Here is a 50,480-nt window from a genome sequence, read left to right as displayed (position 1 = left end):
CCATGTTTCCGGTTCATACCTTAGCGCCTCCGGGCAATAAAAAACCCGCCACTGGCGGGTTTTTTATTATTTCTTCGCGGCTGCTTTTCGCCGTTTATCCAAATCCTTAATCAGCCTGTTCACCCCGTCATCGGCGAACATCGCTTCAAGCGTAGTGGACAGCTTGCGACGCCAGTTTTTGTACTGATAGCTGGTGCCGGGAATGTTTACCGGCTCCGCCATATCAATCCAGTCTTCCGGTTGCAGACCGAGCAACGCGCTGTTGCTGTCGGCAATATAGCGCTGTAAGCCACGGTTAAGCGTTGGCGTCATCGACATCAGCGCCGCCTTATGCCCGGCGCGCTTCGGCAGACAGCCATGCTTATGCAGCGCATCCAGCAGCCCCTGTTTCGCCAGCTCACGATCCTGATACAACCCACGCAGAACCTCTTCATCCGGGTAGAGACCCAGCGTTTTGCCGAGCGTCAGGTCGCCGCTTTCCCAGTAGCCTCTGAGCGTAGGAAGATCATGCGTCGTCGCGACTGCCATTGACTGTTCAGGGTACGCTTTCGGCGCGCGGAAGGTTTTCTCATGGTCGTTTTCAAAATAGAGCACTTTGTAGGAGTAAACCCCGCTGTCGCGGAGCTTGCTGACAATCTCAACCGGCACGGTACCGAGATCTTCGCCAATCACCATGCACTGATGACGTTTACTCTCCAGCGCGAGGATTGAGAGCAGATCGTCCACCGGATACTGCACGTACGCCCCGTGATCGGCCGTTTCACCGTACGGGATCCACCACAGACGCAGCACGGACATCACATGGTCGATACGCAACGCGCCGCAGTTCTGCATGTTAGCGCGCAGCAGATCGATAAACGGCTCGTAGGCACGCGCCGCCATCACGTGTGGATCCATCGGCGGCAAGCCCCAGTTCTGACCAAGCGGGCCCAGAATATCCGGCGGCGCACCGACGGAGGCTTTCAGACAGTAAAGTTCACGGTCACACCAGGTCTCCGCCCCACCTTCCGCCACGCCGACGGCCAGATCGCGATACAGACCGATCGGCATGTTATAGCCCTGGCTCACCTGCCAGCAGGCAGCAAACTGGCTGTACGCCAGCCACTGCAACCAGAGATAGAAATCCACCTCGTCGGCATGCGTCTCACAAAACGCCTTCACTTCCGGGGTATCCACGGACTGATACGCTTCCGGCCACACCGGCCAGCCCCAGCGCATCTCATCCTCCTGGACCTGATACGCATGCAGCGCATCAAACGCAGCCTGCCAGTAAAGGCTCTCGCCTTCCTGCATCACAAACTGGCGGAAGGCTGCCATCTGCTCGTCGTCACGCTTCGCAAAGCCCTTCCAGGCCAGACGCAGCGCCGCCATTTTCAGCGCGGTCACGGAGGCATAATCGACCCAGTCCGCATCGCGGGCCTGTTTCAGCAGCTGTTGGGTGGTGTCCAGCTTCCACCACGCCTGCGCCTCTTTGCTGTTTTTGAAATCGTCTAACGCGTTAACGTCGATGTAGATCACGTTCAGCCAGCGGCGGGAAGACGGGCTGTACGGGCTGGCGCTTTCCGGATTCGCCGGATAGAGGGCGTGGATCGGGTTGAGACCGATAAATGCCCCGCCGCGCTCACCAACAGATGCCAGCATCTTTTTCAGGTCGCCAAAATCGCCAATGCCCCAGTTGCTGTCTGAACGCAAGGTGTAAAGCTGCACACAGGCGCCCCACAGCTTTTTGCCTTCGAGTAGCGCCTGCGGCTCATAGCAGCGCTTCGGCGCGACGATCACCCGACAGTGGAAGCGGCTGTCATTCTGGGTGAGCGTCAGGCTGTGATAGCCCTCCGGCAGCTTCGCCGGAAGGGTGAGGGTTTTACCGCCGGTGGCATGGCCTTTATGCTGATGCCCCTCTTCGGTGGTGAGCAGCCAGCTGAACTCGCCGCGACCTTCCACCGCCAGCGGCATCTTTTTGCCCGCGGTAAAGACCTTCACGTTCGGCACCGGCGCTCCCGACGCTTTCGCGTCGGTTTTGTGCATGGCATCCAGCAAACGTCTTTTGGTGTCCGCACCAATAGACTGCGGTTTGCCGTGCGCATTGATGTAACTGAGGCTAATTCCCGCCGCCTGCGCGGCACTGTCCAGACGTTTACTCTCCATCGCGCTTCCTTAGCGTTTTGCCTGCCAGATACGAGCCTGATAATCACGGATTGAGCGGTCAGAGCTGAACATACCGCAGCGCGCGGTGTTCAGGATACACGCGCGAGTCCAGGCATCCTGGTCACGGTACAGCACGTCGACCTGCTTCTGCGCTTCAACGTAAGCGGTGAAGTCCGCCATCACCAGGTACGGGTCGCCTCCCTGTTTGTCCATGCTGTGCAGCATCTGGTCAAACGCGTGCTTGTCGCCGTCGCTGTACTTCCCGCTTTCCAGCTCTTTCAACACCGCATCCAGCACTTTGTCTTTTTTACGCCATTTCACCGGGTCATACCCTTTGGCTTTGATGGCTTTCACTTCTTCAACAGTATGGCCGAAGATAAAGATGTTCTCTTCACCGACCTTCTCGGCGATTTCAACGTTCGCACCGTCCAGCGTGCCGACGGTCAGCGCGCCGTTCAGGGCCAGCTTCATGTTGCCGGTGCCGGACGCTTCTTTACCGGCGGTAGAGATCTGCTCGGAAATATCCGCCGCCGGGATCAGCATTTCAGCCGCAGAGACGCAGTAGTCCGGCAGGAACACCACCTTCAGCTTGTCGCCCACTTTCGGATCGTTGTTGACCGCCGCCGCCACTTTATTAATGGCAAGGATAATGTTTTTCGCCAGGTAGTAGCCCGGCGCCGCTTTCGCACCGAACAGGAACACGCGCGGGACGCGGTCGGCCTGAGGGTTCTCGCGGATCTCTTTGTACAGCGCCAGAATGTGCAGCAGGTTCAGGTGCTGACGTTTGTACTCGTGCAGGCGTTTGATCTGGATATCGAAAATCGCATTTGGGTTAATTTCAATTCCGGTACGCATTTTCACGAACTCGGCCAGACGTACCTTGTTCTCCAGCTTAATGGCGCGGTACTGCTCGCGGAACTTCGCGTCGTCAGCGTATTTTTCCAGGTTGATGAGCTGGTCGAGATCGTTGGCCCACTCTTTCTTCAGGGTCTTGTCCAGCAGGCCGGCCAGCAGCGGGTTGCACTGTTTGATCCAGCGACGCGGCGTAATGCCGTTGGTCACGTTGTGGAATTTGGTCGGCCACAGCTGGTGGTATTCCGGGAAGAGATCTTTCACCACCAGATCCGAGTGCAGCGCGGCCACGCCGTTCACCGCAAAGCCGCTTACCACGCACATGTTCGCCATGCGCACCTGTTTGTTGTGTACCACGGCCAGCTTCGCCCAGACGGCTTTGTCGCCCGGCCAGGTTTTCTCCACCAGCACGTTAAACTGGTCGTTAATTTTATTGATGATCTGCATATGGCGCGGCAGCAGCGTTTTCACCAGCTTCTCATCCCAGCACTCCAGCGCTTCTGGCATCAGGGTGTGGTTGGTGTAGGCGAAGGTACGGCTGGTGATGGCCCAGGCGTCGTCCCAGCTCAGCTGATGCTCGTCGATCAGCACGCGCAGAAGTTCCGGGATGGCAATGGTTGGGTGCGTGTCGTTGAGCTGAATAACTTCGAAGTCCGGCAGCTGCGCCAGCTTGCGGCCCGCCAGGTGGTGGCGGCGCAGAATGTCCGCCACGGAGCAGGCGCACTGGAAGTATTGCTGCATCAGGCGCAGCTTTTTACCCGCCAGATGGTTGTCGTTCGGGTAGAGCACTTTGGTCAGCTTCTCGGCGTCGATACCCTGCTGCTCGGCGCGCAGGAAATCACCGTCATTGAATTTAGTCAGGTTAAATGGATGCGCGTGCTTCGCCTGCCACAGACGCAGCGGCTGCGCCACGCCGTTACGGTAGCCGAGCACCGGCAGATCCCAGGCTTCACCGGTAATGGTGAACGCTGGTTCCCAGAGCCCCTGCTTCGTGACTTTCCCGCCAATCCCGACCTGCACATCCAGCTGTGCGTTGTGGCGGAACCACGGGTAAGTATTACGATGCCAGTCGTCCGGCGCTTCCATCTGGTGGCCGTCAGCGAACGACTGGCGGAACAGACCGTACTGGTAGTTCAGACCATAGCCAATGGCCGACTGGCCCACGGTTGCCATGGAATCCAGGAAGCAGGCTGCCAGACGTCCCAGACCGCCGTTACCCAGCGCCGGATCAATCTCTTCTTCCAGCAGATCGGTCAGGTTGATGTCGTGTTCTTTCAGCACATCGCCGACGTCCTGATACCAGCCAAGGTTCAGCAGATTGTTACCCGTCAGACGGCCAATCAGGAACTCCATCGAAATGTAGTTGACGTGACGCTGGCCTTTCACAGGCTTCGTCGCGGGCTGAGCGTCCAGCTGCTCTGCGAGCGCCCCGCTCACCGCCTGCCACCACTGGTGAGGCGTCATCTCGTTTGCAGCATGAAGGCCAAAACGCTGCCACTGACGCGTCAGGGCAGCCTGGAATTGAGCTTTGTTGAAAGTAGGCTGTGACATAGGGAATCGGCATCCTGTAGAGAGAAAACACATTTGGCGCTAGTGTGCCTGGCTCATTGCGCCTCTTCCTCCTCCTGTCGGGGATTAGGCAGGGAGGAGTAGCGGGGATGAGCATAAAAGTGTGATCGAGGCCACTGTGTAAGTGTGCGCTTCGCTGAAAAAGCGATCCCGGAAGAGCGTCAAAGAAATGAAATGCAGTTTCGGAGGAAATTAATCATCGCTGAAATGATTACTTACGTAGAATAATATTTCTCACGTACAGCGGCTTTCCAGCAACACTATTAAGCCAGAGCAACTTTCCCCAAAGTTAATTAACTTCACCGTCATTATCTCTTTCTGAAACCAGTTTCAGCGCAACCGCGCGCCATGCAGACAAGCCAGTAACAGCGCGGCATCCAGCCATTTATGAAAAGTTCCACTAATGATGAGAATGTTTTGTGACAGAGTGCAAATTCAGAGCCTCCAAACCCAGACATAACTTGCAATAGTTCCTCTATTGGCCGAACTTATAGATATTAATTACGAAGCGCAAAAAAATAAATTCTCTCGTTCCCCACAGTGAAGTGAAAACTATGTTGATTCCGTCCAAATTAAGTCGCCCGGTTCGTCTTGACCATACTGTGGTCCGCGAGCGCCTGCTGGCTAAACTTTCCGGTGCGCATAATTTCCGACTGGCGCTGGTTACGAGTCCTGCGGGTTATGGAAAAACAACGCTCATTTCGCAATGGGCGGCAGGTAAAAGCGATCTTGGCTGGTACTCCCTGGATGAAGGTGATAACCAGCAGGAGCGTTTTGCCAGCTATTTAATTGCCGCGATTCAGCAGGCAACCAACGGACACTGCGTCACCAGCGAGGTGATGGTGCAAAAGCGCCAGTACGCCAGCCTGTCCTCTCTGTTCTCCCAGCTGTTTATCGAACTGGCCGAATGGCATCGCCCGCTGTATGTGGTGATTGATGATTATCATCTGATCACCAACCCGGTTATTCACGAGTCGATGCGGTTCTTCCTGCGCCATCAGCCGGAAAACCTGACGCTGGTCGTCCTGTCGCGCAACCTTCCGCAGCTGGGCATTGCCAACCTGCGGGTGCGCGATCAGCTACTGGAAATTGGCAGTCAGCAGCTGGCCTTTACCCATCAGGAAGCGAAACAGTTCTTTGACTGCCGTCTGACTTCTCCGATTGAGGCGTCGGAAAGCAGCCGCCTGTGTGATGACGTTGCAGGCTGGGCCACGGCGCTTCAGCTGATTGCCCTTTCCGCGCGGCAAAACAATAGCCCAACGCACCAGTCCGCGCGCCGCCTGGCGGGCATCAACGCCAGCCACCTGTCGGATTATCTGGTGGATGAGGTACTCAACAGCGTGGACCTCACTACCCGCCATTTCCTGCTGAAAAGCTCCCTGCTACGTTCGATGAACGATGCGCTGATTGTGCGCGTCACCGGTATTGAAAACGGGCAGCTTCAGCTCGAAGAGATTGAACGTCAGGGTTTGTTCCTGACGCGAATGGACGATCCCGGCGAATGGTTTAGCTACCATCCGCTGTTTGGCAGCTTCCTGCGCCAGCGTTGCCAGTGGGAGATGGCCGCAGAGCTGCCAGAAATTCACCGCGCCGCCGCCGAAAGCTGGATGGCGCAAGGTTTCCCGAGCGAGGCTATCCACCATGCGCTGGCCGCCGGAGATGCCGGTATGCTGCGCGATATTCTGCTCAACCACGCGTGGGGACTGTTCAACCACAGCGAATTGACGCTGCTGGAAGAGTCGTTAAAAGCGCTGCCGTGGGAGAGCCTGCTGGAGAATCCGCGTCTGGTGCTGCTCCAGGCCTGGCTGATGCAGAGCCAGCATCGCTACAGCGAAGTGAACACCCTGCTGGCGCGCGCCGAGCAGGAGATGGAAAGCGAGATGGATGCCACCCTGCACGGCGAATTTAACGCCCTGCGTGCGCAGGTGGCGATTAACGACGGCGACCCGGAAGAAGCCGAACGGCTGGCGATGGTCGCGCTGGATGAGCTGCCGCTGGCGAATTTCTACAGCCGTATTGTGGCCACCTCGGTACACGGCGAAGTGCTGCACTGTAAGGGCGACCTCATGCGTTCGCTTTCGCTCATGCAGCAAACCGAACAGATGGCCCGCCGCCACGATGTCTGGCATTACGCCCTCTGGAGCCTGATCCAGCAAAGCGAGATTTTATTTGCTCAGGGGTTCCTGCAGGCCGCCTGGGAAAACCAGGAGAAAGCGTTCCAGCTGATCCGTGAACAGCATCTGGAACAGCTGCCGATGCACGAGTTCCTGTTGCGTATTCGCGCTCAGCTGCTCTGGGCATGGTCGCGTCTGGATGAAGCAGAAAGCTGCGCCCGCCAGGGCCTGAATGTGCTTTCGAGCTTCCAGCCGCAGCAGCAACTCCAGTGCCTGGCCCTGCTGGTGCAGTGCTCGCTGGCGCGAGGCGACCTGGATAATGCCCGCAACCACCTTAACCGCCTGGAAAACCTGCTTGGCAACGGACAGTACCATAGCGACTGGGTCTCCAACGCCGATAAGGTCCGGGTGATTTACTGGCAGATGACCGGCGATAAAAAGTCCGCCGCCAACTGGCTGCGTCACACGCCTAAACCAGAATTTGCCAATAACCACTTCCTGCAAAGCCAGTGGCGCAATATTGCCCGCGTGCAGATCCTGCTGGGTGACTTCGAGCCTGCCGAAATCGTGCTGGAAGAGTTAAACGAAAACGCCCGTAGCCTGCGCCTGATGAGCGATTTAAACCGCAACCTGCTGCTGTTAAACCAGCTTTACTGGCAGGCGGGACGTAAAAACGATGCCCAGCGCGTGCTGCTGGAAGCGTTGCAGCTGGCGAACCGCACCGGGTTTATCAGCCACTTTGTGATTGAGGGTGAAGTGATGGCCCAGCAGTTGCGCCAGCTGATTCAGCTCAACACGCTGCCGGAACTCGATCAGCATCGCGCCCAGCGCATTCTGCGCGAGATCAACCAGCATCATCGCCACAAGTTTGCGCACTTCGATGAGAACTTTGTTGAACGTCTGCTGAACCATCCGGAAGTACCGGAGCTTATCCGCACCAGCCCGCTCACACAGCGTGAATGGCAGGTGCTGGGGCTGATCTATTCAGGCTACAGCAACGAGCAGATAGCCGGTGAGCTGGCGGTGGCGGCAACCACCATCAAAACGCACATTCGCAATCTGTATCAGAAGCTGGGCGTGGCGCACCGTCAGGACGCGGTGCAGCATGCGCAGCAGTTGTTGAAGATGATGGGGTACGGAGTTTAGTTTTGTGCGGCCTGATGCCCTCACCCCGGCCCTCTCCCACAGGGAGAGGGAGAACAATTTGTAGGTCGGGTAAGCGCAGCGCCACCCGACACCACCGCTAGCACAACTCCAGCTGCAAATTGTTATCCTTAATCACCTGCAACACGCCCGCCGGCGGCATCTCGTCGGTGTAGACCGCATTCACCATGCTAATGCTGCCCATGTTGACCATCGCATTGCGGCCAAATTTCGAGTGATCCACCACCAGCATCACGTGGCGCGAGTTCTCAATAATCGCGCGCTTGGTGCGCACCTCGTGGTAATCAAACTCCAGCAGCGAGCCGTCGGTGTCGATGCCGCTGATCCCCAGAATGCCGAAGTCGAGGCGGAACTGAGAGATAAAATCGAGCGTCGCTTCGCCGATAATGCCCCCGTCGCGGCTGCGCAGTTCGCCGCCCGCGAGGATGATGCGAAAATCGTCTTTCTGCATCAACGTGTTAGCCACGTTCAGGTTGTTGGTCACCACGCGGAGGTTCTCATGGTTCAGCAGCGCATGGGCGACCGCTTCCGGCGTGGTGCCGATATCAATAAACAGCGTCGCGCCGTTCGGGATCTGGCTCGCCACTTTACGGGCGATACGCTCTTTCTCTGCCGTTTGCGTCGCCTTACGATCATGCCATGAGGTGTTCACCGAGCTGGACGGCAGCGCCGCGCCGCCGTGATGGCGCAGAATACGGTTCTGATCGGCCAGGTCGTTGAGGTCACGACGGATGGTTTGCGGGCTGACGGCAAACTGCTCCACCAGCTCTTCAGTACTGACGTATCCCTGTTTTTTTACCAGTTCGATAATGGCGTCATGACGTTGTGTTTGTTTCATGAAATATCCCTGGGAATTATGTTCGTTTTCGCGCATGGAGCGTATCGGCCAGCGCCATCGCCAGCCCGACCGCCAGGCCGGTAACGTGCGCACCATTGGCGATAGACATACCAAACAGATCAAACCATCCGGCAATAAGCCATATTAACGCAAAGGTTATTAATCCACGTTGTAAATAGATGCCGCTTTCCGGGTCGCGCTCGCCTCTGAGCCAGGCGTAACCCATCAGGGCGTACACCACGCCGGATAACCCGCCAAACCACGGACCGCTGAATTTATGCTGCACATAGCCGCTTAGCAGGGCGCTGATAAGGGTGATCACAATCAGCTTGCCGCTGCCGAGCCGCTTCTCCACCGCCCCGCCGAGATACCACCACCACAGCAGGTTAAAGAGGATATGCATCACCGAGAAGTGCATCAGCGCATGCGTGAAGTAGCGCCAGACGTCAAATTGCAGGGAGGGATCGTACGGCCATGCGAGGGCAATCATCACGCTCTGGTCGCCCACCACGCTCATAATAATGAAGACGATGATGCAGGCTGCCATCAAAAGCAGCGTAAACGGTCCTGCGCGCTCGCGGAGGGTGGCGAGAAACGGAAAACGTTGATAGTGCAGGCCACTGTCGGTCTGGCCGGATTGCCAGCTTGCTGCCAGATAACGCGGGTCGCCCGGGTTTTCCAGGAAACGCGCCAGCTCGGCGTTCACGCGCCCAGCCTGGCTTTCGTCTGCCAGCCAGACATCCGTCTGTGTATGCTGCTGAATAGTCAGGATAATGCCCTGCGTCGCCATATAGTCGACAAACGCCTGGGCGACGCGCGGGTTGCTAAAAGAGGTGATCATCAACATGGGCAGCGGTCGCTTATTTCCACACAAAAGGGGACAGTATAGCGGGATCAGCGCTCAAACGCGTATTCAACTTCTGCCGGGAAATGACGATGCCATGCATCAAAGCCGCCGTCGACGCTGTATACCGCGTCGTAACCCTGCTGGAGCAGATACTGCGCCGCGCCTTTACTGCTGTTGCCGTGATAGCACATCACCATCACCGGCGTGTCGAAGTCGTTATCGCGCATAAACGCGCCCAGCGTGTCGTTGGTGAGATGGAACGCGCCCGGCGTGTGGCCCATCGCAAAGCTCTGCGGATCGCGGATATCCACCAGCACCGCGGTTTTCTGGTGCATCTTCTGATGGGCTTCTTCTACGTTAATACATTCAAACTGATCCATGGTGTTCTCATCTTATATTCAGGTGTGGTGCGGTTTTCCCCTCACCCTACCCTCTCCCGGAGGGAGAGGGAAACGGATCACCCTCTCCCCGTGGGAGAGGGCTGGGGTGAGGGCATCAGACCGCACCATTTTACCCCGTAGTGTACGTCCTGGCGGCGGGTAAACGCCATTATGTTATCCATATCACTCTAAATTGTTTTTTTGATGTTACCAAAAGCGCGTTCCTTTGCTATTATGAGCGATATCGAACATTTTTGAGCTTTAACGAAAGTGCATGAGGGTGTTATGGAAACCAAAGATCTGATTGTGATAGGCGGGGGCATCAACGGTGCCGGTATTGCGGTTGATGCCGCAGGACGCGGTTTATCCGTGCTGATGCTGGAAGCTAACGATCTCGCCTGCGCGACGTCGTCCGCCAGCTCCAAGCTGATCCACGGAGGCCTGCGCTACCTGGAACACTACGAATTCCGCCTGGTCAGCGAAGCGCTGGCCGAACGCGAAGTGCTGCTGAAAATGGCTCCGCATATGGCGATCCCGATGCGCTTCCGCCTGCCTCACCGCCCGCACCTGCGTCCGGCGTGGATGATCCGCATCGGCCTGTTCATGTACGATCATCTGGGTAAACGCACCAGCCTGCCGGGTTCGACCGGTTTGCGTTTTGGCTCAGAATCGGTCCTTAAGCCTGAAATCGTGCGCGGTTTCGAATATTCTGACTGCTGGGTGGACGATGCGCGTCTGGTGCTGGCTAACGCGCAGATGGTCGAGAAGAAAGGCGGCGAGGTGAAAACCCGTACCCGCGCGACCGCCGCGCGCCGCGAAAACGGCCTGTGGATTGTGGAAGCGGAAGACGTAGATACCGGTGAGAAGTTTAGCTGGAAAGCGCGCGGCCTGGTGAACGCCACCGGCCCGTGGGTGAAACAGTTCTTCGATGACGGTATGCACCTGCCTTCTCCGTACGGCATCCGCCTGATCAAGGGCAGCCACATTGTGGTGCCGCGCGTGCATACCCAGAAGCAGGCTTATATCCTGCAAAACGAAGACAAGCGCATCGTGTTTGTGATCCCGTGGATGGACGAGTTCTCCATCATCGGCACCACTGACGTGGAGTACAAGGGCGATCCGAAAAACGTTGAGATTGAAGAGAGCGAAGTCAGCTACCTGCTGAAAGTGTACAACGCACACTTTAAAAAACAGCTGGCGCGCGATGACGTGGTCTGGACCTACTCCGGCGTGCGTCCGCTGTGTGATGACGAGTCTGACTCACCGCAGGCCATCACCCGTGACTATACGCTTGATATTCATGACGTGGACGGTCAGGCGCCGCTGCTGTCGGTGTTTGGCGGTAAGCTCACCACCTACCGTAAACTGGCGGAGCATGCGCTGGAGAAACTGGCGCCGTATTACAAAGGCATCGGCCCGGCGTGGACGAAAGGCGCCGTGCTGCCTGGCGGCGATATCGGCAATAACCGCGACGATTACGCCGCGAAGCTGCGTCGCCGCTTCCCGTTCATTACCGAAGGAATGGCGCGCCACTACGCCCGCACCTACGGCAGCAATACCGAACTGTTCCTCGGCGATGCGAAAGAGATTGCCGATCTGGGCGAGCATTTTGGCCATGAGCTGTACGAAGCGGAACTGCGCTACCTGGTGGAACACGAATGGGTGCGCCGTCTGGACGATGCCATCTGGCGTCGTACTAAAGAAGGGATGTGGCTGAATGCCGAGCAGCAGTCTCGCGTGGCGCAATGGTTGCAACAGCATGCGGGAAAGCGTGAATTGTCACTGGCGTCCTGAGGGTGACAAAAAATGCCCGGTGGCGCTGCGCTTACCGGGCCTACAGGATCGAGTAGGCCGGGTAAGGCGGAGCCGCCACCCGGCTTTGTTTTACAACCTCACCGGATCAATATGCCAGATATTCTCGGCATACTCTTTGATGGTCCTGTCTGACGAGAAGTATCCCATGTTGGCGATGTTATGCATCGCGGCGCTGGTCCACTTCTCCTGCTGACGGTACAGTTCGTCCACCTTATCCTGACAATCCACATAGCTGCGGTAATCCGCCAGCACCTGATAGTGATCGCCAAAGTTAATCAGCGAGTCCACCAGGTCACGATAGCGCCCAGGCTCCTCAGGGTTAAACACCCCGGTGGCGATTTGCGTCAGCACCTGGCGTAACTCTTCATCCTCTTCATAATACTCACGCGGCGAGTAGCCCTGCTTGCGAAGCGCCTCTACCTCTTCCGCCGTATTCCCGAAGATAAAGATATTCTCCGCGCCCACATGCTCCAGCATTTCGACATTTGCGCCGTCCAGCGTGCCGATGGTCAGCGCGCCGTTCAGGGCAAACTTCATGTTGCTGGTGCCGGATGCTTCCGTCCCCGCCGTGGAAATCTGCTCAGAGAGATCCGCCGCCGGAATAATCAGCTGCGCCAGGCTTACGCTGTAGTTCGGGATAAACACCACTTTCAGCTTGTCGCCAATGTCCGGATCCTGGTTCACTACCTTCGCCACATCGTTGATAAGATGAATGATGTGCTTCGCCATGTAGTACGCGGAGGCCGCCTTACCGGCAAAAATTTTCACGCGCGGCACCCACTCCGCCGTCGGGTCAGCCTTAATGCGGTTGTAGTGAGTGATGACGTGCAGGACGTTCATCAGCTGACGCTTGTACTCGTGGATACGTTTGATCTGCACGTCGAACAGCGCTTTCGGGTTCGCCACCACGTTGAGATGCATCGCCAGCCAGACTGACAGCCGTTTCTTATTCAGCAGCTTGGCTTCCCGTACGGCTTTGTTCACCGTCGGAAAATCAATGTGCTGCTCAAGCTCGCTCAGCTGGCTCAAATCGGTGCGCCAGGTGCGGCCGATATTTTCGTCCAGCACGTCAGACAGCGGCTGGTTCGCCAGCGCCAGCCAGCGGCGCGGGGTGACGCCGTTGGTCACGTTGCAGAAACGCGTCGGGAAGATCTTCGCAAAGTCTGCAAACAGCGACTGCACCATCAGGTTCGAATGCAGCTCTGAAACCCCGTTGACCTTATGGCTGATCACCACCGCCAGCCAGGCCATGCGTACGCGGCGACCATTGGATTCATCAATGATCGAGGCGCGGCTCAGCAGGCCGGTATCGTTCGGGTACTGCTCCTGCAAGGTCTTGAGGAAGTAGTCGTTGATCTCGAAGATGATTTGCAGGTGGCGCGGCAGAATTTTGCCGAGCATATCCACCGGCCACGTCTCCAGCGCTTCACTCATCAGCGTATGGTTGGTGTACGAGAACACCTGGCAGGTCACTTCAAACGCGTCATCCCAGCTGAACTTATGCTCGTCAATCAGCAGGCGCATCAGCTCAGGGATCGACAGCACCGGATGGGTATCGTTGAGGTGAATAGCGGTTTTTTCCGCCAGATTCGCATAGGTTTTGTGCAGCTGATAGTGACGGCTAAGGATATCCTGAATCGTTGCCGAGACGAGGAAATACTCCTGACGCAGGCGCAGCTCGCGGCCTGAGTAGGTCGAGTCATCCGGATACAGGACGCGGGACACATTCTCAGAGTGGTTTTTATCTTCCACCGCCGCGAAGTAGTCACCCTGGTTGAATTTACCCAGGTTGATCTCGCTACTGGCCTGCGCGTTCCACAGGCGCAGCGTATTGGTCGCATCGGTGTCGTAGCCGGGGATGATCTGGTCATAGGCCACGGCGAGGATCTCCTCGGTTTCCACCCAGCGGGATTTTTTCCCTTCCTGCTGAATACGCCCGCCAAAACGCACCTTGTAGCGCGTGTTGTGGCGCTTGAACTCCCACGGGTTACCGTACTCCAGCCAGTAGTCCGGCGACTCTTTCTGACGGCCATCAACGATGTTCTGCTTGAACATGCCGTAGTCGTAGCGAATACCGTACCCGCGTCCCGGCAGCGCCAGCGTCGCCAGTGAATCGAGGAAGCAGGCGGCAAGACGCCCGAGACCACCGTTACCCAGCCCCGGGTCGTTCTCTTCGTCAATCAGCTCTTCTAAGTCCAGCCCCATCTCTTCCAGTGCGTTTTTGACGTCGTCATAAATCCCGAGCGATAACAGCGCATTGGAGAGGGTGCGACCAATCAAAAACTCCATCGACAGGTAATACACCTGTCGCGTCTCCTGCGAGAGCTGGGCGCGGTTGGAGCGCAGCCAGCGTTCGACCATACGGTCACGCACCGCAAACAGCGTGGCGTTCAGCCACTCATGTTTGTTGGCAATAACGGGATCTTTCCCAATGGTAAACATCAGCTTATAGGCGATGGAGTGTTTCAACGCCTCAACGCTGAGCGTGGGGGAAGAGTAGCTAAATGGAGCATTCATATCAGTAACTTCGCCTCGTTACATCAAGCGTTGATAAAGGTCGCGGTAGGACTGCGCCGCAACGTGCCAGCCAAAGTCCATGGACATCGCCTGACGTTGTACGTAACGCCACAGGGATGGACGGGACCACAAGACGAAAGCACGCCGGATCGCCCGAAGTAGCGACCAGGCATTACTGTCCTCGAAAACAAACCCGCTGGCGATACCATCCGCCAGGTTTTCCAGGGAGCTGTCAGACACCGTATCCGCCAGCCCGCCCGTGCGGCGTACCAGCGGCAGCGTGCCGTATTTCAGACCATAGAGCTGCGTCAGGCCGCAGGGCTCGAAACGGCTCGGCACCAGAATCACGTCTGCGCCGCCCATGATGCGGTGCGAGAACGCTTCATGATAGCCAATCTGCACGCCCACCTGCCCCGGATGTTCCGCCGCGGCCGCGAGGAAACCTTCCTGCAATACCGGGTCGCCCGCGCCGAGCAGCGCCAGCTGCCCACCCTGCTCCAGTAATCCCGGCAGCGCTTCCAGCACCAGATCCAGCCCTTTCTGGCTGGTCAGGCGGCTGACCACCGCAAACAGCGGTACCTTGTCGTTGACCTTCAGCCCCATCGCAATCTGTAGCTGACGCTTGTTCTCCGCTTTGTCCTCCACGGAGTCGCGACCATAGCGCGCTGCCAGCAGGAGGTCCGTTTCCGGATTCCAGATCTGTTCATCCACGCCGTTCAGAATGCCCGACAGACGACCTTCACGGTGGCGCTGTTGCAGTAGCCCTTCCATACCGTAACCGAACTCCGGCTGGGTAATTTCCCGCGCGTAGGTTGGGCTGACCGCCGTGATGTGGTCGGCGTAGTACAGACCGGCCTTCAGGAACGAAATCTGTCCGTTAAACTCCAGTCCGTGCATGTTAAAGAACGACCATGGCAGATCGATGTCATTCATATGATGCGCGTAATACATGCCCTGATACGCCAGGTTGTGCACCGTAAACACCGATTTCGCCGGGTGTCCTTTCGCCGCCAGATACGCAGGAGCCAGCCCCGCATGCCAGTCGTGCGCATGCACCACGTTCGGACGCCAGAACGGATCCAGCCCGACGGCCATCTCCGCCCCCACCCAGCCGAGCAGGGCAAAGCGCAGCACGTTATCGGTATAGGCGTACAGGTTGGTATCGTGATACGGGCTGCCGGGTCGGTCGTATAAATGCGGCGCATCAATCAGGTAAATCCCTACGCCATTGTAATGTCCAAACAGCAGGGTGATACGACCCGCGAAGGTCTCGCGGCGGGTAACAACCTTCGCATCGGGAATACCACGCCGGATATCCGGAAAAGCGGGTAACAACACGCGGGTATCCACCCCTCCGGCAATTTGCGCCGCCGGTAATGCACCAAGAACATCCGCCAGTCCGCCCGTTTTTAACAACGGGAACATCTCAGAACATACGTGTAAAACCTGCATCATCGCTCCTGTTTGATTTGCAGCTTCCGCAACATTTCCCGTGTTACTAACACGATCCCCTCTTCCGATCGGTAGAAACGACGTGCATCTTCTTCCGCGTTTTCCCCAATCACCATCCCTTCGGGAATGACGCAGGCACGGTCGATAACGCAGCGACGCAGACGACATGAGCGCCCTACCCAGACATCCGGCAGCAGGACTGCCGAATCGATATTACAGAATGAGTTTATACGCACGCGCGGGAACAGCACGGACTGCACCACCACCGAACCGGAGATAATGCACCCGCCAGAGACCAGCGAGTTCAGCGTCATACCGTGGCTGCCGGAGCGATCCTGGACGAACTTCGCCGGCGGCAGCGATTCCATATGGGTGCGAATCGGCCAATTCTGGTCGTACATATCCAGTTCAGGCGTCACAGATGCCAAATCGAGGTTGGCTTTCCAGTAGGCTTCCAGCGTGCCGACGTCGCGCCAGTAAGGTTCCGCATTTGGATCGGACTGCACGCAGGACAATGGGAAAGGATGTGCATACGCCATGCCAGCTTTGGTAATTTTCGGGATGATGTCTTTACCGAAGTCGTGGCTGGAGTTTTCGTCTTTGTCGTCTTCTTCCAGCAGCTCATAAAGATAATCGGCATCAAAGACATAGATCCCCATGCTGGCGAGCGATTTGGTGTCGTCTCCCGGCATGGTTGGCGGATTCGCCGGTTTTTCGACAAAGTCGATAATCTTGTCGTCGCCATCTACATGCATCACGCCAAACGCGGTTGCTTCTGCAACAGGCACCGGCAGACACGCCACGGTGCAGCGCGCACCTTTTTCGACGTGGTCGATCAGCATGTGGGAGTAATCTTGCTTGTAGATGTGGTCCCCGGCGAGGATAACGATGTATTCCGCGTTGTAGCGGCGAATGATGTCGAGGTTCTGGGTCACGGCATCCGCCGTGCCGCGATACCAGTTCTCCCCGTGAACGCGCTGCTGCGCCGGGAGCAGATCGACAAACTCGTTCATCTCTTCGCTGAAGAATGACCAGCCGCGCTGAATGTGCTGCACCAGCGTGTGCGACTGATACTGGGTAATGACGCCAATACGGCGAATGCCTGAGTTCAGGCAGTTGGAGAGTGCAAAATCGATAATACGGAACTTACCACCAAAGTGAACGGCCGGTTTGGCGCGCTTGATGGTCAAATCTTTCAGACGGGTACCACGCCCGCCCGCGAGGATCAGGGCAACTGTTTTTAATGGTAGCTGGCACGCCAACATTAACGGATCGTTCTTCTCTAATCTAACCATGACTAACTCCTTTTTTATCATCTTTGGAATACGCACACTCCGTGCGCAGGCCCGTGCCAGACAGCCATAACAACCGGATTATCCGCTCCGGCAAAGGGAGGAATGGCTCGCCATTCCCCGTCAGGTAAAACAATCTCTGCGACGTCATCCGTCGCGTTCAGCGTCACCAGCCACGCATCCGAAAGCAGGATTTGCAGACAGGGTATGCCGTGTTGCCACTCTTGCGCGCTTAACGGTTGCGCGTCTTTATTCAGCCAGCGAACGTTGCCGTCGCCCTCTTCCCACCAGCAGTCGGCGGTGAGCGCGGGGATGTGCTGGCGAAGATGGATCAGCGCCGCGGTGAAATGGGTCAACCCGCTGTTCGCTTCTTCCCAGTTGAGCCAGGTCAGGGTGTTGTCCTGGCAATAGGCGTTGTTGTTGCCGTGCTGGCTGTGACCGTGCTCATCGCCCGCCAGCAGCATCGGCGTGCCCTGCGACAACAAAAGCGTCGTCAGCAGCGCATGAACGCTGGCGCGTCGCCGCTCGATCACATCCAGACTTCCGCCTAACCCTTCTATACCATGGTTAAAGCTATGGTTGTTGTTAGTCCCATCGCGATTCTCTTCGCCGTTTGCCTCATTGTGTTTCTGATTGAAACAAACGCAGTCGCGCAGCGTAAAACCGTCGTGCGCCGTCACCAGATTAATGGTGGCCGACGGACGTTTGCCGTCACGCTTAAAGAGATCGTTGGAGCCGGCAAAGCGACCGGCAAACTCCCCCAGCGACAGATCGCGCGTCAGCCAAAAGCGGCGGACGGCATCGCGGAAGTGGTCGTTCCACTCGGCAAACAGCGGCGGGAAGTTCCCCACCTGATAGCCGCCCTCGCCGATGTCCCAGGGCTCCGCAATCAGCTTCACCTTTGAAAGCACCGGACAGTTTTTGATGGCCTCAAACAGCGGCGCCTGCTGGCTGAACGCCGGGGTGCGCCCCATTACCGGCGCCAGGTCGAAACGAAAACCGTCCACGTGGAACGTCTCAACCCAGTATTTCAGGCACGCGTACGCGTAATGCGTAACGGCCGGATGACTGAGGTTGAGGGTGTTACCGCACCCGGTCCAGTTCTCGTAATCGCCGTCGTCCCTGATCCAATAATAGCTACGGTTATCGATTCCGCGCTGTGAGAGCGTCGGGCCATCAAGATCGCTTTCTGCACTGTGGTTCAACACCACGTCCAGAATGACCTCGATACCCGCCGCGTGAAGCGCCTTCACCGCATCGCGAAACTCATCCCGCGCCTTCTCCGGATGCACCGCGTAGCGCGGGTCGAGGGCGAACATCGCCAGCGGGTTGTAGCCCCAGTAGTTGCTTAACCCAAGACGCTGCAGCCGCGGCTCGCTGGCAAAATGCGCCACGGGCAACAGCTCCAGGGCGGTGATCCCTAAGTGCTTCAGGTACGCGACCATCGTCGGATGCCCAAGCGCTTTGTAGGTACCGCGCATCTCTTTGGGGATTGACGGATGCAGATACGTCAGCCCTTTGACGTGGGCTTCATAAATAACGGTGTTGCCCCACGGCGTGCGCGGCGGGGCATCGTCTTCCCAGTCGTAGAGATCGTGTACCACCACGCTTTTGGGCGCGACGGGTGCGCTGTCGCGGTGGTCTGGTTCGCCGTAGCCAACGTGGAACAGCGAGTCGTCTTTAAACTCGCCGTCCACGCGGTGCGCACATGGGTCAATCAGCAGCTTCGCCGGGTTAAACCAGTGCCCCTGAGAGGGCTCCCAGGGGCCGTGTACGCGAAAACCGTAGTGCATCCCCGGCCGTCCTCCGGGCAGGTAGCCATGCCAGGTATCCCCCGTGCGCGCCGGTAAATCGTAACGGTGTTCGTTACCTTCCCCGTCAAACACACAGAGTTCCACCCGCTCAGCATGGGCAGAAAAGAGCGTAAAGTTCACCCCCTTTCCGTCAAAACTCGCCCCGAGCGGTTCGGGTTTACCTGCCGAGAGCTGCGTCATTCTCCCTCCCGCACCAGCCAGATTGTGCTCAGCGGCGGCAGCGTCAGGCCAAGGGAGTTCGGACGACCGTGGCTTTCGATGGCGTCGCTCTGTACCAGGCCACCGTTACCGGCGTTGCTGCCGTGGTAGTGCATGGAGTCGGTGTTAAGGATTTCGCGCCATTTGCCCGGCTGGTTTATGCCGAAGCGGTAGTGTTCGCGCGGTATCGGCGTGAAGTTGCTGGCGACGATGATCTCGTTACCGGCTTTATCACGTCGTACAAAGACAAACACCGAGCGCTCGTGGTCGTCCACCACCAGCCACTCAAAGCCGTACGGATCGAAGTCCAGCTCGTGCAGCGCTTTGTGGTGGCGATAGGTCAGGTTCAGGTCGCGAACCAGACGCTGCACGCCGTGGTGCCAGTTGTCCGCGCCTTCCAGCAGATGCCAGTCAAGGCTGGTGTCGTGGTTCCATTCGCGCCCTTGCGCAAATTCGTTGCCCATAAACAGCAGCTTTTTGCCCGGGAAGGCGAACATCCAGCCGTAATAGGCGCGCAGGTTGGCAAACTTCTGCCACGCGTCCCCCGGCATGCGGTCGAGAACGGATTTCTTGCCGTGTACCACTTCATCGTGCGACAGCGGCAGCATGAAGTTTTCGGTGTAGTTGTAGAGCAGCCCGAAGGTGAGCTTATCGTGGTGATACTGACGATAAACCGGGTCAAGCTTCATGTAGTCGAGCGTGTCGTGCATCCAGCCGAGGTTCCACTTGTACCAGAAGCCCAGGCCGCCCATTGCCGGTGGACGGGAAACGCCCGGGAAGTCGGTTGACTCTTCAGCCATGGTCACGGCGCCTTCCACCTGCTCGCCGATGATGCGGTTGGTGTTGCGCAGAAACTCAATCGCTTCGAGGTTTTCACGCCCGCCATACTCGTTTGGGATCCACTCACCCTCTTTGCGGCTGTAGTCGCGGTAGATCATCGACGCCACCGCATCGACGCGCAGGGCATCAATGCCGAAACGTTCGATCCAGTACAGCGCGTTCCCGACCAGGTAGTTTGACACTTCACGGCGACCGTAGTTGTAGATCAGCGTGTTCCAGTCCTGGTGATAGCCTTCGCGCGGATCGCTGTGCTCGTACAGCTTCGTACCGTCAAACTCTGCCAGCGCAAAATCATCCGACGGGAAGTGGCCCGGCACCCAGTCGAGGATCACGTTCAGTCCGGCGGCGTGCGCGGCATCAATGAAATAGCGGAAGTCATCGCGCGTGCCGAAGCGGCGCGTAGGCGCATATAGCCCGGTCGGCTGATAGCCCCAGCTACCGTCGAACGGGTGTTCGTTGATTGGCAGCAGCTCCAGATGGGTAAAGCCCATCCATTTGGCGTACGGCACCAGCTGGTCCGCCAGCTCGCGATAGCTCAGCCAGAAGTTGTTATCGGTGTGGCGACGCCAGGAGCCGAGATGCACTTCATAGACGGAGATCGGCGCATCAAAGCGGTTGGCCTGCTTGCGCTCCTCGCTCTGGACAACCTTCTCCGGCAGGCCGCAAATCAGCGAGGCGGTATTCGGGCGCAGTTCGGCCTCAAAGGCGTACGGGTCGGATTTAATACGCAGCTTGCCGTTGGCATCGATCATCTCGAATTTGTAGAGCTGACCGTTGTGCGCGCCGGGGATAAACAGCTCCCAGATACCGGTTTCCCGGCGCAGGCGCATGGGGTGACGACGACCGTCCCAGTAGTTGAACTGCCCGACGACGGAGACGCGCTGGGCGTTTGGCGCCCATACGGCAAAGCGCGTGCCGGTGATACCGTCCATGGTATCCGCATGGGCACCCAGCGTTTCGTAGGGGCGTAAATGGGTCCCTTCGGACAGCAGCCAGGCGTCCATCTCTTTTAAGAGCGGGCCGAAGCTATAGGGATCATCAATCAGGTTTTGCTGACCGTGCCAGATAACGGCAAGCTGATAACGAAAAGGATTTTTACGGCGGGGCATGACGCCCGAGAAGAAGCCACGCGAGTCGAGGCATTCCAGATTACCCACCTTGCGGCCGGTTTTGGGTTCGATAACCCACACTTCTGTTGCATCCGGTAACAGCGCCCGAACTTCCAGTCCGGCCTCTGTACGGTGCATCCCTAGCACAGAAAAGGGGTCGGCAAAGTGACCCGCAATAAGCGCATTAATCACGTCTCTCGAAATACGATCGGACATGGTATTCATCCTGTTTTTTTATGTCGCCCTTTTTACGCGCTCCGGGACGACTTTTAATGTGACCTAAACGGTGCAGTTAATCCTCTCTGCTCCGCCCTACCCTCAGGTGAGAAATAAATCTTCCTTAAAGCATAGCCAACGTCGTGGGCCCTCCTGATAAAAAATAAGACATCTGCGTTTTACTCCATGTAGTACGCAAAAAAAGGGGGTGACATTCACCCCCGGTGTTTAACAAATTATTACGCCAGCTGGCGCAGCATGCGGCGCAGCGGCTCGGCGGCACCCCAAAGAAGCTGGTCGCCAACGGTGAACGCGGAGAGGTACTCCGGTCCCATGTTCAGCTTGCGCAGGCGGCCAACCGGAGTGGTCAGCGTGCCGGTGACGGCTGCCGGGGTCAGTTCGCGCATGGTGATATCGCGATCGTTTGGCACCACTTTCGCCCACGGGTTGTGCGCGGCCAGCAGCTCTTCCACGGTCGGAATAGACACATCTTTTTTCAGTTTAATGGTGAAAGCCTGGCTGTGGCAGCGCAGCGCGCCGATACGCACGCACAGACCGTCAACCGGAATGGTGTTCGCGGTGGCGAGGATTTTGTTGGTCTCAGCCTGGCCCTTCCACTCTTCGCGGGTCTGGCCGTTATCCAGCTGTTTGTCGATCCACGGGATCAGACCGCCGGCCAGCGGTACGCCAAAGTTATCCACCGGCAATTCGCCACTGCGGGTGAGCTGAGTGACTTTACGCTCGATATCGAGGATCGCGGACGCCGGGTTTGCCAGCTCGGTCGCGACGCTCTGGTGCAGCTGGCCCATCTGGGTCAGCAGCTCGCGCATATGACGCGCGCCGCCGCCGGACGCCGCCTGGTAGGTCGCTACGGAGACCCACTCCACCAGATCCTGTGCGAACAGGCCGCCGAGGGACATCAGCATCAGGCTGACGGTGCAGTTACCGCCAACAAACGTTTTCACGCCGTTGTTCAGGCCGTCGGTAATGACATCCTGGTTAACCGGGTCGAGAATGATGATGGCATCGTCTTTCATACGCAGCGAAGAGGCCGCGTCAATCCAGTAGCCCTGCCAGCCGCTTTCACGCAGCTTCGGATAAATTTCGTTGGTATAATCGCCGCCCTGGCAGGTCACAATAATGTCGAGTGCCTTCAGCGCTTCCAGATCGTAAGCATCCTGCAACGTGCCTGTGGTACCACCAAAGGACGGTGCAGCCTGGCCGAGCTGGGAAGTGGAGAAGAAGACCGGGCGGATGGCGTCGAAATCGCGCTCTTCAACCATGCGTTGCATGAGTACAGAGCCGACCATACCGCGCCAGCCGATAAAACCAACGTTTTTCATAGCATTTTTTTCCTGCAAGGGGTGTGTGCTGATTGTGCAAGCCAGTATTGAACTGGGATATGCTTCACATTACAAAATGCTGCCAAAGTCGCAAGCGAAATTAATCGATGATTGCCCGGCAATCAGAAAAAGTGCTAATCATCGCAATGACCACAATAAGTATCAGGGATAATTTAAGATGAGTGAAATCATTTCCGCAGCGGTTTTATTGATCCTGATTATGGATCCGCTCGGTAATCTGCCGATCTTCATGTCGGTGCTGAAGCACACCGAGCCGAAGCGCCGTCGGGCGATCATGATCCGCGAGCTGCTCATCGCCCTGCTGGTGATGTTTATCTTCCTGTTCGCCGGTGAAAAAATCCTCGCTTTCCTGAACTTACGCGCCGAAACGGTCTCCATTTCCGGCGGGATCATTTTGTTCCTGATTGCCATAAAGATGATTTTCCCGAGCGCGGAAGGCAGCAGCAGCGGCCTGCCTGCGGGTGAAGAACCGTTTATCGTGCCGCTGGCGATTCCGCTGGTCGCCGGGCCAACGATTCTGGCAACGCTGATGCTGCTGTCGCATCAGTACCCGAATCAGATGAGCCACCTGGTCATTGCCCTGCTGATCGCCTGGGGCGGGACATTTATTATTCTGCTGCAGTCGTCGCTGTTCCTGCGCCTGCTGGGCGAGAAAGGGGTGAACGCCCTCGAGCGCCTGATGGGGCTGATTCTGGTGATGATGGCGACGCAGATGTTCCTGGATGGGATCCGGGCATGGATGAAAGGGTGAAGATGTAAAAAAGCCGGGTGGCGCTTACGCTTACCCGGCCTACGGGACCTGATTTTTTTGTAGGTCGGGTAAGGCGAAGCCGCCACCCGACAAAATACGGTCTCGTTAGCTCAGCAGCGTAAACGCAATCATCCCGACAACCGCACCCGTCGTGCCGAGGATGGTTTCCATCAGCGTCCAGGTTTTGAGGGTTTGCGCTTCGGTTGCGCCGGTAAATTTACCGAACAGCCAGAAGCCTGCGTCGTTCACGTGAGAAACCACAATCGAACCGCCCGCGATACAGATAGAGAGCGCCGCCATCTGCGCGCCGGAGTAGTTCAGCTGTTCAATCACCGGCATCACCAGCCCCACCGCGGTTAAGCACGCCACGGTCGCGGAGCCCTGAATGATACGCACCGCCGCGGCCAGCACGAAGCAGGTGACCGCAATCGGCAGGCCCATTCCGGTCAGCGCTTCGCCCAGCGCCGGACCCACACCGGAATCCACCAGCACCTGCTTGAACACGCCGCCCGCCCCGATCACCAGCAGAATAATACCCGCCGGTTGTAGCGCGGCACCGCATATCTCCATCACGCGATCTTTTGGCATGCCCTGACGCATCGCCAGGCCGTAAATTGCCACCAGACACGCCACCAGGATCGCAGTGAATGGATGGCCAATAAATTCGAACCATTCGTAAGCGGTTGACCCCACCGGCACAAAGCGGGCAGCGATGGTTTTCAGGCCCACCAGCACCAGCGGCAGCAGGATCAGTGACAGACTGAAGCCGAAGGACGGCATTTTGCCCTCGCCCAGGTGCGGCTCGGAGATGTCATCCGGAATGTGCAGCTCAACGTAACGGCTAATGAAGTTGCCCCACAGCGGACCGGCGATAATCATCCCCGGGATCGCCGCACACAGGCCAATCAGGATCATCCAGCCAAAGTCAGCATGCATCTGGGAAGCCAGCAGCATCGGCGCAGGCCCCGGCAGCAGAAACGCCGCCGCCGCCGCCACGCCCGCAAACAGCGGAATGACCAGCTTCACGAGGTTGGTACCGGTATGGCGTGCCATGGAGAACGCCACGCTAATCAGCAGCACCACCGCCACTTCAAAGAACAGCGGCAGCGCGCAAATCAGACCAGCCAGACCAATCGCGTAGTGCGCACGGCTGTGTCCGAAGGATTTCAGCATCTTGACGGCAATCTGATCGACCGCGCCCGTCTCGTGCAAAATCTTGCCAAACATCGCGCCGAGCGCGACTACGATGGCCAGGAAGCCGAGCGTGCCGCCCATCCCTTTTTCCATCGTCGCCGCAATTTTGTCGAGCGGCATTCCGGAAAAGAGACCGGCACCAATAGAAACCACCATCAAAGCAACGAAGGCGTGCATACGTGCCTTCATCACTAAAAACAGCAGCAGCAATACGGAACCCACTGCTGTCAAAACTAGCGTTAATGTACTCAAAACTTACTGCCTTTTATTAATAACCTCGATGGTGCTGGCAACAACACCTTCCAGCGGCTGATCGATATCAACCACTAAGACATCCTGTTCGTCAGCCCCCGGCTCCTGCAACGCTTCGAACTGCGTTACCAGCATCTGGGTTTTGAAGAAGTGGCCTTTACGCGCCTTCAGGCGGCTTTCAATTACCCCGAAATCGCCTTTCAGGTAGATGAAAGAGAGGTTCGGGTTGCCATCGCGCAGCAGGTCGCGATAGGTTTTTTTCAGCGCGGAACAGACTATCAGGGAGACTTTATTGGTGCGCTGCATCGCGAACGCGGCATCATTCAGCGCCTGCAACCAGGGTTTGCGGTCGTCGTCATTCAGCGGCTCGCCGGAAGCCATTTTCATGATGTTGCTGCGCGGATGGAGGAAGTCACCATCAAGAAACGCAGCCTGGAGTTGATGCGCCACTTCGCTCGCCACGGCAGATTTACCGCTACCGGACACGCCCATCAGGACGTAAACGTGGTGATCGTGATTAGTCGTGCTCAAAGGGTGTCCCTCAGTCAATTGTTACGGGTAACAGTTATCGGTAACATTGTCCTGCCGGGGCATAAGAGAAGCAATATCCAAACGTGCGTGAAGTGAATAAGTGTGAGCTACTTCAAATTTGTCGGATTAAATAGATCCACCCGGTGACAAGGTGAAACCTAAATCTAACATTTTAGGGGTAACTGCCTCACCACGAATGCGCGCCAGCAGGCGTTCTGCACCAATGCGGCCCATGCGTTCACGCGGGGTCAGGACGCTTGCCAGACGCGGCTCCATCACCTGGCCAATGTCGTGGCCGTGGAAGCCGGCAATCGCCATATCATCCGGGATTTTTAAACCCAGACGCTGACACTCAAACGCGGCGCCGACCGCAAGGTCATCGTTGGTACAGAAAATACCGTCCAGTTGCGGATACTCGCGTCGCGCCTGACGCATCAGCTCAATACCCGACGTATAAGAGGAAGATTGCTCCACCATCACGCTGTACGGGGTTAAACCGGCGTCGAGCATCGCCTGCTCGTATCCCTTCTGTTTGATGATAGTACGTTCATCCAGACGCGCACCCAGATAGGCCACATGGCGATGACCGCGGGCGATGATCGCCGCCGTCATCTGACGCGCCGCTTCAAAGTTATCGAACCCCACGGCGATGTCGAGGCACGGCGACTGGCTGTCCATCAGCTCCACCACCGGAATGCCTGCCACTTCAATCATTTTCAGCGTGCGCGGGGTGTGAGTACGTTCCGTTAAAATCAGGCCGTCGATGTTCCAGGAAAGCATCGATTCAAGACGTTCCTCTTCCAGTTCCGGCTTGTACCCATAGTGGGCGAGCATGGTCTGATAACCAAAGGCATCGGTCACGCTTTCGATGCCACGCAGCACTTCAGCGAAAACCTGGTTGGTTAAGGAAGGAAGCAGGACGCCCACCGCACGGCTGGTCGCATTAGAGAGAATATCGGGCGCGCGGTTGGGGATATAACCCAGTTCATCAAGGGCGGCGGCAATCTTGCCACGCAACGCCACGGAAACCTGCTCCGGGTTACGTAAAAAACGGCTGACCGTCATTTTGGTCACACCGACGCGATCGGCGACATCCTGAAGTACGGGGCGTTTCTTTTTCATCGTCCTGAGAAATCTTGAAGTGAGAGATTTGCTCAGTTTATCACGGACAAAGCTCAACCTTCCCCGTTTAAAGGGAAGGTTGAGAAATTATTTAGACCGGCGGCAGATCAAACAGCAGAATTTCACTTTCGCTGTCGGCATGCACGGAGAGCGCCTGCTCATCCCAGACTGCCAGGCCATCGGCGGTGGTGGCTTTGGTGCCGTTGATGGACACCTCGCCTTTCACCACCTGGATCCACACGCGGCGGTTGGCGGCGATCTGGTGCACAGACTGTTCATCTTTCGCCAGCGCCCAGCGGTACAGCTCCATATCCTGATGCACTTTCAGGGAACCTTCACGCGCATCCGGGGAGAGCACCAGCTGTTTACCCTGTTTCGCATCGAAGCGGCGCTGTTCGTAGCGTGGCGTGATGCCGGTCTCTTCTGGAATGATCCAGATTTGATACAGGTGCAGTTTTTCCGTTTTGCTCGGGTTGTACTCAGAGTGACGCACCCCGGTCCCCGCGCTCATAATCTGGAACTCGCCCGCCGGAACCTGCTCTTTATTGCCCATGCTGTCCTGGTGCTCAACCGCCCCTTCCAGCACATAGGTCAGGATTTCCATGTCCTTGTGCGGGTGGGTACCGAAGCCCTGGCCTGCATCAATCACGTCGTCGTTAATGACGCGCAGCGCGGAGAAGCCCATGAAGTTCGGGTCGTAGTAGTCGGCAAACGAGAATGAATGCCATGAGTCCAGCCAGCCATGATTCGCGTGACCACGTTCGTTTGCTTTGCGTAAGTAGATCATTGTTTTCACCCTCAGTTCGTTTCGATGGAGTAAGTGTGGACGCAAACGCTCAGGGATCATAGAGGGTGAAAATTGACTCCTCTGTTCAAAAATTTAGAACAAGCACAAAGGAGCCATTTTTGCTTATCTGGCGAGGGTTACCGTGGCAGGGGAAGCCTGTTCGAAGGCCCGTTCAAGGATTTCCAGGTTCGTCAGAACGTCAGATTCCTTGACGTAATTCGGCGTGCCGCTGGAGAGGGTTTCATACAGCGCATCGTAGACGCGTCCATAATCGCCCGTTTCCGGCTTCAGCTCTTCCCTGACCGTCAGGCCCTCGTCGTTCACGTACTCCAGCACGCCCACGGAATCATCTGCCGCAAAGCCCGGTTCGCCCGGCATGATGTTGGCCTTCAGGCTGGTCTCCTGCTGGTCAATACCGTACTTGATAAAGGAGCCTTTCTTGCCGTGAACGATAAATTTCGGGTAGTCGATTTTCACCAGATGACTGGTTTTGACGATGGCTTTCAGGTCGCCGTAGAACAGCTGTGCTTCGAAGGTATCGTCCGGATTGGCCTTATTGCGCAGGCTGCGGATGTCGTACGCCACGTGGTCCGGGCGGCCAAACAGGGAGATGATCTGGTCCATGGTGTGTACGCCCAGACCGTAGAACGAACCGTCCTGCGGCAGGCCGGGTTTGGTTTCTGCCACAGGGCGGTAGTAATCGAAGTGGCTTTCGATTTCAACGATCTCGCCGAGCTTGCCGCTTTCGATTGCCTTTTTTGCCGTCAGGAAGCAGCTGTCAAAGCGACGGTTCTGGTACGGCGTGACGGTCAGGCCTTTGCTTTTCGCCAGCGCAAAGAGTTCCTTCGCTTCGGCGATGGTCGGGGTGAACGGTTTTTCCACCAGCACGTTTTTACCCGCTTCCAGCGCGCGTTTCGCGTAGTCAAAGTGGCTGTCGGCGTGGGTACAGACCACCACCAGCTTCACCTGCGGATCATTTAACACTTCATCAAGATCGCTGGTGAAATGAATATGGGAATACTGCGGAGACTGCTCTTCTGGCTTCGCGCGGCGGCGATAGATATGGGCCACGTGCCAGGTCTCTTTTCGGTTAAGAACATACGGAAGGTGGTAACGCGTGGTGCTTTTGCCAAATCCAATAAATGCACAATGTAGTGTCATGGCTCAGTCCTTTTGGAAGGTTACTGAGTCTAACCATAACAAAAAAAAAGCCAGCGAGAAGCTGGCTAAAGTAATACTGGAAGCAATGTGAGCAATGTCGTGCTTTCAGGTTCCCGTAGGAGGTCTTCCTGAATGCAGAGCAATAATAATCATTCTCATTCGCACTTGTCCAACACTTTTTGCAAAAAATAGCGATTGACTCAACTTTTAAAGTCACTGATGTTGGAAGGGACTTTTAAATGACTGAGGAACAAGGAATGAGTGAGATAGTGATACGCCACGCTGAACCGAAAGATTACGACGCCATTCGTCAGATCCACGCCCAGCCGGAGGTGTACCACAACACGCTACAGGTTCCTCATCCCTCAGAGCAGATGTGGCATGACCGGCTAACCGATCAGCCCGGTATCAAGCAGCTTGTCGCCTGTATTGATGATACCGTCGCCGGGCATCTGTGCATTGCCGTAGCCCAGCGTCCGCGCCGCAGCCACGTCGCCGATTTTGGAATTTGTGTGGGCGCGCAGTGGCAAAACCGGGGCGTCGCCAGCGCGCTGATACGCACCATGGTTGATATGTGCGACAACTGGCTGCGCGTCGACCGCATCGAGTTAACGGTGTTTGTCGATAACGCACCGGCAATCGCGGTGTACAAAAAGCACGGGTTTGAGATTGAAGGCACCGGCAGGCGCTACGCCCTGCGCAACGGCGAGTACGTGGACGCGTATTATATGGCGCGGATGAAGTAACCCCTCACCCCGACCCTCTCCCCGAAGGGGCGAGGGAGAAAAGACCGCACCGTGCAATCCCCTCTCCCCTATGGGGAGAGGGTTAGGGTGAGGGGAGCCCTCAATACCCCGCCGTTAAATCATCCACCGACCGCGGATCCGACGCGCCAAACAGTGCCCCGTCCGGCCCGACCATAATGCTCTGGGTGCTGCCCATCGCCTCCTTCACCGCCACCTTCTGCCCGCGCTGCTCAAGCAGCTTGAGGGTATCCGGGCTAAAGCCCTTCTCCACGCGCAACTCGTCCGGCAGCCACTGGTGATGGAAACGCGGCGCATTGGTCGCTTCGGCGACGTTCATCCCAAAGTCGATGCTGTTCACTACCATTTGCAACACGGTGGTGATAATCCGGCTCCCGCCCGGGCTGCCGGTCACCAGCCAGGTTTTGCCGTCTTTCACCACGATGGTGGGCGACATGGACGACAGCGGGCGCTTCTTCGGCCCGACCGCATTTGCATCGCCGCCGACCAGCCCGTAGACGTTCGGCACGCCCGGCTTGGCCGAGAAATCATCCATCTCGTTGTTCAGCAAAATACCGCTACTGCCCGCCACAATCCCGGTGCCGAAGGTGGTGTTAAGCGTGTAGGTCACCGCCACCGCGTTTCCGTCTTTGTCCACGACCGAGAAGTGGGTGGTCTGGTTACTTTCATACGGCGCCAGCTTGCCCGGGCGGATCTCGCTGGACGGTTTAGCCTTGTTGATGTCGATCTCATCGGCAATCGATTTGGCATAGGCTTTGTTGGTCAGCGCCTGCCACGGCACCTTCACGAAGTCCGGATCGCCAAGGTATTCCGAGCGGTCCGCGTAGGCGCGCTTTTCCGCCTCCGCCATCACCTGCATGGCATCGGCACTACCGAAGCCGAACTTGTGCATATCGAAGTTTTCCAGAATATTGAGGATCTGCACAATGTGAATGCCCCCGGAGGACGGCGGCGGCATGGAGAAGACTTCGTAGCCGCGATAGGTGCCGCTAATCGGCTCGCGCTCCACCGCCTTATATTCCGCCAGATCCGCTTTGGTGATCAGCCCGCCGTTCTTCTGCATCTCATCGGCAATCTGATCGGCAATCGGCCCCTTATAGAAGGCGTCCGGACCGTTTTCGGCAATCAGTTCGAGACTTTTTGCGAGGTTCTTCTGCACCAGCTTATCGCCCTTCTTCAGCGGCTCGCCGTCTTTCCAGAAGATAGCCTTGCTGTTTTCATGATTGGGAATAACTTCGCTGCCGTAGGTTTTGAGGTCGTCCGCCAGCGCGTCGTTGACGACGAAGCCGTCTCGCGCCAGCCTGATGGCAGGCTGCACCACTTTATTCAGCGGCAGCGTGCCGTATTTTTCCAGCGCCAGCGAGAACCCCGCAACGGTGCCCGGCGTGCCGGAGGCAAGGTGCGAGGTCAGGGATTTTTTACTGTCCGGATTGCCCTGATCGTCGAGGAACATATCGCGGGAGGCCTGATTCGGTGCCATCTCACGGAAGTCGATGGCCGTAGTTTTACCGTCTTTCGTGCGCAGCATCATAAACCCGCCGCCGCCCAGGTTCCCCGCCTGTGGATGCGTCACCGCCAGCGCGTACCCCACCGCGACCGCCGCATCCACCGCGTTTCCGCCCTGTTTAAGAATATCGACGCCCACCTGAGTTGCCAGCGCGTCAACCGAGGCCACCATGCCATGCGTCGCCCGCACGGGATGAAAAACATCCTCCTCCACGCCGTAAGAGACCGGAGGAGCGGCGGGCGGGTTGGCCGCCACGGTAAATGTGCCGCCTGCCATCAGCGCAGCGATGGCGACCCAGCGCAAAAAGGTTGGTTTCATCATTATTGTTCTCCAGGTGAAGGGGCCTATATTCCCCGCTTAAGCCTGGTTCACAACTCTTAAAAAATCATCGTTATGTCGGAATCAGGATAAACTTAAGAGAAGCCTCAAAGGAGGAGATAACCATGAAACGATTACCGATCCTGATAGCGCTGCTTCCGTTCGCCGCGCTCGCACAGCCGATAAACACGCTGAACAACCCGAACCAGCAGGGCTATGTCATTCCGAGCCAGCAGCGTATGCAGACGGAGATGATGAGCCAGCAACAGCAGCAGAAAGGGATGCTTAATCAGCAGTTAAAGACGCAGACTCAGGTGCAGCAGCAGCACCTGCAAAACCAGATGAACGCTAATACCCAGCGCGTGCAGCAGGGCCAGATGCGCGAGCAGCCGCTGTCAAACTCAAACGGTGGGATGTTAGGGGGCGGGGTGTCGCAAAGCAGCGGTCAGCAGCATATGCTGCCGACCCAGCAGAACGGCAGTATGCTTAATAAATAAAGTTCGGCCCGATCTGGTCAATCGCATCGGTACAGATGCTGTCCACGCCCCAGCGCAGCAGCTCGGCTGCACGCTGGGGTTTGTTGACGGTGTAGACCAGGATATGCAGACCGGCCTCTTTTAACAGCATCACGCGCGCTTCATCCAGCAGCTTATGGTTGAGGTGGATCGACACGCAACCTAAGCGGGCAGTCAGCGCGCGCCAGTCTTCTCGCCACTCATCCAGCAGCAGCCCGCGCGGCAACTCTGGTACGGCCGCCTGTGCCGCTTCCAGCGCGTCGATGTCAAACGACGACAGCAGCGGTACCGTCATCCCTTCCCACAGCTCACGCGCGGCCAGCGCGATGACTTTGCCCGTCAGCGGCCCGGTGCCGGTGGTCGGTTTGATTTCGATGTTAGCCATCATGCCGTGCTGGCGGCAGCGGTCCGCCACTTCCGCCAGCAGCGGCAGCGGTTCACCTTTGAATTCCCCGCTGAACCAGCTTCCGGCGTCCACCTTCAGCAGATCGCGCCACGGCAGTTCGCCCGCCACGCCCCAGCCGTTGCTGGTGCGTTCAAGGTTGTCGTCATGCAGCAGGAAAATTTCGCCGTCCTTCGACAGCTTGGCATCGAACTCGATCATCGTGTGGCCGTAGCGCGCGCCAGCGTCAATTGCCGCCAGGGTGTTTTCCGGCGCCAGTTTACCGCCGCCACGGTGGGCGACAATGTGGGGGTAAGGCCAGTTGCTCATACTCGTTGTCCTGTTTCACCGTCAAATAAGTGCAGGTGATTTTCCGGCATATGCAGCCACAGCGTGCTGCCTGCCTTCGGGCGCTCCTGATGCGGCAGGCGCACCACCAGCTTTTGTTCGCCCCAGCGTCCGTGCGCCAGGTTGTCTGCGCCCAGCATCTCCAGCGTGTCCATCACCAGCGGCACGCCGCCGTCCGCCTGAGACGTCAAACCAATATGCTCCGGGCGGATACCGAGCGTCATCTTACGCCCGGCGTAGCCACGATAGTACCAGTTGATCGGCAACGCCATCCCGCTTTCCAGCTCAAAATGGGTTCCTGCAGCATTGATCCGCCCGTCCAGCAGGTTCATCGCCGGGCTGCCGATAAAACTCGCCACAAAACGGCTGGCCGGTTTTTCGTAGACTTCCACCGGGGTGCCAATCTGCTCGGCGATGCCTTTGTTCATCACCATCACGCGCTGGGCGAGAGTCATGGCCTCTACCTGATCGTGGGTCACGTAGAGGGACGTGGTTTTCAGGCGGCGATGCAGCTGCTGTAGCTCAAGGCGCATCTGCACGCGCAGCTTGGCGTCGAGGTTTGACAGCGGTTCGTCGAACAGAAAGACCGCCGGGTCGCGCACGATGGCGCGCCCCATCGCCACGCGCTGACGCTGGCCGCCGGAAAGCTCGCGCGGGCGGCGCTTGAGCAGGCCGTCCAGCTCCAGAATGCGCGCGGCTTCTTTCACGCGCTCCTCGATATGGCCTTTGCCCATGCCGCGAATTTTCAGCCCCCAGGCCATGTTCTCTTCCACGCTCATGTGCGGATAGAGGGCGTAGTTCTGGAACACCATCGCGATGCCGCGATCTTTGGGTTCCATCTCGGTAACGCGCTGGCGGTCAATCCAGATATCCCCGGACGTCACGCGTTCCAGCCCCGCCACCATGCGCAGCAGCGTGGATTTCCCACAGCCGGACGGGCCGACCATGACGATAAATTCCCCGTCCGCCACGTCGAGCGTCAGCGGCTGAATGACCTGGGTTTTGCCGTCCCAGCTTTTGGTTACTGCCTGTAATTTTAAACCTGCCATCTTATTTCTCACTGTCCACTAAACCACGCACAAACGCACGCTGCATGGCTAAAACGATAACGACCGGGGGGATAAGGGTGAGCAGCATCGCCGCCATTACCTGGTTCCAGAGGGTGGTGCCTTCGCCGGTGGCGATCATGCCTTTGATGCCCGCCACGGCGGTGCCGAGGTTGACGTCCTGAACGATCAGCAGCGGCCACAGGTACTGGTTCCAGCCGTAGATAAAGGTGATCACAAACAGCGCCGCAAGGTTGGTTTTCGACAGCGGCAGCACGATGTCGCGGAAGAAGCGCATCGGCGAGGCGCCGTCAATACGCGCGGCTTCAATCAGCTCATCCGGCAGGGTCATAAAGAACTGGCGGAACAGGAAGGTGGCGGTCGCCGAGGCCATCAGCGGCAGGGTTAAGCCCGCGTAGCTGTCGAGCATCTTCAGGTTGGCGATCACTTCCACCGTCGGGAAGATACGCACCTCCACCGGCAGCATCAGAGTGATAAAAATCATCCAGAAAAACAGGTTACGCAGCGGAAAGCGGAACCAGACGATGGCGAAGGCCGAAAGCATCGACACCGTGATTTTGCCGACGGTGATGCCGAACGCCATGATGAAACTGTTGAGCATCATCAGCCAGAACGGCGCGCTGTTGGCCCCCACGCCCTGGGTCCAGATAGTTTTCATGTTCTCGAAAAGATGCCCGCCGGGGACGAGCGTCATCGGCGTGTCGAACACCGCTTTGGTGTCCAGCGTGGCGGCGACGAAGGCCACGTACAGCGGAAACAGGATGACGAGGATGCCCAGGATCAGCAGGGTATGGCTGAAAATCGTCAGCCCGCGACGGTTCTCAATCATTGGTAGCGCACCTTACTTTCAACATAGCGGAACTGCACCACCGTCAGGATGATGACGAGGAACATCAGCACCACGGACTGGGCGGCAGAGGCAGAGAGATCAAGCCCGGCAAAGCCTTCGCGGTAAATTTTATAAATCAGCGTGGTCGTCGCCTGTACCGGACCGCCCGCAGTGGCGGCGTCGATCACCGGGAAGGTGTCGAAGAAGGCGTACACCAGGTTTACCACCAGCAGGAAGAAACTCACCGGGGCGATCAGCGGCAGCGACAGTTTGAAGAAGCGACGAACGGGCCCTGCGCCGTCAATCGCGGCGGCCTCCACCAGCGAACGCGGGATAGACTGTAGCGCGGCGAAGAAAAACAGGAAGTTGTAGCTGATCTGCTTCCACACCGAGGCGAACACCACCAGGAACATGGCCTGACCGCTGTTCTGGGCGTGGTTCCAGTCATAGCCAAACTCGCCCAGGAAGTGGGTAATCAGCCCGCGCCCCGGGTTAAACAGGAAGATCCACAGCACGGCGGCCACGGCGGGAGCCACAGCGTAAGGCAGCAGCATCAGGGTCTGATACAGACGGCTGCCGCGCACTACGTAATCCACCAGCGCGGCGAAGAACAGCGACGCGACAAGACCGCTGACGGTGACCAGCGCGCTGAATTTGATCGTCGTCCAGAAGGAGTCCAGGTAGTAGCTGTCATGGAACAGCGCGGTAAAGTTGTCCAGCCCGACAAACTGGCTGGAAAGCCCGAACGGATCGACGCTTTGTACCGAGTACCACAGCGCTTCGCCCGCAGGCCAGATAAAGAAGATAACGGTGATGACCAGCTGCGGCGCGACCAGCAGGTACGGCAGCCAGCGGGAACGGAACACCGGACGGGATGATGACATAGGTTAGCTCAAGTAGGTTTTCGCCCCTCACCCCGGCCCTCTCCCCATAGGGGCGAGGGAGAAAAGACGGCTCCGTGCAGTCCCCTCTCCCCTATGGGGAGAGGGTTAGGGTGAGGGGTAAGATTTTAATTACGATTTCGTCGACTGCTCAAAGCGGCGTAACAGTTGGTTGCCGCGCTCTACCGCTGAATCCAGCGCCTGCTGAGGCGTTTTCTTCCCGGTCCAGACGCTTTCCAGCTCTTCATCAACGATGGTGCGGATCTGTGGCATGTTGCCCAGACGCAGGCCTTTGGTGAACGGCAACGGCGGCTTGTTCAGCATCTGACGCGTCGCGATGTCCGCGCCCGGGTTCTTGCTGTAGAAGCCCTGCTCCCGGGTCAGGTCGTACGCGGCTTTGGTGATCGGCAGGTAGCCGGTCTTCTGGTGCCACTCGGCGGCGTTTTCCGGCTTCGCCAGGAAGTCGAGGAACTCGGCCACGCCTTTGTAGGTGCCGTTGTCTTTACCCTGCATCACCCACAGGCTCGCCCCGCCGATGATGGCGTTCTGCGGCGCGCCTTTTACATCAGCGTCGTACGGCATCATGCCCACGCCGTAGTTGAATTTGGCGTAGTGACGAATGTCCGCCAGCGAACCGGAAGACGCGGTAGTAATGGCGCAGTCACCGTTGTAGAACTTCTCGGTGGATTCGTCTTTGCGCCCGAAATAGCTGAAGTCGCCCTTCTTGTTCAGATCGGCCAGCAGCGCGATGTGCTTCACCTGTTCCGGCTTGTTAAATTCCAGAACCGCGTCGGTGCCATCGAAGCCGTTGTTTTTGGTGGCAACCGGCAGGCCGTGCCAGGCGCTGAAGTTTTCAATCTGGATCCAGCCCTGCCAGCCGCTGGCGTAGCCGCACTTCATCCCCGCCGCTTTCAGCTTCGCGGTGTACTCCGCCAGATCCTGCCAGGTTTTTGGCGGCTGTTCCGGATCTAAACCGGCTTTTTTGAAGGCATCTTTGTTGTAGTACAGCACCGGCGTGGAGCTGTTAAACGGCTGAGACAGCAGGTGGCCGGTTTTAGAATCGGTGTAATAACCAGAAACGGTCGGCACGAACTGGGATTCGTCAAAGTTGATGCCCGCGTCTTTGAACACTTCATAGACCGGCTTGATGGCTTTGGAGGCCATCATGGTCGCGGTGCCGACTTCATAAACCTGTAACAGGGCTGGCGCATTGCCGGTACGGAAGGCGGCGATGCCCGCGCTCAGGCTCTGCTCGTAGTTGCCTTTGTACACCGGCACAATTTTGTAATCCGGGTGGGTGTCGTTGAAACGTTGCGCCAGGGAGTCAACCTCTTTACCCAACTCCCCTTCCATAGAATGCCAGAACGGAATGGTGGTCACAGCCATTGCGTTCGTCGCAAAAGCCAGACCGATTGCCAGACCCAAAGCTGTGTGTCGTAACGATGTCATTGTCATCTCTCTTATTATGCCGGATGCGCGATATCACGCGTTTTGTGCTCGCGAGGTAACATGACATGCTCGAATGACAGAAAAATAACTGTTTGTTTACAGATAGGTGACAGCCAGGCGTCAGAGGGATGATGGTTGTGTGAAGGGGTTAATATGAAAAAAAGCCGGGTGGCGGCTTCGCCTTACCCGGCCTACATGGTATCCGTAGGCCCGGTAAGCGCAGCGCCACCGGGCGATACAGACGGCTTAGCCGCCCAAATACGCGCTCCGCACCGCTTCGTTCGCCAGCAGCGCATCGCCGGTATCGGAGAGCACCACGCGGCCGTTCTCCAGCACGTAGCCACGGTCAGCGAGCTTCAGCGCCTGGTTGGCGTTCTGCTCGACGAGGAAGATGGTCATCCCCTCTTTGCGCAACTGCTCGATGGTGTCGAAAATCTGCTGAATGATGATAGGCGCCAGCCCGAGCGACGGTTCATCCAGCAGCAGCAGACGCGGCTGGCTCATCAGCGCGCGGCCAATCGCCAGCATCTGTTGCTCCCCGCCGGACATGGTGCCCGCGCGCTGAATTCGCCGCTCCCACAGGCGCGGGAAGAGTTCGTATACCCATTTGATGCGGGTCTGGTATTCATCCCGGTGGGCGAAGAAACCGCCCATCGCCAGGTTCTCTTCGACCGTCATGCGCGAGAACACGCGACGCCCTTCCGGGACGATCGCTACCGCTTCACGCATAATTTTAGCCGTCTGCCAGTCGGTAATATCTTTGCCGTCAAACACAATCCGCCCGCTGGTGGCGCGCGGATCGCCGCACAGGGTGCCGAGCAGCGTGGTTTTCCCCGCGCCGTTGGCGCCAATCAGGGTGACGATCTCGCCCTGATTGATATGCAGGCTGACGTCGTGCAGCGCCTGGATCTTGCCGTAGTGCGCATTGACCTTGTCGAACGTTAACATCGCTTTTTCCATCTTATGCCTCACCAAGGTATGCGCGGATCACGTCCGGGTTGCTGCGGATCTCTTCCGGCGTGCCGTTTGCCAGCGGCGTGCCCTGGTTAACCACGTAGATACGGTCCGAAATGCCCATCACCAGCTTCATGTCATGCTCAATCAGCAGGATGGTGGTGTCGTGATGATCGCGAAGCTCGGCAATCAGCTCGTCCAGCTCTTTGGTCTCTTTCGGGTTGAGGCCCGCCGCCGGTTCGTCGAGCATCAGGATCTCCGGCTGGGTCACCATGCAGCGCACGATCTCAAGGCGACGCTGGTCACCGTAGGCGAGGTTGCTCGCCTGACGGTTGGCGTGCTGGAGCAGGCCGATACGGTCGAGCCAGGTGGCGGCGCGATCGAGCGCCTCCTCCTGCGCGCGGCGGAAGGCCGGGGTTTTCAGCAGGCCGGAAAAGAGGCCGGTTTTGAGTTGCTGATGTTGCGCCACCAGCAGGTTCTCAATCACCGTCATCTCACGGAACAGACGCACGTGCTGGAAGGTACGCACCACGCCCATGCGGGCAATCTGCTGGCCCGGTAGCCCTTCGAGGTGCTGGTCGCGCAGCATGATGGTGCCACCTGTCGGCTTGTAAAAACCGGTCAGGCAGTTGAAGACTGTGGTTTTCCCTGCGCCGTTCGGGCCAATCAGGGAGACAATCTCTTTCTTATGCAGATCCAGATTCACGTTGTTGACCGCCAGCAGGCCACCAAAACGCATCATCAGACCGTTAACGGATAATAATGGCTGACTCATGCCTGCTCTCCTTTCGCTTCTGCGCTCTTAAGCTTCAGCTGTGGACGCGTCATCGGCAGCAGGCCCTGCGGACGCCAGATCATCATCAGCACCATCAAGCCACCCAGCATCAGCATGCTGTATTCGTTAAAGTCGCGCATCAGCTCGCGCGAGACCACCAGCAGGATGGCCGCGAGGATCACGGCGAACTGGGAACCCATCCCGCCGAGCACCACAATCGCCAGCACGAAGGCCGATTCGGCAAAGGTGAACGATTCCGGGCTGACGAAGCCCTGACGCGCGGCAAACAGCGTTCCGGCGAAACCGGCAAACGCGGCGCTGATGGTAAACGCGGTCAGCTTGATACGGGTCGGATTCAGGCCCAGGGAACGGCAGGCGATCTCATCCTCACGCAGCGCTTCCCATGCGCGGCCCAGCGGCATGCGCAGCAGACGGTTGATCACAAACAGGGTAATCACCACCAGCAGCAGCGCCACCAGGTAGAGCCAGATCACGCGGTCGGACGGGTCGTATTTGATGCCAAAGAAGTTGCTGAAGGTATCCCAGCCGCCTTCGCGGGCAGTACGGCTGAACTCCAGGCCGAAGAAGGTCGGTTTCGGGATCTGGCTGATGCCGTTCGGACCGCCGGTCACTTCGGTATTGTTGAGCAGCAGGATACGGACGATTTCACCGAAGCCTAAGGTCACAATCGCCAGGTAGTCACCGCGCAGGCGCAGCACCGGGAAGCCGAGCAGGAAGCCCGCGGCGGCAGAGACCAGCCCCGCCAGCGGCAAACAGGTCCAGAAGCCGAGGCCGTAATAATGGTTCAGCAGCGCGAAGGTGTACGCGCCGATGGCGTAGAACCCGCCGTAGCCCAGCACCAGCAGGCCAGACAGCCCCACCACCACGTTCAGACCCAGCCCCAGAATCACGTAGATCATGGTCAGGGTGGCAATATCCACCGTCCCGCGCGATACCATAAACGGCCACGCCACGGCAGCCACCAGCAGCGCCACAAGGAACAGCTTCTGTTTCACGGTTGTACCGTCGATCGCCGGAAGGATGAATTTCGGCCCGGAGACGTTCTTCAGCGTCTTCTGGAACAGCGGACGCAGCAGCTGGAACAGGAACACCACGCCAGTACCGATAAACACCCACTGCCAGCGGATATCGGGGGCGGTATCCACCACCAGCTTCGTGCCGTCCAGCCCTAACTGAACGCCCATAAAGACGCCCGCCAGGACGAAGAACATGGCGGCAGAAAGCAGCGCCATCGCAAAATGCATCGGTTTCATACTTTCTCTACCTCCGGACGGCCCAGAATACCGGTAGGCATCACCAGCAGAACCAGAATCAGCAGGGCAAACGACACCACATCTTTATATTCGGTGCTCAGGTACGCCGAGGAGAGCGCTTCGGCCACGCCCAAAATCAGGCCGCCAATCATCGCGCCCGGAATGCTGCCGATACCGCCCAGTACCGCGGCAGTGAAGGCTTTCATCCCGGCCATAAAGCCGATGTACGGGTTGATTACGCCGTAGAACTGGCCGAGCAACACGCCCGCCACCGCCGCCATCGCTGCACCGATCACGAAGGTCAGGGCAATCACGCGGTCGGTGTTGATCCCGAGCAAGCTCGCCATCTTCAGGTCTTCCGCGCAGGCGCGGCAGGCGCGTCCCATGCGGGAGTAGCGGATGAAAACGGTCAGGGCCAGCATCGCCAGGAAGGTCACAATCCAGATAACCAGCTGCATGGTGGTGACAGAGGCAGAGAAGTTTTCGCTGGCCCCCACAATCCACTGGCCGTTAAACAGGCTTGGCAGCGCCACGTCACGCGAACCTTCTGTCAGGCTGACGTAGTTTTGCAGGAAGATGGACATACCGATGGCGGAGATCAGCGCAATAAGGCGCTTGGAGCTGCGCACCGGCCGGTAGGCCACCCGTTCGATGCTCCAGCCGTAGGCGCTGGCAATCACAATCGCGCCGACAAACCCGGCGGCCACCAGCAACCAGCTGCTATCGATGCCCATCATCATCAACGCGGCGATGATCATAAAGGAGACGTAGCTACCGATCATGTACACCTCGCCGTGGGCGAAGTTGATCATGCCGATAATGCCGTAAACCATCGTGTAGCCGATGGCGATCAGCGCGTAGGTGCTTCCCAGCGTGACGCCGTTAAACATCTGCTGCAAAAAGTAGAGAAACTGCTCGGACATATGCAAACCTTTTTATATCCGCCCGGTAAACCGGGCGGTGGGATTATTATTTGGCGACCGAGGACGAACCGTCGGCGTGCCACTTAAAGACACCAAATTCAAATCCCTTCAGATCGCCTTTCTCATCCCAGTTCAGCGGCCCAATCACGGTGTTCGCCCCGTGTGCTTTTAAATCTTTCACCAGATCCAGCGGCTCTTTGCTGCCGGTGCGATCCATGGCCGTGGCCAGCGACTGCACGGCCGCGTAGGTGATCCAGACGTATGGGCCACTCGGATCTTTCTTCTGTGCCTTGAGCGCATCCACGATAGCTTTATTCGCCGGATCCTGGTCATAGCGTTTTGGCATCGTCACCAGCATGCCTTCGGCAGAATCGCCCGCGATGTTCGACAGGGAGGCATTACCGACGCCCTCAGGCCCCATAAACTGGGTTTTCAGACCGGTGGCGCGCGCCTGGCGCAACATCTGCCCCATTTCCGGGTAGTAGCCGCCGTAGTAAACGAAGTCGATATTCTCTTTTTGCAGGCGGGCGATCAGCGCGGAGAAGTCTTTCTCACCGGCGGTAATGCCGTCGAAGAAGACGATATTCGCCCCGCCTTTTTTCAGGCCGTCCTGTACGGAGCGCGCCAGGCCTTCACCGTACTGCTGTTTGTCATGAATGATGGCAATGCGCTGTGGCTTAACGGTTTCGAGGATGTATTTGGCGGCGGTTGGCCCCTGCGAGGAGTCCAGACCGGCGGTACGCATAATGTGCTGGTAACCGCGCTGGGTCAGTTCCGGGTTGGTGGCGCCCGGGGTGATCATCAGGATGCCTTCGTCTTCGTAGATATCAGACGCAGGCTGCGTGGAGGAGGAACACAGGTGCCCGATGACGTACTGGATACCGTCGTTAACGATTTTGTTGGCGACCGCGACGGCCTGTTTTGGATCGCAGGCGTCGTCATACTCTACGCCCACCAGCTTGTCGCCTTTGATGCCGCCTTTAGCATTGATATCTTTGATGGCCTGACGCGCGCCGTTGAACTCCATATCGCCCCACTGGGCAACGGGGCCGGACATCGCACCCACTACCGCAACTTTAATGTCGTCTGCCATAGCGGCATGCGAGATCGACAGTGCGACCATCCCCGCGATTAACGTCTTCGCGTTCCTTTTCATCTCAGAATCCCCATTCGTGAAGTGATGTTTATATTTTGTTTTATTATGGTTAAAAAGCATTCTGTACTTTTAATGAACAACGCTATTTTTACCAGTGCCTTTAATGGCTTAGCGCAGGTTTTTAACAAAAACCAGACTAATATCTCTATTTTTCAGTCGATTAAGCAAAGATAATATTCTGAAATCAGACGGAGATAAACAAATAAAAGCGCAGTTTGCAGCATAAAATAACGGTACAAAGCGCCGAATAAATCACTACCATTCAGGTTAAAATTCTGCTTATTTTTCGATCCATGTGTTTTCAAACTGCCCATCGCGTTGCCAAAAAACTAATCACCTGGTAAATGGGAAGAAAAAGAGAAAGTGCCTGAGCAATTAAATTGAGTACACTGGCCGTACTCTTTTTGATTTGGACAAGCAGCTAATGAAACTGACTATCGTGCGTCTGGTGACCTTTAGCGACCAGGATCATATCGACCTGGGCAAGATCTGGCCGGAATATTCCTCTTCATCGCTGGCCGTCGATGAGAACCACCGCATCTATGCCGCGCGCTTTAACGAGCGCCTGCTGGCCGCCGTCCGCGTAACGCTGAGCGGCACGGAAGGGGCGCTGGACTCCCTGCGCGTGCGCGACGTGACCCGTCGTCGCGGGGTCGGGCAGTATTTGATTGAAGAGGTGATCCGCGAAAACCCGAGCGTGACCTCCTGGTGGATGGCCGACGTGGGCGTAGAGGATCGCGGCGTAATGGCGGCGTTTATGCAGGCGTTAGGGTTTACGGCGCAGGCGAACGGGTGGGAGAAGCGCTAAAAGAAAGCCGGGTGGCGGCTGCGAGGTGCTCATTGTAGGCCCGGTAAGCGAAGCGCCACCGGGCAAAAGCGGGGCTGTGCGGCCTGATGCCCTCACCCCGGCCCTCTCCCACGGGGAGAGGGAGAAAACATTAAAAAAGGCAACTTACGTTGCCTTTTTGCTTTTATTTGGCGTCTGTCGCCGTGCCGTTGGCATGCCAGTCAAACACGCCGAACTCGAAGCCCTTCAGGTCGCCCTTCTCATCCCAGGACAGCGGCCCCATCACGGTTTCCACCGAGTTCGCTTTCAGCCAGGTGGCAATCTCCGCCGGATCGGCTGACTGGTTCAGGCCCGCTTGCAGAGACTGCAACGCTGCGTAAGTGGTCCAGACGAACGCACCGCTTGGATCCTGTTTCTTCGCCTTGATGGCATCTACAACAGGTTTGTTCGCAGGCACCTGGTCGTAGTTTTTCGGTTTGGTCACCAGCAGCCCTTCAGCAGACTCACCCGCGATGTTAGACAGGGAAACGTTCGCCACGCCTTCTGGCCCCATGAACTGTGTCTTCAGACCCGCCGCACGCGCCTGACGCAGGATCTGCCCCATTTCCGGGTGGTAGCCGCCGTAATAAACGAAATCAATATTTTCTTTCTTCAGACGCGCTACCAGAGTCGAGAAGTCTTTCTCACCGGCGGTGATACCGTCAAAGAACACCACGTTGGCGTTCGCTTTTTTCAGGTTATCCTGCACCGCACGGGCCAGGCCTTCGCCGTACTGCTGTTTGTCATGAACAATCGCGATGCGCTGCGGCTTCACTTTTTCCACGATGTATTTCGCGGCGGTTGGCCCCTGATCGGAGTCCAGACCGGTGGTACGCAGGATCAGCTTATAGCCGCGCGCGGTCAGCTCTGGTGCCGTCGCAGCCGGCGTGATCATCAGAATGCCTTCGTCTTCGTAGATGTCAGACGCGGGCTGGGTGGAAGAGGAGCACAGGTGACCGATAACGTATTTGATCCCGTCATTTACCACTTTGTTCGCCACCGCGACCGCCTGTTTCGGGTCACAGGCATCGTCATATTTTACGATTTGCAGCTTTTCGCCCTTGATGCCGCCCTTAGCATTAATGTCTGCAACCGCCTGTTCCGCGCCCGTAAATTCCTGGTCGCCGTACTGTGCTACCGGACCGGACATCGCGCCCACCACGGCCACTTTAATATCGGCCTGCGCCATTGTGCTGAATGCCAACGCGATACATCCTGCCAGTAACGCTTTACCCTTCATGTTCATCCTGAGATTCCCCATTATTATGGTTATAACGATTGTTGTGATGTTGTTGTGTAGCGCTTTATTTCAATTATAGGCGTGCTGTTCGCGCTTTTTCAGCATACTCTGCTAAAACATACCCCATTTTTATGATTTTGGAATAGCTAATTTGAAATGAAAATATGATAAGCCCGACTGTCATTTGAGCCGGGCTTTTGGCTTTATCGTGTCAGCGAGGCGGAAATAATATCCAGCGCTTTACGGAACTGCGCTTCGGGGATGGTGAGCGGGTAGAGGAAGCGGATAACATTGCCGTAGACGCCGCAACTCAAAAGCAGCAGCCCTTCGTTCAACGCGCGCTCCTGAACCTGACGGGTAAATTCCGGCGACGGCTGTCCGGTTTGCGGATCGGTAAATTCCACCGCCACCATCGAGCCCTGTCCACGGATATCGGCGATCCAGGGACAGCCATCCTTCGCTTTATTCAGCACCTCGACAAGATGATGGCCGAGATGAGACGCGCGCGTGCAGAGATCTTCCTCGTCAATCACGTCCAGCACCGCATGGGCCGCCGCAATCGCCAGCGGGTTACCCGCGTAGGTGCCGCCCAGTCCGCCCGGAGCGGGCGCGTCCATCACCTCTGCCCGGCCAGAGACGGCAGAGAGCGGCATTCCGCCCGCCAGGCTTTTCGCCATGGTGATCAGATCGGGCTTCACGCAGTGGTTTTCCATGGAGAATAGCTTGCCGGTACGGGCGAAGCCGGTTTGCACTTCGTCGGCAATCAGTAAAATCCCGTGGGTATCGCACAGGGCACGCAGCGCCTGCATAAAATCAGCGGGCGCGACGTTGAATCCGCCCTCGCCCTGGACCGGTTCAATAATGACTGCCGCCACCTGATCGGGCGCGATATCGGCTTTGAAGATGCGCTCCAGGCTTTTTAACGCTTCGGCGGTACTGACGCCGTGCAGGTTGTTGGGGAATTGCGCGTGGTACACCGAGCCGGGGAACGGGCCGAAGCCGAGCTTATAGGGCGCCACTTTGCCGGTCAGCGCCATGGTCATAAAGGTACGACCGTGGAACGCGCCGCCGAAGGTGATAAGGCCGGGACGTCTGGTGTACGCGCGGGCAATTTTCACCGCGTTTTCGACCGCTTCTGCACCGGTTGAGAAAAAGGCGGTTTTGGCTGGCCCCTCTATGGGTACGCGCTGGTTGATGCGCTCGGCAAGCGCCACATAACCTTCATAGGGGACGATCTGGTAAGCGGTATGGGTAAAGGCATGAAGCTGTTTTTCGATGGCGGCGATAACTTTAGAATGGCAATGCCCGGTATTCAGCACGGCGATCCCGGCGGCAAAATCAATATACTCGTTACCTTCTACATCCCACACCGTGGCGTTTTCGGCTTTATCGGCATAGAAGTTACACATGACGCCGATACCGCGCGGCGTCGCCTGTAAACGCCGGTCGTTCAGTTCGTTATTTTTCACCCTGTCACCCTCTGAAAGTCGCCTGCTTAGCGCATCAGTAAGTGTTTGCCAGGGGGAAGAAATTCGCCAGAGCGGGCGCTAAAAAAACAAAACCCCCAGACTCTCATCCAGGGGTTCTCGGTGTACTTCGCGGAAATTACGCTTCGATAGCGGCGCGAAGTTTTTTCATGGCGTTCTTCTCAAGCTGACGCACACGTTCAGCGGAGACGCCGTAGCGGTCGGCCAGTTCCTGCAACGTGGACTTGTTATCTTCGTCCAGCCAGCGGGCACGGATGATATCCTGGCTACGCTCGTCGAGGCCTTCCATCGCGAAGGTCAGCTTGTTTGCCGCCTGGTCTTCCCAGTTATCCTCTTCAATGCCGTCAGCAAAGTTAGAGGTTTTATCCTGCAGATACAGGACCGGGGCCATCGGCTGGCTGTCGGAGGCATCGTCGTCGGCAGACATATCAAACGTCATGTCCTGCGCGGCCATACGGGATTCCATCTCGCGGACGTCTTTGCTGGAAACGCCCAGCTCGCGCGCCACCATTTCCACTTCATCCTGATTGAACCAGCCCAGACGCTGCTTGGTTTTACGCAGGTTGAAGAACAGTTTGCGCTGCGCTTTCGTCGTGGCGACTTTCACAATACGCCAGTTACGCAGGACGTATTCGTGAATTTCCGCTTTGATCCAGTGCACGGCGAAGGAGACGAGTCGCACACCCACTTCCGGGTTGAAGCGACGTACCGCCTTCATCAGGCCAATGTTACCTTCCTGAATCAGGTCCGCCTGCGGCAGGCCGTAGCCCGCATAATTACGAGCAACGTGAACAACAAAGCGCAGGTGAGACAGGATCAGCGTTTTAGCTGCTTCCAGATCGCCCTGGTAATGCAGCTTTTCAGCAAGCTCCTTTTCTTCCTCAGCCGTTAACATCGGCCAGGTGTTCGCAGCCCGGATGTAAGATTCCAGGTTACCAACAGGGGCTAAAGCTAAAGTTTGCATTTCTTTGGTCATTCATTCCTCTCAATGTTTCTTCTGGTCCAGGTTGTCCCCGTCAGGCAACAACCATGCCAAAGCGTTTGAGCAACGAGATTAGCATTCACTCTTTTATCAGACAGTGATTTTATCCACAAGTTCCAGGTGCAACAGTGAATAAATTACGCACAAAATGTGACATGAAGATGATTACAGGGGAAGAGACAACAGGGACGCTTTCCCTGCAAGCGAACATCTCGGTGCAGGGAAAGATTATATCACGCTTTTATTAGTCGGGAGTAAAGTGGCGTAAATGTTGAACCGTTGCCAGCCATGCCGCCACCCAGCCGATCATGGAGCAGACCAGCAGCAACAGCAGGCACTCATCGAACCCTAAGCCACTGATATCAAACTTCGTTCCGAAAACCTGCGCCACCTCGGTGACGGCAGACGACAGCCGCATCACCAAAATTTCTGACAAAATCAATGAAAGAAATGCACCAGAAAAACCTAATAACGCGCCGCCATAGAGAAACGGGCGGAGGATGAAACCATCCGTTGCGCCAATCAGTTTCTGCACGTTGATGGTATCGCGACGGGCGAAGATGCTCAGGCGCACGCTGTTACCGATGACGAGGAACACCGCCGCCACCATCAGCACGCCGATCATCGCCGATACGCGCCCCACCAGCCCGGTCAGGGCGGCAAGACGGGCAAACCAGCTGTCGTCCATGCGCACTTCATCAATCCCATTGATGCGGGTAATGCGGTCGCGCAGGGTGTTGAGCGAATCGGTGCCCTGGAAATCGAGCTTCGGGATCACCACCGCCACGGCGGGCAGCGGGTTCTCTTCCAGCATATCCAGCGCGCCGCCGAACCCGGACCAGTTGCGGAATTCGCCCAGCGCTTCATCGCGGGAAAGATAGTTCACTTTCTCCACGCCCTGCTCGGCCTGAATCTGCCCCACTACCTGAGCCGCCGCGTTATCGTCGAGGGCTTTATCCAGATAAACGGTAATCTGCGGCGACGGATAGTACTGGGACGCCGCCTGGTTCACGTTTTTGTAAACCATGTAGCAGACGCTGGGCAGCGTCAGGGAGATGGCAATCACCATCACCGTTAGGAACGTCGCCAGCGGTTTGCTTTTTAGATCCTGCAACGCGCCCTGGAAGGCGTAGCGCACCTGTTCGTTGAAGACGTTGGTTTTACGGGAGTTCGGTTTCGGTGTCGCTTTGGCACGCTTAGGCGCATGGCGATTGCCGTCCCCGCCGCCCTGAGGCTTGCGGAAACGGTCAAACCGGTTGCTGAACTGCCGAATCTGGTTCATTGCATCACGCTTATTCACCGTGGCCTCCGTGCAAATGCCCGTCGCTCAGGGTCAGCATGCGGTACGAACGGCGTGAGATAAGCCCCATGTCGTGCGTCGCCATCAGTACCGTGACCCCCACGCGGTTAAATTCCTCAAACAGACGCAGGATCCCTTCAGAGAGGGCATCGTCCAGGTTACCGGTCGGTTCATCCGCCAGCAAGACGGCAGGCTTGTTCACCACCGCACGGGCGATGCCCACGCGCTGCTGCTCACCGCCGGAGAGCTGGATCGGGAAGTTCTTCGCTTTGTCCAGCAGCCCGACCTTATCCAGCGCCGCCGAAACGCGACGGCGGATATCATCGTAACTGGCGCCGGCAATAATCAGCGGGATCGCGACGTTATCGAAAACCGTGCGATCCATCAGCAGGTGGTGATCCTGGAAAATCATGCCAATTTGACGACGCAGGAACGGCACTTCACGGTTCTTAAGACGGCTAATTTCATGGCCGCTGAACCAGATTTTCCCGGCACTTGGCCGCTCGATCCCACAGATCAGCTTGAGCAGGGTACTTTTCCCCGCGCCGGAATGGCCGGTCAGGAATGCCATCTCGCCTGGCTGGAGGTGGAATGTTACCCCCTGCAGCGCTTGTCTCCCGCCGAGATAGGCCTTGCTGACGTGTTCAAAGCGAATCATTGTTAGTCCTCTCGGGCAAATAGTGCCTCAATAAAGTCGTCCGCTTTAAACGGACGTAAATCCTCAATACGCTCGCCCACACCGATGTAACGGATAGGAATGCCGAACTGGTCGGCCATGGAGAAGATCACCCCGCCTTTCGCGGTGCCGTCCAGCTTGGTCAGCGTGATCCCGGTCAGTCCTACCGCTTCATTGAACAGCTTCGCCTGGCTGATGGCGTTCTGTCCGGTGCTGGCGTCGATAGTCAGCATAATTTCATGCGGTGCATCTTCGTCCAGCTTCTTCATGACGCGAACGATTTTCTTCAGCTCTTCCATCAGGTGCGATTTGTTCTGCAAACGCCCTGCGGTATCTGCAATCAGCACGTCCACGTTACGCGACTTCGCCGCCTGGATGGCATCGAAAATCACGGACGCGGAATCCGCGCCGGTGTGCTGGGCAATGACCGGAATATTGTTGCGCTGGCCCCACACCTGGAGCTGTTCCACCGCTGCCGCACGGAAGGTATCGCCCGCCGCCAGCATCACCGATTTGCCCTGCTGCTCAAACTGGCGCGCCAGCTTGCCGATGGTGGTGGTTTTACCCACGCCGTTTACGCCAACCATCAGAATAACAAAGGGCGTTTTGCCTTCAATATTAAGCGGTTCGTCAACTTTTGCGAGAATTTCACCCATCTCGTCTTTCAGCAGGCCGTACAGCGCCTCGGCGTCACGCAGCTGTTTGCGGTTCGCCCCTTCGGTCAGGTTGGCGATGATTTTCCGGGTGGTTTCCACGCCCACGTCCGCAATCAGCAGTTGCTCTTCCAGCTCCTCAAACAGATCGTCGTCGATCTTCTTGCCGCGGAACAGACTGATAAATCCGGAACCTAAGTTTTCTTTGGTTTTGAGCAGGCTGCGCTTCAGGCGCGCGAAGAAACCTTCTTTGGTCGGTTTTTCCTGCTCCTGAACGATCTCTTCTTCGGCCTGCTCTTCCACCGGCACGACGATGACCGCTTCTTCAGCCGCTTCCGCCGCCAGCGCCTGGGCCTCCAGCTCTTCGTCGGTCAGCTCAGGCTCAAGGGCCGCTTCTTCTTCCACCGCCTCAACAATTTCAACGGTTTCCGCTTCGGCCTGCCACTCTTCGGCAGAAACTTCTTCAGCTTTCACCTCTTCCGGCAGCGGCAGCGCTTCGTGTTCGATAGCGGCCTGCGGCGCTTCGGTAAGGGTTTCAACGATAACCGGCTCTGGTTTTTCGCTCTCCTGAACCTGTTCAGTAACCTCAACCACCTCTTCAGCAAAGGATTCAATCTCTTCTTTGCTGTGGGCTGGCTCTTCCGCTTCGACAACCGCAGCGGTTTCGACAGGCGTTTCAGGCTGTGACTGCTCTTCTACAACCTGCTGTTCTTCGGTTTTCTGTTCTGTTTCTTGCTCTTTTTCACCGAAACCCAACCAGGAAAAGAAGCCACGTTTTTTTTGTTTTGCCATTTGCGACTACACTCCTCGCGGCGCTATATACAGGGAAGCTAAAAAAATGATGAAATAGTCTAACACTTTACTTAATTGACATCACCGCCCGCAATCGCAGGGCATTGTTAACAGAGCTTTCCTGAGATGAAGAAACCCACCCGCGCCCCGGCCGGACAAATTCGCATTATCGGCGGTCAGTGGCGAGGCCGGAAATTACCGGTGCCGGACAGCCCCGGTTTACGCCCTACCACGGACCGCGTTCGCGAGACGCTGTTTAACTGGCTCGCCCCGTCAATGGTAGACGCCCATTGCCTGGACTGCTTCGCCGGAAGCGGTGCATTAGGGCTGGAAGCGCTGTCGCGCTATGCTGCGAGCGCCACGCTACTGGAGATGGAGCGCGGCGTCGCGCAGACGTTGCAGCAAAATTTGGCTACGCTGAAAGCAACCAACGCCAAAGTGGTGAATACCAACACGCTGAGCTTCCTCGCGCAACAGGGGACGCCGTTCAACGTGGTGTTTGTTGACCCGCCGTTCCGTAAAGGGCTGCTGGAAGAGACGCTATCCCTGCTGGAGCAAAATGGCTGGTTGGCGGACGACGCGCTGATTTACGTTGAAAGCGAAGTGGAAAATGGTCTGCCGCCCGTTCCCGTTCACTGGGATCTGCACCGCGAGAAGGTCGCCGGCCAGGTGGCTTATCGTCTGTATCACCGTCAGGCACAAGGAGGATCCGATGCCAGTACTGATTAACGTAGGGCGCTTGCTGATGCTGGGCGTCTGGGCATTTTTGATTTTGAATCTGGTGCACCCGTTCCCGCGTCCGCTGAATATCTTCATTAACGTGGCGCTGATTTTTACCGCGTTCATGCATGCCTTGCAGATGGTGATGCTGAAAAACGGACTGCCGAAAGATAGCCCACCGATGACCGGCTGGCAGCAGCTGCGGGTGTTTATTTTCGGCGTATTTGAGCTGCTGGTGTGGATGAAGAAGTTTAAGGCGCAGGTGAAGAAGTAAGGTGCGGCCTGATGCCCTCACCCTATCCCTCTCCCCTTCGGGGAGAGGGCCGGGGTGAGGGGAA

General features: G+C 57.3%; 41 protein-coding genes. 8 read left to right on the top strand and 33 right to left on the bottom strand.

Annotated features, from left to right (window positions below; all coding sequences use genetic code 11):
- Nucleotides 1-66: 66 nt before the first annotated feature.
- Entirely contained in the window at nucleotides 67-2,145 is a 2,079-nt protein-coding gene (gene malQ, locus CKK19_RS07310) for a 4-alpha-glucanotransferase (protein ID WP_063853827.1), read from the bottom strand.
- Nucleotides 2,146-2,154: 9 nt separating this feature from the next.
- Complete coding sequence (gene malP, locus CKK19_RS07305; RefSeq protein WP_058645898.1) at nucleotides 2,155-4,548, bottom strand: maltodextrin phosphorylase; 2,394 nt, start codon at nucleotides 4,546-4,548, stop codon at nucleotides 2,155-2,157.
- Nucleotides 4,549-5,120: 572 nt separating this feature from the next.
- On the opposite strand from malP, the gene malT reads away from it, so the two are divergent.
- Nucleotides 5,121-7,826, top strand: a complete 2,706-nt coding sequence (gene malT, locus CKK19_RS07300; protein WP_063853828.1) for an HTH-type transcriptional regulator MalT — start codon at nucleotides 5,121-5,123, stop codon at nucleotides 7,824-7,826.
- Between the two features lie 97 nt (nucleotides 7,827-7,923).
- On the opposite strand, the gene CKK19_RS07295 is transcribed toward malT, so the two are convergent.
- From CKK19_RS07295 to glpE, 3 genes are read right to left on the bottom strand one after another with little or no spacing between them, the layout of a single operon-like run.
- Entirely contained in the window at nucleotides 7,924-8,682 is a 759-nt protein-coding gene (locus tag CKK19_RS07295) for a DeoR/GlpR family transcriptional regulator (protein ID WP_022649641.1), read from the bottom strand.
- 16 nt (nucleotides 8,683-8,698) lie between these two features.
- A complete protein-coding gene (gene glpG / locus CKK19_RS07290) occupies nucleotides 8,699-9,529 on the bottom strand; it encodes a rhomboid family intramembrane serine protease GlpG (protein WP_022649642.1) in 831 nt (276 codons plus the stop codon).
- A gap of 47 nt (nucleotides 9,530-9,576) precedes the next feature.
- Nucleotides 9,577-9,909, bottom strand: coding sequence for a thiosulfate sulfurtransferase GlpE (glpE, locus tag CKK19_RS07285; protein WP_022649643.1), 333 nt, complete (start codon nucleotides 9,907-9,909; stop codon nucleotides 9,577-9,579).
- 285 nt (nucleotides 9,910-10,194) lie between these two features.
- Between glpE and glpD the strand changes: the two genes are divergently transcribed.
- Nucleotides 10,195-11,703 carry a glycerol-3-phosphate dehydrogenase gene (glpD, locus tag CKK19_RS07280; protein WP_225455085.1) on the top strand — a complete coding sequence of 503 codons (1,509 nt, stop codon included), beginning with the start codon at nucleotides 10,195-10,197 and terminating at the stop codon, nucleotides 11,701-11,703.
- A 90-nt stretch (nucleotides 11,704-11,793) separates the two neighbouring features.
- Here glpD and glgP read toward each other — a convergent pair whose 3' ends face one another.
- From glgP to asd, 6 genes are all read right to left on the bottom strand, one after another.
- Nucleotides 11,794-14,241 (bottom strand): glycogen phosphorylase, encoded by a 2,448-nt coding sequence (gene glgP / locus CKK19_RS07275; protein WP_023307123.1) that lies wholly within the window; start codon nucleotides 14,239-14,241, stop codon nucleotides 11,794-11,796.
- Nucleotides 14,242-14,259: 18 nt separating this feature from the next.
- The gene (gene glgA, locus CKK19_RS07270; RefSeq protein WP_022649646.1) at nucleotides 14,260-15,693 is read right to left on the bottom strand and encodes a glycogen synthase GlgA; all 1,434 of its coding nucleotides are present in this window, start codon (nucleotides 15,691-15,693) and stop codon (nucleotides 14,260-14,262) included.
- Nucleotides 15,693-16,988 carry a glucose-1-phosphate adenylyltransferase gene (gene glgC / locus CKK19_RS07265; protein WP_225455084.1) on the bottom strand — a complete coding sequence of 432 codons (1,296 nt, stop codon included), beginning with the start codon at nucleotides 16,986-16,988 and terminating at the stop codon, nucleotides 15,693-15,695. The genes glgA and glgC overlap by 1 nt, the downstream gene beginning before the upstream one ends.
- A gap of 17 nt (nucleotides 16,989-17,005) precedes the next feature.
- Complete coding sequence (glgX, locus tag CKK19_RS07260; RefSeq protein WP_063853829.1) at nucleotides 17,006-18,979, bottom strand: glycogen debranching protein GlgX; 1,974 nt, start codon at nucleotides 18,977-18,979, stop codon at nucleotides 17,006-17,008.
- Nucleotides 18,976-21,162: a 1,4-alpha-glucan branching enzyme gene (glgB, locus tag CKK19_RS07255; RefSeq protein WP_023298793.1), complete on the bottom strand. Its 2,187-nt coding sequence runs from the start codon at nucleotides 21,160-21,162 to the stop codon at nucleotides 18,976-18,978. Before glgB ends, glgX begins: the two co-directional genes overlap by 4 nt.
- Before the next feature lie 239 nt (nucleotides 21,163-21,401).
- Complete coding sequence (gene asd, locus CKK19_RS07250) at nucleotides 21,402-22,505, bottom strand: aspartate-semialdehyde dehydrogenase (RefSeq protein ID WP_022649649.1); 1,104 nt, start codon at nucleotides 22,503-22,505, stop codon at nucleotides 21,402-21,404.
- 178 nt (nucleotides 22,506-22,683) lie between these two features.
- Here asd and yhgN point away from each other — a divergent pair, with 178 nt between their 5' ends.
- Complete coding sequence (gene yhgN / locus CKK19_RS07245) at nucleotides 22,684-23,277, top strand: NAAT family transporter YhgN (protein ID WP_003861574.1); 594 nt, start codon at nucleotides 22,684-22,686, stop codon at nucleotides 23,275-23,277.
- Nucleotides 23,278-23,382: 105 nt separating this feature from the next.
- Here yhgN and gntU read toward each other — a convergent pair whose 3' ends face one another.
- The 5 genes from gntU to CKK19_RS07220 all read right to left on the bottom strand — a co-directional run bounded on the left by gntU (nucleotide 23,383) and on the right by CKK19_RS07220 (nucleotide 28,324).
- Nucleotides 23,383-24,723 (bottom strand): gluconate transporter, encoded by a 1,341-nt coding sequence (gene gntU, locus CKK19_RS07240; protein ID WP_017693851.1) that lies wholly within the window; start codon nucleotides 24,721-24,723, stop codon nucleotides 23,383-23,385.
- Between the two features lie 3 nt (nucleotides 24,724-24,726).
- Nucleotides 24,727-25,254 (bottom strand): gluconokinase, encoded by a 528-nt coding sequence (gntK, locus tag CKK19_RS07235; protein ID WP_003861569.1) that lies wholly within the window; start codon nucleotides 25,252-25,254, stop codon nucleotides 24,727-24,729.
- Nucleotides 25,255-25,380: 126 nt separating this feature from the next.
- A complete protein-coding gene (gene gntR / locus CKK19_RS07230) occupies nucleotides 25,381-26,376 on the bottom strand; it encodes a gluconate operon transcriptional repressor GntR (protein ID WP_003861567.1) in 996 nt (331 codons plus the stop codon).
- Nucleotides 26,377-26,467: 91 nt separating this feature from the next.
- Nucleotides 26,468-27,163: a pirin family protein gene (locus CKK19_RS07225; RefSeq protein ID WP_003861565.1), complete on the bottom strand. Its 696-nt coding sequence runs from the start codon at nucleotides 27,161-27,163 to the stop codon at nucleotides 26,468-26,470.
- Nucleotides 27,164-27,286: 123 nt separating this feature from the next.
- Nucleotides 27,287-28,324, bottom strand: a complete 1,038-nt coding sequence (locus CKK19_RS07220; protein WP_022649651.1) for an oxidoreductase — start codon at nucleotides 28,322-28,324, stop codon at nucleotides 27,287-27,289.
- 257 nt (nucleotides 28,325-28,581) lie between these two features.
- Here CKK19_RS07220 and yhhY point away from each other — a divergent pair, with 257 nt between their 5' ends.
- Nucleotides 28,582-29,070 (top strand): N-acetyltransferase, encoded by a 489-nt coding sequence (gene yhhY / locus CKK19_RS07215; RefSeq protein WP_063853830.1) that lies wholly within the window; start codon nucleotides 28,582-28,584, stop codon nucleotides 29,068-29,070.
- A 100-nt stretch (nucleotides 29,071-29,170) separates the two neighbouring features.
- Here yhhY and ggt read toward each other — a convergent pair whose 3' ends face one another.
- Nucleotides 29,171-30,916 carry a gamma-glutamyltransferase gene (gene ggt / locus CKK19_RS07210; protein ID WP_022649653.1) on the bottom strand — a complete coding sequence of 582 codons (1,746 nt, stop codon included), beginning with the start codon at nucleotides 30,914-30,916 and terminating at the stop codon, nucleotides 29,171-29,173.
- 122 nt (nucleotides 30,917-31,038) lie between these two features.
- Between ggt and CKK19_RS07205 the strand changes: the two genes are divergently transcribed.
- Nucleotides 31,039-31,410: a DUF2756 family protein gene (locus CKK19_RS07205; RefSeq protein WP_023298798.1), complete on the top strand. Its 372-nt coding sequence runs from the start codon at nucleotides 31,039-31,041 to the stop codon at nucleotides 31,408-31,410.
- Here the strand turns inward: CKK19_RS07205 and ugpQ are convergent.
- From ugpQ to livK, 10 genes are all read right to left on the bottom strand, one after another.
- A complete protein-coding gene (gene ugpQ, locus CKK19_RS07200; protein ID WP_022649655.1) occupies nucleotides 31,400-32,140 on the bottom strand; it encodes a glycerophosphodiester phosphodiesterase in 741 nt (246 codons plus the stop codon). The two genes, CKK19_RS07205 and ugpQ, sit on opposite strands and share 11 nt — an antisense overlap.
- Complete coding sequence (locus tag CKK19_RS07195) at nucleotides 32,137-33,207, bottom strand: sn-glycerol-3-phosphate import ATP-binding protein UgpC (RefSeq protein ID WP_022649656.1); 1,071 nt, start codon at nucleotides 33,205-33,207, stop codon at nucleotides 32,137-32,139. The genes ugpQ and CKK19_RS07195 overlap by 4 nt, the downstream gene beginning before the upstream one ends.
- Nucleotide 33,208: 1 nt before the next feature.
- A complete protein-coding gene (gene ugpE / locus CKK19_RS07190) occupies nucleotides 33,209-34,054 on the bottom strand; it encodes a sn-glycerol-3-phosphate ABC transporter permease UgpE (RefSeq protein WP_023298800.1) in 846 nt (281 codons plus the stop codon).
- Nucleotides 34,051-34,938: a sn-glycerol-3-phosphate ABC transporter permease UgpA gene (ugpA, locus tag CKK19_RS07185; RefSeq protein WP_022649658.1), complete on the bottom strand. Its 888-nt coding sequence runs from the start codon at nucleotides 34,936-34,938 to the stop codon at nucleotides 34,051-34,053. The genes ugpE and ugpA overlap by 4 nt, the downstream gene beginning before the upstream one ends.
- A gap of 129 nt (nucleotides 34,939-35,067) precedes the next feature.
- Nucleotides 35,068-36,384 carry a sn-glycerol-3-phosphate ABC transporter substrate-binding protein UgpB gene (ugpB, locus tag CKK19_RS07180; protein WP_022649659.1) on the bottom strand — a complete coding sequence of 439 codons (1,317 nt, stop codon included), beginning with the start codon at nucleotides 36,382-36,384 and terminating at the stop codon, nucleotides 35,068-35,070.
- A gap of 246 nt (nucleotides 36,385-36,630) precedes the next feature.
- Nucleotides 36,631-37,344, bottom strand: coding sequence for a high-affinity branched-chain amino acid ABC transporter ATP-binding protein LivF (gene livF / locus CKK19_RS07175; RefSeq protein ID WP_023298801.1), 714 nt, complete (start codon nucleotides 37,342-37,344; stop codon nucleotides 36,631-36,633).
- Between the two features lies 1 nt (nucleotide 37,345).
- Nucleotides 37,346-38,113 (bottom strand): high-affinity branched-chain amino acid ABC transporter ATP-binding protein LivG, encoded by a 768-nt coding sequence (gene livG / locus CKK19_RS07170; protein ID WP_022649661.1) that lies wholly within the window; start codon nucleotides 38,111-38,113, stop codon nucleotides 37,346-37,348.
- On the bottom strand, nucleotides 38,110-39,387 hold the full coding sequence (locus tag CKK19_RS07165; RefSeq protein ID WP_063853831.1) for a high-affinity branched-chain amino acid ABC transporter permease LivM: 1,278 nt from the start codon (nucleotides 39,385-39,387) through the stop codon (nucleotides 38,110-38,112). Before CKK19_RS07165 ends, livG begins: the two co-directional genes overlap by 4 nt.
- Nucleotides 39,384-40,310, bottom strand: coding sequence for a high-affinity branched-chain amino acid ABC transporter permease LivH (gene livH / locus CKK19_RS07160; protein WP_022649662.1), 927 nt, complete (start codon nucleotides 40,308-40,310; stop codon nucleotides 39,384-39,386). Before livH ends, CKK19_RS07165 begins: the two co-directional genes overlap by 4 nt.
- 46 nt (nucleotides 40,311-40,356) lie before the next feature.
- On the bottom strand, nucleotides 40,357-41,466 hold the full coding sequence (livK, locus tag CKK19_RS07155) for a high-affinity branched-chain amino acid ABC transporter substrate-binding protein LivK (RefSeq protein WP_022649663.1): 1,110 nt from the start codon (nucleotides 41,464-41,466) through the stop codon (nucleotides 40,357-40,359).
- Nucleotides 41,467-41,890: 424 nt separating this feature from the next.
- On the opposite strand from livK, the gene panM reads away from it, so the two are divergent.
- Nucleotides 41,891-42,274 (top strand): aspartate 1-decarboxylase autocleavage activator PanM, encoded by a 384-nt coding sequence (panM, locus tag CKK19_RS07150; RefSeq protein WP_022649664.1) that lies wholly within the window; start codon nucleotides 41,891-41,893, stop codon nucleotides 42,272-42,274.
- 163 nt (nucleotides 42,275-42,437) lie between these two features.
- On the opposite strand, the gene livJ is transcribed toward panM, so the two are convergent.
- The 6 genes from livJ to ftsY all read right to left on the bottom strand — a co-directional run bounded on the left by livJ (nucleotide 42,438) and on the right by ftsY (nucleotide 49,422).
- Nucleotides 42,438-43,538 carry a branched chain amino acid ABC transporter substrate-binding protein LivJ gene (livJ, locus tag CKK19_RS07145; RefSeq protein ID WP_015571474.1) on the bottom strand — a complete coding sequence of 367 codons (1,101 nt, stop codon included), beginning with the start codon at nucleotides 43,536-43,538 and terminating at the stop codon, nucleotides 42,438-42,440.
- Between the two features lie 197 nt (nucleotides 43,539-43,735).
- A complete protein-coding gene (locus CKK19_RS07140) occupies nucleotides 43,736-45,001 on the bottom strand; it encodes a 4-aminobutyrate--2-oxoglutarate transaminase (RefSeq protein ID WP_063853833.1) in 1,266 nt (421 codons plus the stop codon).
- A gap of 136 nt (nucleotides 45,002-45,137) precedes the next feature.
- Complete coding sequence (gene rpoH / locus CKK19_RS07135) at nucleotides 45,138-45,995, bottom strand: RNA polymerase sigma factor RpoH (RefSeq protein ID WP_000159624.1); 858 nt, start codon at nucleotides 45,993-45,995, stop codon at nucleotides 45,138-45,140.
- Between the two features lie 250 nt (nucleotides 45,996-46,245).
- Nucleotides 46,246-47,301, bottom strand: a complete 1,056-nt coding sequence (gene ftsX, locus CKK19_RS07130; protein WP_022649667.1) for a permease-like cell division protein FtsX — start codon at nucleotides 47,299-47,301, stop codon at nucleotides 46,246-46,248.
- Nucleotides 47,294-47,959 (bottom strand): cell division ATP-binding protein FtsE, encoded by a 666-nt coding sequence (ftsE, locus tag CKK19_RS07125; RefSeq protein ID WP_006812284.1) that lies wholly within the window; start codon nucleotides 47,957-47,959, stop codon nucleotides 47,294-47,296. The genes ftsX and ftsE overlap by 8 nt, the downstream gene beginning before the upstream one ends.
- Nucleotides 47,960-47,961: 2 nt before the next feature.
- A complete protein-coding gene (gene ftsY / locus CKK19_RS07120) occupies nucleotides 47,962-49,422 on the bottom strand; it encodes a signal recognition particle-docking protein FtsY (protein ID WP_063853834.1) in 1,461 nt (486 codons plus the stop codon).
- 126 nt (nucleotides 49,423-49,548) lie between these two features.
- Between ftsY and rsmD the strand changes: the two genes are divergently transcribed.
- Both rsmD and CKK19_RS07110 read left to right on the top strand, forming a co-directional pair.
- Nucleotides 49,549-50,151 (top strand): 16S rRNA (guanine(966)-N(2))-methyltransferase, encoded by a 603-nt coding sequence (gene rsmD, locus CKK19_RS07115; RefSeq protein WP_063853835.1) that lies wholly within the window; start codon nucleotides 49,549-49,551, stop codon nucleotides 50,149-50,151.
- Nucleotides 50,135-50,416, top strand: a complete 282-nt coding sequence (locus CKK19_RS07110; RefSeq protein ID WP_022649670.1) for a DUF1145 family protein — start codon at nucleotides 50,135-50,137, stop codon at nucleotides 50,414-50,416. Before rsmD ends, CKK19_RS07110 begins: the two co-directional genes overlap by 17 nt.
- Nucleotides 50,417-50,480 lie beyond the last annotated feature (64 nt).

It is taken from the genome of Enterobacter sp. CCUG 70166, from assembly GCF_020224095.1.
Taxonomy (GTDB): domain Bacteria; phylum Pseudomonadota; class Gammaproteobacteria; order Enterobacterales; family Enterobacteriaceae; genus Enterobacter; species Enterobacter intestinihominis.
Note: the sequence above shows the minus strand (reverse complement) of the source record. Positions and strands in the feature narration are given on the sequence as shown.

Excerpts from the sequence above, each read along its gene's own strand:
- malQ (WP_063853827.1), bottom strand. The coding sequence starts at position 2,145 with ATGGAGAGTAAACGTCTGGACAGTGCCGCGCAGGCGGCGGGAATTAGC.
- malP (WP_058645898.1), bottom strand. The coding sequence starts at position 4,548 with ATGTCACAGCCTACTTTCAACAAAGCTCAATTCCAGGCTGCCCTGACG.
- malT (WP_063853828.1), top strand. The coding sequence starts at position 5,121 with ATGTTGATTCCGTCCAAATTAAGTCGCCCGGTTCGTCTTGACCATACT.
- CKK19_RS07295 (WP_022649641.1), bottom strand. The coding sequence starts at position 8,682 with ATGAAACAAACACAACGTCATGACGCCATTATCGAACTGGTAAAAAAA.
- glpG (WP_022649642.1), bottom strand. The coding sequence starts at position 9,529 with ATGTTGATGATCACCTCTTTTAGCAACCCGCGCGTCGCCCAGGCGTTT.
- glpE (WP_022649643.1), bottom strand. The coding sequence starts at position 9,909 with ATGGATCAGTTTGAATGTATTAACGTAGAAGAAGCCCATCAGAAGATG.
- glpD (WP_225455085.1), top strand. The coding sequence starts at position 10,195 with ATGGAAACCAAAGATCTGATTGTGATAGGCGGGGGCATCAACGGTGCC.
- glgP (WP_023307123.1), bottom strand. The coding sequence starts at position 14,241 with ATGAATGCTCCATTTAGCTACTCTTCCCCCACGCTCAGCGTTGAGGCG.
- glgA (WP_022649646.1), bottom strand. The coding sequence starts at position 15,693 with ATGCAGGTTTTACACGTATGTTCTGAGATGTTCCCGTTGTTAAAAACG.
- glgC (WP_225455084.1), bottom strand. The coding sequence starts at position 16,988 with ATGGTTAGATTAGAGAAGAACGATCCGTTAATGTTGGCGTGCCAGCTA.
- glgX (WP_063853829.1), bottom strand. The coding sequence starts at position 18,979 with ATGACGCAGCTCTCGGCAGGTAAACCCGAACCGCTCGGGGCGAGTTTT.
- glgB (WP_023298793.1), bottom strand. The coding sequence starts at position 21,162 with ATGTCCGATCGTATTTCGAGAGACGTGATTAATGCGCTTATTGCGGGT.
- asd (WP_022649649.1), bottom strand. The coding sequence starts at position 22,505 with ATGAAAAACGTTGGTTTTATCGGCTGGCGCGGTATGGTCGGCTCTGTA.
- yhgN (WP_003861574.1), top strand. The coding sequence starts at position 22,684 with ATGAGTGAAATCATTTCCGCAGCGGTTTTATTGATCCTGATTATGGAT.
- gntR (WP_003861567.1), bottom strand. The coding sequence starts at position 26,376 with ATGAAAAAGAAACGCCCCGTACTTCAGGATGTCGCCGATCGCGTCGGT.
- CKK19_RS07225 (WP_003861565.1), bottom strand. The coding sequence starts at position 27,163 with ATGATCTACTTACGCAAAGCAAACGAACGTGGTCACGCGAATCATGGC.
- CKK19_RS07220 (WP_022649651.1), bottom strand. The coding sequence starts at position 28,324 with ATGACACTACATTGTGCATTTATTGGATTTGGCAAAAGCACCACGCGT.
- yhhY (WP_063853830.1), top strand. The coding sequence starts at position 28,582 with ATGAGTGAGATAGTGATACGCCACGCTGAACCGAAAGATTACGACGCC.
- ggt (WP_022649653.1), bottom strand. The coding sequence starts at position 30,916 with ATGATGAAACCAACCTTTTTGCGCTGGGTCGCCATCGCTGCGCTGATG.
- CKK19_RS07205 (WP_023298798.1), top strand. The coding sequence starts at position 31,039 with ATGAAACGATTACCGATCCTGATAGCGCTGCTTCCGTTCGCCGCGCTC.
- ugpQ (WP_022649655.1), bottom strand. The coding sequence starts at position 32,140 with ATGAGCAACTGGCCTTACCCCCACATTGTCGCCCACCGTGGCGGCGGT.
- CKK19_RS07195 (WP_022649656.1), bottom strand. The coding sequence starts at position 33,207 with ATGGCAGGTTTAAAATTACAGGCAGTAACCAAAAGCTGGGACGGCAAA.
- ugpE (WP_023298800.1), bottom strand. The coding sequence starts at position 34,054 with ATGATTGAGAACCGTCGCGGGCTGACGATTTTCAGCCATACCCTGCTG.
- ugpA (WP_022649658.1), bottom strand. The coding sequence starts at position 34,938 with ATGTCATCATCCCGTCCGGTGTTCCGTTCCCGCTGGCTGCCGTACCTG.
- ugpB (WP_022649659.1), bottom strand. The coding sequence starts at position 36,384 with ATGACATCGTTACGACACACAGCTTTGGGTCTGGCAATCGGTCTGGCT.
- livF (WP_023298801.1), bottom strand. The coding sequence starts at position 37,344 with ATGGAAAAAGCGATGTTAACGTTCGACAAGGTCAATGCGCACTACGGC.
- livG (WP_022649661.1), bottom strand. The coding sequence starts at position 38,113 with ATGAGTCAGCCATTATTATCCGTTAACGGTCTGATGATGCGTTTTGGT.
- CKK19_RS07165 (WP_063853831.1), bottom strand. The coding sequence starts at position 39,387 with ATGAAACCGATGCATTTTGCGATGGCGCTGCTTTCTGCCGCCATGTTC.
- livH (WP_022649662.1), bottom strand. The coding sequence starts at position 40,310 with ATGTCCGAGCAGTTTCTCTACTTTTTGCAGCAGATGTTTAACGGCGTC.
- livK (WP_022649663.1), bottom strand. The coding sequence starts at position 41,466 with ATGAAAAGGAACGCGAAGACGTTAATCGCGGGGATGGTCGCACTGTCG.
- panM (WP_022649664.1), top strand. The coding sequence starts at position 41,891 with ATGAAACTGACTATCGTGCGTCTGGTGACCTTTAGCGACCAGGATCAT.
- livJ (WP_015571474.1), bottom strand. The coding sequence starts at position 43,538 with ATGAACATGAAGGGTAAAGCGTTACTGGCAGGATGTATCGCGTTGGCA.
- rpoH (WP_000159624.1), bottom strand. The coding sequence starts at position 45,995 with ATGACCAAAGAAATGCAAACTTTAGCTTTAGCCCCTGTTGGTAACCTG.
- ftsE (WP_006812284.1), bottom strand. The coding sequence starts at position 47,959 with ATGATTCGCTTTGAACACGTCAGCAAGGCCTATCTCGGCGGGAGACAA.
- ftsY (WP_063853834.1), bottom strand. The coding sequence starts at position 49,422 with ATGGCAAAACAAAAAAAACGTGGCTTCTTTTCCTGGTTGGGTTTCGGT.
- rsmD (WP_063853835.1), top strand. The coding sequence starts at position 49,549 with ATGAAGAAACCCACCCGCGCCCCGGCCGGACAAATTCGCATTATCGGC.
- CKK19_RS07110 (WP_022649670.1), top strand. The coding sequence starts at position 50,135 with ATGCCAGTACTGATTAACGTAGGGCGCTTGCTGATGCTGGGCGTCTGG.